The organism is Paenibacillus sp. J22FR5, from assembly GCF_059691975.1.
In genome coordinates, this window is record NZ_JCAUAN010000005.1 from 1 (window position 1) to 57,201 (window position 57,201).

Consider the following 57,201-nt stretch of genomic DNA (forward strand, 5'->3'; position numbering starts at 1 on the left):
AGAGCTGCAGATGAAGCCATCAACGGAATCGATTCAACGCTCGGAGGGCGGAGAAGCCGAGGAAGAAGAGCTGCAGATGAAGCCATCAACGGAATCGATTCAACGCTCGGAAGGCGGAGAAGCCGAGGAAGAAGAGCTGCAGATGAAGCCATCAACGGAATCGATTCAACGCTCGGAGGGCGGAGAAGCCGAGGAAGAAGAGCTGCAGATGAAGCCATCAACGGAATCGATACAACGCTCGGAGGGCGGAGAAGCCGAGGAGGAAGAGCTGCAGATGAAGCCGTCGTCAGAGGGAGGCTTTGAAGCAGGCGCAGGCGTTGAGTCGCAGATTAAAGCGAAGCAAGGCAGCGGCAGCAAAATGGATGCAAGCATTCAAGCGAAGATGGAATCGGCGTTCAATACCGATTTTAGCAACGTCAATATACACAATGACTCGGAGTCATCAAAGATTAACAGATCTTTAGGTGCAGAGGCTTTTGCAACGGGGAATGATGTGTTTTTCCGTGAAGGGCGATATAACCCAGATACGCGCGAGGGACAGGAACTACTTGGCCACGAATTAACCCATGTGGTTCAACAACGAGGCGGCAAGTAAAGCGGTATTACCAGATCCTTCAAGCAAGCTGGACGTGATCGCGCATCGAAGGCAGGCGCTTGGGGTATTACTAAAGCGATCTTCAATGCTGATAAATCAACAGTTAAATAGCTCGAAAAACGTGCTCACGACACAGATCTTATCTTTGATATGCTTATGAAGCTCCCCGTCAAGTTCGAGAGCGATCCAGCTAAGCTGAAAAGCGCCATTGTTGAAGCGATGGGCAAGAGAGAATAGGAGATTGAACAGACATGCTGACAGAACTTGCACATGCGCGTCATTTGGCGCAATTAGGGCAATTGAAAGAGATTTTGGATGGGGCAGAGCTTGCCACGAATTTATTAGAAAAATCCGAAGCCATTCCGCTGCATGTACTCATGGCAGGCTTCCAAGAGGATAGTAAAGGGCGGGATCGATTCCTTCACTTTAGCTTTTTACCTTTGAATGATGAGGACATTGTCGCTATTCAACTGCTGCAAATCTACAGTACACTGCCGTTTCATCTTCAAGCAGGTGCTCGTGAAGGTGTAGCCGCGCTCTTATTGGAAGTTAATACGCGCTTACCAATAGGTCACTTTGGAGTTAATGAGGAAGGCGAAATCCATTATCGCTATGTGTATAGCCTATCGGCTTCACGTACGTTTGAGAGTGATGAAGTGTTAGAAATTCTCACCCTTTTCGTATATATGTGTGACATGTTCGGAGAGCACATCGAGCAGGTTGCCAGCGGTGAAGCGAAGGCAGAGCAGGTCATTCAGGCTTTAAGATCATAGTAAAGAGAAAGACCTCCAAACCCACACATTGTGGTGTTGGAGGTCTTTCTCAAAATATAGCCGACTTATATGTTTCACACGATTAGTCGGCTATATGAATTTACAGTAATGAGCTGAGTCGAATGTCTAGTCTTGCTGCCACGCCTGCGGGCATGCTTGGACTACGTGGTCCGTCAAAGTTGAAGGCGATGATGACGATATCATTACGGCCGCGTCGTAAAAATCGTCTTATGTTGAAGCTGCGCCCTGTGTTGTAGAAAGAAGGGGTGTTCTGTGGCGCGTCATAGACAACGGGTACACCGTTGATGACGACAACCGCGAAGTTATCAACTGATAAAAAAAGAGAAGCGCTCAGAATAGCTCTTCGTTGCGAGAGTGAGAAACGTGTCGAAGTGACCACATTCTGACTACTTAGGTTGCCAGAGAACCAAACATAGTTAGCATTGCTCACCGGTATCCACGCTGGGTCACGCGGAATTTCTTGGGCGTTGAACCAGGAGTTATCCGTACCAATCGAGAGTATTCTTTGGTTCGGAAAAAGGCGGCCTGCACCTAGTTTGTTATGCTTCTTCAATTGAGCACGGTACAGCTGCATAGCTTTCATTTTTGGAAGGCCTGCGCTTTTGGGAAGTCGAACAATTCTACTCGGTTTTCCTGCGATACGTTGTTTATTAATCATCTCGCCATCTCCTATCAGGTTAAGAACTACTTACAAACTATTCTATGTTTAACAAATAGAATTGCATGGTTAATAGCTGATAGAGATATTAAATGTTTGATGACCCAACGACAGAAAGACCTGAGGCCACAGGACTCAGGTCTTTCTCACTTTATCATTTCCTCGGAAATATTCGACTTATTTCACCTTGTTTTGCAGCAGTTCAACAAACAGCTTACCCAAGTCTCCCATTTGCCCGCCTGCAGGGCGATTACCGCCACCGTTTTGACCACCGCCATTGGCATTACCCCCGCCGGCACCACCATTCGGTTTTTGCCCGCCAGCTTGCTGACCATTTCCTGTTCCATCGGTTGCAGTAGCTTTAGGTTGAGCGGATGCACCTGGAGCTTGAGCTTTGCCAGAATCGCCATTCCGATTGCCTTGTCCGTTTGGTCCGCCGTTACCACCGTTACCGCGATTACTCATGCGTGTTTCTGCATCTGTGATGAACGTCTTCTGAGCACCTGTCAGCTTTGCGAACAGCTTGGTTTTATTGTCATCGCTCAGCTCATTCTTTGTGACGATATCCTGAGCAACAGGCAGCATGGCTTGCGCTTGCTCCTTCGTGATGGTTAGTCCTTCTGCTTTATCCAGCATCATCAAGATTTGGAAAGTACTGAAGAGCTGTCTCTTCGCTGGATCCATAGCAGGACGATTTTGTTGGTTGTTTTGTTGAGTATTCTGTTGGCCATCTCCTGCTGCCTTCTCCGTTTGCTGGCTAGGCTGCGAAGTATTTGCGGCTGCAGTTTGAGTGTCAGATTGTTTCCCGCATCCAGTAAGTAGAATGGGGATTAGGATGCATATACCTGCTATTTTTCTCATATTCATACGTGTATGTATCACTCCTATTATTTTTGTCCACGTACACATTGTACGATGATATTATGAAAGAATAGCGAAAATAAGCTGAAAGCCAGCTTAAAATTAACGGATAGTATGACAATAAGGAGGCGCTAAATGGAGTTTAGAACGATTGATGTGCTAAAGGATCGGGAAACGATCATTGCCTTCCGTAAAGATTCCTATGTGGTGAGCTTCGGGAGTGAAGAAGGTTTCGGTGATGAAGATGAATATGTGAGGCGGATTGCCGATCGGGTCAGGCGCTTTCCAGATGGACTCGTGCTGATTGAAGATAAGGGACAACCTGCAGGACAATTGGAGCTTCAAATTGTTCTCCATGAGGGCAGCTATATCGGCTATGCCAATTTATTCTACCTTATTCCATCGTACAGAGGGAAAGGATACGGCCGACAGTTAGTGGCGTATGCGGAGCGTTTCTTTGAGAAATATGCCGTAAAATCCTATCATTTACGAGTGGCGCCAACGAATTTACCTGCGCTGCATTTGTACGAGAAATGTGGCTTTCGCCTCTTAGCAAAAGAAGAAGATCAACCCAATGCTGTCTGGCGAATGGTCAAGGATCTCTAGCAGATTTAGTATTGAGCAAAATGGAAAGCCGCTCTGCGCGAGACATGCGCGATGGGCGGCTTATTTGATATCTTTCGCCATACGTTCCCTTATGCTCCGTTGGAAATCCAATGAGATGGACGAGTTAAGTAGGAGGGCAACTTGGTATGAGCATCGCCTTTGGCGGCATTCACTTGAAATTGGGTGAGGAAAATGCTATCAGACAGATCCGAGCCTCGGAGGTCGGCGTCTCTAAGATCAGAGCCGATGAGGTCTGCCTTTCGCAGATTGGCTCCTCTAAGATCAGCGGCAATAAGATACGCGCCACGGAGGTTAGCTGCTCGGAGGTCGGCGCCTTTCAGTTTGGCGCCGATGAGATCTGCTCCTCTGCCGTAGGATTTCCGGCGGCCTTTGGGGATCTCAAGCTCGCGGAGTGCCGCTTCGCGGACGAGCTCACTCGCTCGAAGGAGCAGGACATTCACATCGGCACGATGTGCGGCAACGTCCAGCGTGGTGAGACTGTCGGCATCGAGGCTCGTGAGTCGTTCGGTTTCAGCCAGCGCATCACGAATCTCATCGTGAATCTGGTTAGCAGGCTGCAGAGTTAAGGCCTCGGTAAAGTACCAGAGAAGCTCATGGAGCTGGCGCATCAGAGGGAACACCTCAAACATTTGCTTTGCGGTGTCAGGTGCTTGCCGCCAGTCTTGACCGCCAAAGGTGATCTGCGAAACTTTCTGGCCCGCACCGAAACAGTCATAAACCGTACACCCTCGAAAGCCGATCTGCCTAAGCTGTGTATGTACACCGCACCGGAAGTCGGCTTGGAGGTTCGTACAAGGCTGCCCGGCATCCTTGTTGTTTGCGAAGTCGCTCGAAGCTGCGTAGGGCAAAGCCACACAGCATAAGCCGAAGCAGCTCTCGCAGTCTCCTTGCAAATGTAGGCGATTAGCAACCGACGAGTTATCGGATAAGTTTTGTTTCTCAACCATAAGCAATCTCCTTGTCACGTTATCATTTTTACATTATACAATGGGAAAGCCATATGCAAAAAGGGAGAGTTATGCTATAAATGGTGAAAAAGCGATTTCACGACCAACGTGAAGGGAGAGCATCCATGAGCACACTTACGAAAGCCATTTTAATAGCGGCGAAGGCACATGATGGACAGCTAGACAAAGGGGGCAACCCTTACATTTTACATCCTATTCGATTAGCTAGTAGGGCGAAATCAACGGAAGAATCCATTGTTGCTGTGTTACATGATGTTGTGGAGGATTCGACTTTTACCTTATTTGATTTGAAAAAAGAAGGCTTTAGCCAACCTATCCTTGAAGCACTAGATTGCCTTACAAGAAGGCCAGATGAATCGTATGAAGCATTTATTCTAAGAATCAAACTAAATCCATTAGCATCGATGGTGAAGATCTTGGATCTAGAAGACAATTGTGACCTCAGTCGAATTGAACAGCCAACCCGTCAAGACTATGAAAGAATCGATAAGTACAAAAAAGCATTGGCAGAACTGAAATTTGAGAGCTGACACCCCGTGGTGTCGGCTTTTTTTGTCGAAAAAGACTTGGTCTCGCGAGACACCAATCGACATACGAAATGAGCTTTTTGCAATATGATAGGTGTATGGATGCGAACTAATATGTGAAGAAAGGGTTGATCGCCATGAACAATATAAAAATATCCTCAAAAGGTATCGAAAAAGCGCTTCGGAAGTTTGATTATTTGCAAGCCATTGCCGAATACATTTGGAACGGTTTCGACGCTGAGGCTACGGTGGTAGACATAACCCTTCATAAAAACATACTAGACGGCGTAGATCAAATCGTGATTGCAGACAACGGCTACGGGATTAAACTGATAGATTTAGAGGGGAAGTTTACGCCATTCTATGAATCCGAGAAGGGTGTGGATCCTGATAAAAGGGGCAGAACTACCTCGGCTATGCACGGTAAAAATGGGATAGGCCGCTTAACGTTTCACCATTTTGCTTCCGAGGCTATCTGGCAAACCACCTATGAGGACGGTCTCCTGCTCAAAAATACGTATAACATTCACATTCAAGCCAAACGCTTGGATGCCTATCATGTGACGAAACCTAACTTAACGGACAAGGACAGAGGGACGACAGTCACGTTTAACAATATCATCAAGGAATTTGTGGTAGAGGATTTTCTAGCATTTCTGAGTAGAGAATTTGGATGGTTCTTGGAGCTGCACGCGGACAAGCCCTTCGCTATTCGCATTAATGGTGAACCCTTGGACTACGCTAGCTTGATCGCGGAAAAGGAATCATTTACATCGGTGCATCCCATGTCGCAAACGAAATTTCGGATCACCTATATTCGTTGGGGGGATCGTATGAACCATGAATATTCGAAGTTATATTTTATCGACTCGAAACTTAAAGAGCAGCATAAACAGCCAACGACGTTTAACAACAAAGGTGATTCCTTTTACCATAGTGTGTATATTCAGAGTAAGCTATTTGATCAGTTTGATTTTAGCAGTGAAGAGCCTAGCGGACAGCAGTCTTTTACATTCGGTGCAAGTCGAAAAAGCGATGCCTTTCAATTTCTGTTAGACGAGCTGGGCACATTTATTAAGGAGAAAAGGGAGCCCTATCTGCGGAAATTGTCCGATACGGTCATTAAGGAATTTGCAGAAGCGAAGGCCTTCCCAACGTTCATTGGTGATCCAGAGGCCGCTAGCCACCGAGATGAGTTGGAGGCTGCGATTCGAGAGTTGTGTCATGCGGAGCCTAAGGTATTTGCCAGATTGAATCCGGAACAGAAGAAAGTGTTGGCGCACCTGATACATTTCGTAGGCTCAGATGAGCGGCAACGATTGTTGGCGGCTTTGTAAGGCAGACCGGAAGAAGCGTATACAGAGGCTATTCCGGCATTTGAATAGGAATGTGTATTTAAGCTGCGTCTCCAAAGGGTCGTGGCTTTTTACATGCGGCCACTATTACAAATACAGGATTATCTATTTTCATCTCGAATACTTGGATACAGCTATACGCGCCAACCACAGGTAAGGGGCATTTGACATAAAGGAGCAACCCAATGAACAATCATACATCCGGGCTTCACCATATTAAGGCACTGGTCGAGAAAAAAGTGACCTGGCTTGAGCTGTTTTATGATCTGCTTTTTGTAGCGGCAGTGTCCAAAGCAAGTCATGTCTTGCTGCATGTGCATCATGGAACGATCCCAATTGAGTATTTGGGCAAATTCGTCCTTATCTTTATCCCGATCTGGTGGGCTTGGGTGGGGCAGTCCCTTTTTGTGAATCGTTTCGGGCAGGATAGCATCTCGCATCGCGTTTTTCTGATTCTGCAATTATTTTTCGTCTTAATCATGACGGCTAGTCTATCTGTCGATTTCGATCAGTACTTTGTGCCGTTCCTTGTAGGCTACATAGGTTTACGAGCCATGACAGCTATTCAATACTTAGCGGTTCATAAAAAAGAAGAAGAACATCTAAGGGCGACCGCTCGTTATTTGGGCAGCCGCTTTTGGATCGGGCTTGCCATATCCGCGCTTTCCCTCTTCTTTGATTCTTGGATTCGATACGCAGTGTTATATGTGGGAATTATGGTGGATATTCTGCTTCCTTTAATGGGTCGAAAATACTTGGTGAGAAGCCCGATCAACACGCATCATTTATTAGAGCGCTTCTCGTTATTTACGCTGATTTTGCTTGGCGAATCGGTGATAAGCATACTTGCCGTCCTACAATCCAGTGATTGGACGTGGCCATCCATCGTATTTGCAACCCTCACCTTCTTATTAATCATCGCGATGTGGTGGCAATATTTTGAGAATGTGGAGAAGAAAGTGAACAAGGCCTTAGAAACTGCAGGGCAAACGATCATCTATGGTCATTTATTCATTTATATGTCACTGTGCATGATAGCCGCGTCGATTCAGCTGTTATTCATGGAGGAATTGGATTATTGGTTTATGTTAAGCCTTGTTTTTGGTTCAGTTCTGCTGTACTTTTTCTCAACATCACTGGTTTTCCATAAATATAGGCATACCCATCAACGATTGGGAATAGCTCATTTAGCGTTATTTCTAGGGCTGCTTGTTGCATTTCTTGGGTTGGATTTGTTATTTGAAATGCCAAATTACGTCATCATCGGAGAAATGATGCTGTTCTTTGTTGTGTATGCGAAGGGGACCACTTGAAAATTTCACAAGGGAAGGAAGATAACATGATCATAGAAATCGACACAGACCTAAAACTCAAATCATTTCAGCAAGAGGATGCTGAGGACTTATTTGCCTTGACGAATAGCTGTCGAGATTATCTGAGAGAATGGCTGCCTTGGGTGGATGCGACAAAGCATGTTCAGCATTCAAGAGCTTTTATCCAGCACTGTCAGAATCAAGATGCGGCTAACAATGGCTTCACTGCTGGTATTTGGTTCAAAGGGAAGCTGGCAGGCTGCATCGGGTTCCATCCGATTAATTGGGCTAACCATAGCGCCAGTCTTGGTTACTGGTTAGGAGAAGGGTTTCAAGGTCATGGTATCATGACAAGAACTTGCGAAAGGCTTGTCGATTATTCGTTTAACGAACTCGGCTTAAACCGAGTGGAAATTAGATGCGGGGTTCACAACCTCAAGAGCAGGGCGATTCCTGAAAAGTTAGGGTTCACGAAGGAAGGTCAGATCCGGGATGCCGCATGGTTGTACGATCATTACATCGACCTTATTGTGTATGGCATGCTGAAACGGGAATGGAGTAAGCTTTGAATATGTTTAGAAAGCGGGCAGTGGCATATCAATGTAAGTGAAAGATTTCCACTGAGGAAGATTAGTTTAGTAAATAAACATGTAGGAGGCTTGAGAAACATGAGAGATGCTTTTGTTTTCGACTTCGTCGATAAACATCGTGATCGGTTACTGAAGTTGATTGAAGGATGCCCAGTGGATAAGCGCGATGTTGTGCCGGCTGGCTTTACTAATAGCGTGCATTGGCAAATTGGTCATATCCTAACGGTTACGGAACGAATTGTATTCAGTTTCGCTGAGCAGCCCGTGGCACTTCCTGCCAGTTATATGGGCTTTTTCGGTAATGGTACCAAACCAGCCGATTGGCAAGAAGAACCTCCAATGTGGGATGTCATTGTAACGCAGCTAAAGGAACAGGCTGAACGGATTCGTGAGACTTTGAAGGATAAGCTGGCTGTTACTGTCAAAGAGAACTTTTTCAAAGCAAAAACGATTGATGAACTGATCTTTTCTAGTGTTGTGCATGAAGTCAATCATGAGGGCATGATTTCCTCAATGCTGAAAGTGTTGAAATAACCTTTAATAGAAATCAATAAGGCACCCTCACCCTATGACTGGGAACGAGTGTGCCTTTTTCGTTTTCATCTTTTCTAAGCCATTTCGATCATTTCGCGGCAAATAGCGGATCCTCGTTCCGTTTCTAGGCGTTGCAGCGCTATCCTCTCATGTGCACCCCATTCACCCCAAGCCTATACCACAGGAGCATCCCCAGCGAACATAGCCCAATCACAATTAACATTCCGTATACATACATGTACGAATGCAGGAGCGACGTATTCCGCTGAATTTCAAGTAGAATGCCGCAAATCGCCACCGACATCGATCCTCCAAAAAACTGAATCAGCTGCATTAGTCCCATGCCCGAGCCAATTAAGTGCTTCGGCAGGATGCGTGAAGTCTCATTATTTAACGACGCTATTGTCGCGGAGAAAGCAGGCGAGAAACAAAGATACCCGATCATAATGACGAGTGGCGAAGCACCGAGCAAGGTTGAGAAAGCAACCATGACTAGGGATAAAAGCCCGTGGCCAATAAGCAGAAACCGCATATTGCCAAACCGATCAATCCAATGACCGACGAAGCGGGTCAGGAACGCGGACAAAATAGCGCCAGGAGCAATCGTCAAGCCGATTGTCATCGCCGATTGATTGAACACCTTGGCTAGTACGAGTGGCATAAGAAATAGATTGCCAAGGTTCAAGACCAAGATGCAGAACCCGATCACCACAAGCTTCCGAAACGCAGGACTCGCCAGTAATAAAGGATTAATGAACGTGTCACTTGATCGCCTCAGGTGCCAGACATGCACACCAAAGGAGAGAACGCTGATTGCAAGCCACACGAAAGACATCTGCGTCACAGCGAGTAACAAAGTCGCGGCATTGACGACCGTGAATAGCGCTCCTAGCAAGTCGAAACGGAACGGCACCGGCTTCTCTTTGGGAAGCAAACGCAAAAGAATTGGAAGAATGACTAAGACCAGGCAGGTAATGGCGAACAGCCCATTCCAGCCAAAGTATTCGCTAATTAAGCCGCCAACGATCGGGCCGAGCCCGAAAGCCATAGCGCTCCCCGCGGATATCATCGCAATCGCCGCGCCGCGCCGTTCAATCGGTATGTATCGGCTGGCGAGTACCAGCCCAAGTCCAGCCATGACCCCTGCGCCTGCGGATTGAAGAATACGCGCCGCGAGTAAAGTGTGGAATTCCCGTGCGAACAGTCCGAACACAGAGGAAAATCCAAGCACAATAAGCCCCACGGTTAGCAGCTTGCGAATAGGAACCACATCGGAAAGTCTGCTGTATAGGACTGTAGATAAGGCATAGCCAATGGAATAGCTGGAGATTACCCATGATCCAAGATCGGCAGTGATGCTGAGATCTTGAATAATACTTGGGATCGACACGTTGAACATCGTTGTATTCATGACAACAATGAACAAGCCAATCGTCCATACGGGCATTACTATTTTATCGTTCATGTGGATTCATCCTGTCTGACGTGAGATGTAAGTATGATCTCTCTATTATAATCCTTCCATGTCTAATAGCCAAAGCAGCACAACGGTATACTCGGATTGACAGGTATGAAAAACAGCGGTATTATTTTATTATATATTTAGATAAATATCTAAATAAGGAGGAGCCACATTTTGAATGAAGCATTTAAAGCGCTAGCGGACCCGACTCGACGTGAAATTTTGCAGATGCTTCGGGAAAAAAGTATGAATGCTGGTGATATTGCTGATCACTTCAAGATTAGTAAGCCGAGCATATCGCATCATTTGAACCTGCTTAAACAGGCGGGACTTGTACTTGATGAACGTCAGGGACAACATATCATGTATACCTTGCACACCACGGTTGTTGAAGACGTCATCGGATGGATGTTTAACATACTTAACAAAAAAGATCAGGAGGAACAGTCATGAAAAGATGGAAGGAAATTTCACTATATATGATCAGCCTTTCCCCAGCGGCAGGGGGCTTGCTTCTGTATAATCGTCTTCCGGATACGATGGCGAGTCATTTTGGCATGAATAATGAAGTGAACGGTACGATGAGCAAAGAAATGTCGCTGCTTATGTTGGTATTGCTAGGCCTGCTGCCGCTATTCATGCGGGTTATGAGATCCATCGATCCGAAGAAAGCGAATTTCGAGAAATTTCCTGCGGCTTTTGAGGTGACACGGTTCGGCGTTACTATTCTATTGGCTGTGGTAGGTTGGGCGATCATTATATATAATTTGGGCTACGACTTGGATTTCAAAAAAATCACGATGATTACACTCGGTGTGCTGTTTGCCGTTATGGGGAACTTTTTGACGCAGGTGAAGCCCAACTATACGTTCGGTATACGGACACCATGGACACTTGCCAATGAAGAAATTTGGAGAAAAACGCATCGATTAGGTGGCCCGCTTATGATGATGGGCGGAATTGTTGCTTTTGTTGCGGCATTCTTAATGACCTCAATCGCGATCATCGTCTTCATCGCGGCAATTGCAATCAGTTCCTTCATTCCCATCATCTACTCCTATGTGATGTTTGCCCGTCTTTCGAAGTAAATAGGCTATGTGTAGGCTGCCAGCGATTCGCTGAGCAGTCTATTCTCACTTAACCCCATTAACCGTTAAGCTCGGTGTATCGCTTTTCAGTGCATATTTCCGATTCAGCAGAAAGCCGAAGAGGGAAGCGAGCGATTGCTGGAACAGCATGCCAAGCACCACAGGAATCGCCACGGGTGGCGGGAAATAGGCTACAGCGAGTACCGCGCCCGCACTAATATTACGCATACCGCTGTTAAAAGTAAGGGCAACAACGACATCTTGTTCCCAACGGAACAGCTTGGCGACGAGCCAGCCGATCATGTAGCCCAGCGAGGCCACCATGAGGACAAAAGCTGCCAATCCCAGCAATTTAGCGTTGAAATCACGCAAATAAGGAGCGATGACAGAGCTGTTAATGGCGACGACGACGCCCATGAAAATTTTAGAAAAAGGTCCTAAACGGCCACCCCATTGCTCCTTAATTTTCCCGCGCGTCCATTGATTCAGCAGCATCCCGATGAGAGACGGAACGACGATCATGAAGAACAAGCCTTTCATCATCGCGAAGGTATCCAACTGTACCTTGGTGCCAACCAACACAGACAGCGTATACGGCACGACAAAAGGTGAGAGGATCGTATCCATCAGGATGATCGAAAGCGTCAGCACAATATTGCCCCGATAAATCGCTACCCACACGAAGCTAGTAATGCCAGTAGGAATGGCTGCGGCCAAAATAAGTCCCGTAATCGTCAGCGGTTCGTGACTATACACAGCATGCCCGAGACCAAGCGCAATGAGCGGCATCCCGACATGCAAAATGAACAAGGTGGTAAGGAGCGGAAGCGGTTGAACGACGACCTTGATGAATTCTTTGAAGCTGGAGGCGATACTCCCCGAAAAGGTCATGAAGGCAAACAACCAGGGTGATAAATAGGTATATCCGGATAAGTGACTTCCGAGCAGAACGCCGATAAGGACACTAATAGGTGTGATAAGCGGCAAAATCTTTTCTAATTGACGATTCAATTGAGGCAGCATCTAGGTGAACATCCTTTCGTGACGAGCTTGAAGTATAAGCTGCTATTTAACTTGGCCAATGGAAAGACTGACTTTGTAATTGCCGTAGGTCAGAAGTTCATCGAGGAACGCGTTCAGTTCAATGGGCGTTTGGACGCGAACACGCATCCAATAGCAGCCTTCGCCGCTTACGCGGTGGGTCTCTACAACACTCTCCTGGTGTTGAATGTAAGAGAGGAACGCTTGATGCGCTGTGTTTGATTTCATGAAAACAACGATAAACGCATGTACGACTTGCCCGATTTTTTCGGGATTCCAGTTCACTGTATAGCCGGTTATAACGCCGAGATCCTGCAGCTTACGAATGCGAGCACCGACGGCTTGTCCTGTCAGATGGACTTGCTGGCCAATGGCCTTATGCGACTGTGTTGCGTCTTGAAGCAGATGTTGCAATATACGTAGATCGATCCCGTCGATCGGTTGGTTGCTTAGCACGATATGAATTCCTTTCACAATGAAATGGAAAACCGTTAATTCTTTTCATCAACTTGTATGGAAGTCACGCCAACTATTTTACAATTGTAGCAGAACAACAATTATAAGATAAGAGGTGTACCAAGAATGAACCTTCAATTAATTCGTCACGCGACACTTTGGCTGGAATACGCAGGAGTTACATTTCTAATTGATCCGATGTTCAGTGACGCAGATGCCAATCCCCCGATCGTGAATACAGCGAATCCTAGAAGGAATCCGATGGTTCCACTGCCGTTTCCGATAACGGAAATACGTCAACCTGACGTGATCATCGTGACCCATCTTCACGGGGATCATTGGGATGGCGCAGCTGCGGAGGCACTGCCGAATTCAACGCCAATCCTTTGCCAACCAGGGGATGAGGGAGCATTTACTGCTGCGGGGTTTACGTCCGTGAAAGCTATTCAGGAATCACTTACGCTACAGGGAGTAACCTTGTTTAGAACAAGTGGCCAGCATGGGACAGGTGAGATTGGGAGGTTGATGGGGCAGGTTTCAGGCTTTGTTTTCAAAGCGGACAGCGAGCCGACATGGTATCTCGCGGGAGATACCATTTGGTGTGAGGACGTGCAGCAAGCTTTGGAAGTTCATCTACCAGATTGGACTGTCGTCAACGCGGGTGGGGCTCAGTTCCAAGTAGGTGAACCCATTACGATGGATGGGGATGATGTCGTGAGCGTTTGCCGATTCGCGCCATTCACGAAAGTTGTTGCTGTGCATATGGATACGATCAACCATTGCCATGTTACGAGAGCGGACTTGCGAAGCAGGTTGGCAGTGGAAGGGGTATTGGGGCAAGTTGTGATTCCCGGGGATGGGGAGTGGGTGTGAGTGGGGAAGGGGAGAGGATGACAGGTTGAAAGCTATTGGTGCGAAAGCTCGAAGGTTGAAAACCGAACGCCGAAAATCGAAAGTCGAGCGCTGAGCGCCAGAAGTATCAAGCCAGAAGCCACAAGCCACAAGACACGAGTCCAAGCCTACAACCAGCCCTTGCACGGTCCTACCTCCCATGTCCCCCTGCCAATTGCCCTCTCTCAGCAGGTTGCCCATTGGATAAATACAGTAGAATGATGATTTTGAAGCGAAAAATCTGACTTTGATTGGATAAATCCAGTGGTCTTCGCTATATGCGGAAGTTAATGACATCAATAAAAAGCGTGCCATCCGAAGAGGACACGCTCTAAAATTAACAATCTTATTTACCAAGTAAAATTTTTGTGTACGGGGAATCAATCGGCAGCATAATCACGGGCTCCCCTTTAAATGACACCAAGTAACTATCCAGCGTACGGTAGAAATTGTAGAAGGCAGGATCCTTGCCGTAAGCGGAGTTGTAAATTTGAGCCGCTTCCTGCTCGCCTTCGGCTACAATTTTCTTCGCATCGGCTTGTGCCTGAGCGATTAATTCGCTCGCTTGTCTGTCGGCTTTGGAGGTGATTTTCTTGGATTCTTCATCCCCCTCGGACAAGTATTTCGCCGCAATGGATTGGCGGTCGGAAATCATCCGTTTATACACGCTTTGCTTGTTCGAATCGGGCAGATCGGTGCGCTTGATGCGCACATCGACGATTTGGATACCGTAGTTATCGCGCTCCATCAATTCCGAAACTTCCTTCGTAATCTCATCGTTCAGGTTACCACGCTGTGTATTTTCGCTAATGATATCGCTGTAATTAATCTCGGATAATTTACGTCTAACGGTGTTATACACCGCAGCATCAATGCGCTCTTCCCCGCCTGTGATCGATTGAATCGTGCGCAGGAACTGCTGGGCATCATCAATCCGCCATACCGTATAATTATCAACTTCGATAGGCTTCTTATCTTTGGTCAAAATAGAAGTAGGCTTGCTATCATACACCATCTGATATTTAGGAAGCGTGCGAACCGATTCAATGAACGGGATTTTTAAATGAATGCCAGGCTCCGTTTGAATTCGAACGGCTTCTCCGAATTTAAGAACGACGCGGTATTGCCCTTCTTTGACAATGAATATAGAGATCAGAAAGAAAAAAACGAGAACGACACCAAGGATGGATCTAAAAATCCATTTGCGTTGTAAGGTCATTTCGCAGCTCCTCCTTGCGTCTGGCCGGCTGCAGCAGTAGGTGTGCGCAACAGCTCATTAATCGGTAAATATTTAACCGTTTCGCCGGCGCTGTCACTGATGAAAATTTTGGCATTCGGCAATATTTTCTCTAACGTCTCGATGATAAGCCTGCTTTCCGTGACCGATTTATTATTTGCATACTCCGCATAAAGGGCGTTGAACTTCGCAACATCCCCCTGAGCATTCAAAATCCGAGATTTCTTCTGGGCTTCGGCGTTCTCAAGAAGGGCTTGCGCGTTGCCTCGCTCCCTAGGAAGGATATCATTTTCATATTTCGTCGCCACGTTAATCTTCGTGTTTTTCTCTTCGCGTGCGTTGGTTATATCTTTAAAAGCATTCTGCACATCGCCAGCTGGAGGCTCGATATCTTGGAACTTCAAATCGACAATATGGATGCCTGTTTGATATTTGGTTTGCATCTCAATTAATCGCTCTTTGACCTTGCCTTGGACCTCAGTTTTTCCTTCAGTAATGGCGAAATCGAGAGCCGTAGAACCAATGACAGAACGTATCGCCGCACTAGCTGAGTTACGAAGGAACAATTCCGCGTTATCAATGTTGTACAAGTAGTCACGCATGTCACTGATATTCCATTCCACAACCGCATCGGCAGATAAAATATTTTCATCTCCCGTAATCATCATTGCTTCCTCTTCGACGGGCGTGATTTTACCATTCGTTTCACGGAAGCCGATCTGGATACGCTGTGTCTTTTTGGCAGGCAGTACAATCACCTGTTGAATCGGGAAGGGGAGTTTAAAGTGAAGCCCAGCTTCCTTCTCCGTCGTATATTTGCCTAATGTTAAAATGGCCGCTTTCTCATGCTCCTGCACCGTATAGAAGGTGGACGAACCAAAAATAAGGACGAGAACGATGATGAGGCCGGCTAGGATTTTGGTCACTAAGCCCGGAGGGAGCGAGGTAGGTCTTCGTCGATCTGGTTCTGGCAATACAAATGGATCCATGGCAAACACCCCTTTACTTATAAATTTACTGATTATGGTATACGGGGGAGTTTGGAAATTGTTTCAAGGAGGAGGGGGAATTCTCAATTGGAAGAGAAGGGCAGCTCCACTGAGGGATGTATCGGAAAATTGTTATTTCCAAGAGTTAGCTGTCATGCTATGATAATTATCAATTGCATACGAATGAATCCCTAGGGGCGCCGAGAGGCTGAGACAGTATAAACTGAACCCTTTGAACCTGATCTGGTTTATGCCAGCGGAGGAAAGTGGAATGAGCTTTGGAGCCGATTTGGATATCTGTATATGATGCGGCAGCCTACAACCACTTTTCTAAGGAAAGTGGTTTTTTTGTGTTTCACACAGCAAAGTCAGGATGATTAGCTTGTTAAAGAGAAGTGATGTTTCGTTGAGAGGAGTCGAGCCGTAGGTGACAGAGAAAGAGCTGCATGTCATATCCAATGGGAAGCTATCTTGGTCAGAGCTGGCGACGATTGCGCTACAGATTCACCCGTATGTTACGGCGATTCATATTCGAGAGAAATCGAAGTCCTTGGATGAGGTTTTCATCGGTGTGCAGTACTTAATGGAGCAAGGGATTCCTGCAAAAAGTCTGTACATCAACGGATTTCCATCGATTACTCTAGCTTTACAGACAGGCGGGCTTCAGCTTCCTGGTACGACGCCTTCACTTGTGATTCAGGATGAGTTTCTTAAAGGGATCCAGCGTATCGGGGTCTCTGTGCATCATGCGGATGAAGCGAAATGGCATGAAAAAGAGGGAGCCGATTATGTTTTGTTCGGTCATATCTTTGAGACAAACTCGAAGCGTGGCGCGCCGCCTAGAGGCCTGGAGCAATTACGACAAGTAGTTAATCACGTTAATATCCCCGTCATTGCGATTGGTGGGATGACACCTGCGAGGGTAAAGTCTGTTCTGGAGACAGGAGCAGCGGGAATCGCCGTTATGAGTGGGATTTGGGAAGCGGTAGATCCCATAAGAGCAGTAAAAGCCTATCAAGATGAGCTTCAACAGTTAGAGGTGAGTTAAATGACAGCAACAAGATCAGAAGTCATCATCGTTGGCGGTGGTGTCATCGGAGCATCTATCGCGTATTACTTGGCTAAAAGAGGGCAGTCGGTCACGCTCCTAGAGCGCGGTCAGCTTGGCCAGGAAGCCTCGGCTGCGGCAGCAGGCATGCTCGGTGCGCAGTCCGAGATGGAGGACACAGGCGCACTGTTCCAGTGGGCGCGCCAAAGCCGTGCCATGTTCCCCGAGCTGAGCGGGGAACTGCGAGAACTCACGGGCATCGACATCGGTCTCGTCCGTGAAGGGCTGCTGAACGTCGCGCTCAGCGACGCTCAAGAGAAAGAGCTGCGCGCGCGGGAGAAGCTCCAGCGCGCGGCGGGCGAAAAGGCACAGTGGCTCAGCGCGGCTGAAGCCACTGCCAAAGAGCCCGCGCTGAGCGAGGCGACGCGCGGAGCCCTTTACCTGCCCGAGGATGGGCAGGTGGATGCCCCGCAGCTCGCGGCAGCTTTCGCGCAGGCTGCGGGGGTGCTGGGGGCGAAGGTGCAACCCTTCGCTGGGGTGCAAGGGCTGCTGACCGCGCAGGAGCGCGTCATCGGCGTGCTGACGGCCGCTGGTCCGCTCTACAGCGACCAAGTCATCGTCGCCGCAGGCACGTGGAGCGGTCAGCTGCTGGCAGGCATCGGCATCGACCTGCCGATGTATCCCGTGAAGGGCGAGTGCTTCTCCGTTAGGACGCCGAAGCCTTTATTGAAGAAAACTCTGTTCACACCAGGGTGCTATATTGTCCCGAAAGCCGGCGGACGGCTGGTGGTCGGCGCGACGGTCGTGCCGAACAGCTACGACCGCAAGGTGTCGCTCTCGGGCTTAGCCGAGCTGATGGATCGCGCGAGGGGGCTGATGCCCGCGCTCGGCGATGGTGACTGGGAGAAGGCTTGGTCGGGGCTGCGCCCGCAGACGGCCGACGGACTGCCGTACCTCGGCAAGGTGCCGAGGTATGAGGGGTTGTTCGTAGCGTGCGGTCATTACCGCAACGGGATTTTGCTGAGCCCGATCACCGGGAAGGTGATGGCGGATTGGATTTTGGGCGGAGATGCAGGTAAGGGTGCAAGAGTAGCTGGAGGAACAGAACCTAGAGCAGGAGCGTTGGGTGCTGACATAGGGCAACAAATCGAACTGGACATTAGCGAGCAAGTGATACAACCGTTAGCACCATGGCTGGATGCTTTCAGCCCAGATCTTTCGCCAGAGACCACGCGAGTGAGTCACGAGGTTAAGGAAGAAGAATTTTCAGCCACAGGAAAGGAACTGATAAGCATTGAAACTGTACATTAATGGGGGGCAGGTTGACGTACCCGATTCCATTCGGACCGTTGTCGAGCTGCTCGCGCATTTCGATTTAAGCGATAAAATGCTCGTGGTGGAGCATAACGCCGCCATTTTACATAAAGAGGATCACGCTGGCGCCGAGCTTGCGGAAGGACACAAAATTGAGATCGTTCATTTCGTTGGAGGAGGATAAAGACATGTTAAAAATCGGTCCATATGAATTTCGCTCGCGTCTATTGTTAGGTACGGGGAAGTTTCCAGATTTTCAGATTCAAAAACAAGCGGTGGATGTCAGTGAGTCCCAAATCTTGACGTTTGCAGTGCGGCGGATGAATATTTTTGAGGCGAGTCAGCCGAATTTCTTATCGATGCTGGATGTGTCGAATTTCACCTTGCTGCCGAATACAGCAGGTGCTAAGACAGCCGAGGAAGCCGTTCGCATCGCGCGATTAGCAAAAGCCTCGGGCTTATGCGATATGATCAAAGTCGAGGTGATCGGTGATGAAATGACGCTGCTGCCAGATCCAGTTGAAACGCTGAAAGCTTCGGAAATGCTGCTGGAGGAAGGCTTTATCGTGCTTCCGTATACGTCGGACGATGTCTTGTTGGCTAAACGTCTGCAAGCTCTCGGCGTGCATGCAATTATGCCTGGTGCATCACCGATCGGCACAGGTCAAGGGATCATTAACCCGCTGAACTTGAGCTTCATCATCGAGCAGGCGACGGTCCCGGTGATCGTGGATGCAGGGATTGGCGCACCATCGGATGCGGCGCTGGCGATGGAAATGGGAGCAGATGGTGTGCTGCTCAACACGGCGGTATCAGGCGCGAAGGATCCTGTCAAAATGGCGTATGCCATGAAGCTCGCGATTGAAGCGGGACGTGCGGGCTTTGAAGCGGGGCGCATTCCGAAGAAGCGATATGCTTCGGCGAGCAGCCCGATGGATGGGTTGAGTCGAGTGTAGGGGAAAGCCCTGCAAATACGGATACTGGCTAACGGACATGGAAGACGCTATTTGGTATAAATATGAGGTTTTGAAAATCTAACGGACACAGGAGACGCTATACAGCGGAATTTCGTTATCAATTGGGTGATTATGATGTGATAACGGCTGTGGTGTCCGTTAGATCATGGATAAAGCTAATTAGGCAACTATAACGGCCGTCATGACCGTTAGAAAATATAGTTACGAAAAAATGTGGGAGAGGGGGAGTAACGTGGCCATTTACAAAGCTTTGACTATCGCTGGGTCGGATAGCGGCGGCGGTGCGGGCATTCAAGCGGATCTGAAGACGTTTCAAGAACTGGGCGTCTACGGAATGTCTGTGATCACGGCAGTAACCGCGCAGAACACGCTCGGCGTGCAAGGGGTTTACCCGATGAGTGCAGAAGCGATCAAACGCCAGCTGGCGTCCATCGGGGAAGATTTGCAGCCAGATGCGTTGAAAACAGGCATGCTTTTTAGCGGAGACATCATTCGTATTGTGGCTGCTGCGATTAAGAAGTATGCATGGAAGCAAATTGTTGTAGATCCTGTGATGATTGCCAAGGGCGGGGCTTCGCTCCTACAGCAAGAGGCGATTGATGCCATGATCCATTCGTTGTTGCCGCTAGCTGATGTTGTAACACCGAACATTCCCGAAGCGGAGGCGCTTAGCGGGATACGGATCATAGACGGGGAATCACGGAAACAGGCGGCCATGCGTATTCATCTCTACGGCTGCAAGCATGTGATGATCAAAGGCGGTCATGAAGCGAACACGGAGCAGGCGACGGACTTACTCTATGATGGAAATGCGTTTACCGAATTTAGTGCGAAGAGGTTGGTTACACAGCACACGCATGGAACAGGCTGCACGTTTGCGGCGGCCCTGACATCGGGGCTGTCGAAGGGGCTCACGACGACAGCTTCTCTTCAATTGGCAAAAAGCTTCATCCACGCTGCGATCTCGGAGCCGCTGAACATCGGGAGCGGGCATGGCCCGACGAATCATTGGGCGTATCAACAAGGTGTTCGTGCCGCTGATTTAAAGGATATTGCCACGGGAGGTGTACGATGAGCCTTGCAATGAGTTCGGACGAGCTGCGCAAAGCTCTGCAATTATATCTCGTGATGGGCAGCCCCAATTGTGGCGGGGCGGACCCGTATGAAGTGCTGGAAGCCGCCATTGATGGCGGCATCACGATGTTTCAGCTGCGCGAGAAGGGCCCCGGCGCTCTGCAGGGGCCCGCGCTCCTCGCGCTGGGCGCACGGCTGCGCCGCCTTTGCGCGCAGCGCGCGATCCCGTTCATCGTGAACGATGATGAACGGCTTGCTCTAGAGCTTGAGGCCGATGGGATCCACATCGGCCAAGAGGATGCCCCAGCCGCCGCTGTGCGGCAGCGGCTGCCGAACATGATCGTGGGCGTATCGGCCCACGATCTGGGCGAAGCCCAGGCGGCGCTGGCCGAAGGCGCCGACTATCTCGGCGTAGGCCCCCAGTACGCCACGCGCACGAAGCTTGATGCGCGTGAGGCCCAGGGGCCTGCCGGTATTACGCGGATGCGCGCAGGCGGCATCCAGCTGCCGCTCGTGGGCATCGGGGGCATCGATGCCACGAATGCAGGCGCGGTCATCCGCGCAGGGGCGGACGGCGTGGCGGTGGTTAGCGCCATCGCAGGTAGCCGCTCACCGCGCGAAGCCGCCGAGGCGTTACGCTCACTGCTCCCGAATTAGGAGCAGTAGTAGCACTTACTCCTACGTCTAGCAGGAGTAGCGTCGCACTTTCCTCCTAGGTCTAGCAGGAGCAGCGTCGCACTTTCCTCCTACGTCTAGAAGGAGTAGCGTCGCACTTTCCTCCTACGTCTAGCAGAGCAGTATCGCACTTCACTCCTACGACTAGTAGGAACAACGTCACACTTCACTCCTACGTTTAGTAGGAGCAACTGTCGTATGTTCATTACACACGCGCCCCATACCCCCATAACCACCTACTAGACTCTCCGTTTCTCGCTCTCACACTATTTCTTGGAGACGTTTCTACCTTTATTGGTGACAGAAACGTCCCTTTTTGCTACCATAGGAGAAAGCTTAATTTCGGTAACTCGGTAACGCGGTGAAATGTCGCATAAACAAAGGCCTCGTGTCAGAAACCGCAATTGACATAGATTCTGTTTAGCATTATGATACGGTTAAAAAGATTTGACCGTCGTTTAATTAATCTCTTTAAGAGATTAAAAGTTGACCAAGAAGCGCCATGTCGCAAGGCTTTTCGAGATAAATACACTCGTATTAGTAGCGCGGCGTAAAAGTCTATCCTTGGTACAAGAGAGGGAGGTCGGATCCACGATGAAACTGCAACCTGTTTATATCATTGAAGAACTCGAGCAACTCAAAACAATTAGTGATCCACTTCGCGCTAGGGTATTGCTTTATCTCATAGAGAAAGCTTATACCGGCCAGCAGTTGGCCAAACTGTTAGGGATGGCGCGCGCAAAGGTGCATTATCATTTGAATGAGCTTGAACGTCATAATTTGATTTTCGTTGTTCGTACGGAGCTTAAGAATGGTATTGTACAAAAATTTTACCGTGCAGTCGCACGTGGTTTTGTGCCTGGTGAGAACTTGCTCCCGTACGTGTCTGAGGTAGAAAATTATTACCGCGAACGTACATTGAGTGTACTTGGACATGCTAGAAACAGAGCGATTCATGCACCGGAAGAGGCGTTTCAAATTCCATCGCCCGACCGATCCCAGTGGCCGATTATTATGACGCAGGTTGAAGTCAAAATGAGCAAAGCGAAATATGCCGAATGGTTGAGGAAATTTCGTGATCTTATTTATGAACTCGATGCCCAGCAAGAAGAGAATGGGGACTGGTTCTATTTGACGACGGTCGGCTTTCAGACGCATGAAAGGGCATTTGACCCCGTCGAACCCGCGACCGAAGAGGAGAGATAAGCCATGTTGGATCCTAGATTAACGAAACTTGCAGACGTATTGGTGAATTACTCCGTGAAAGCTAAGGCTGGCGAAAATATTTTAATTGAAGCGTACGGGATTGATTCAGCACTGGTTAAAGAAATCGTGAAGAAAGTTCATGCTGCTGGTGCGCATCCTTTCGTAAACTTGCGTGATCACGCTGTAATACGTGAACTCGTTATGAACGGCACGGAAGCTCAAATGCAAACGTGGGCAGATGCAGATGCGTTCCAAATGAAACAGATGCAAGGCTACATTGGTGTACGCGGCGGCGCTAACATCTATGAGCTGTCGGATATTCCTTCCGATCGGATGAAACTGTATAACTCCGTGTATTATCAACAAGTTCATTTCGATGTCCGCGTGAAGGATACGAGATGGGTTGTTCTGCGCTACCCAACGTCTTCGATGGCGCAGCTGGCTAGCATGAGTACAGATGCGTTCGAAGATTTCTACTTCAACGTATGTACGATGGATTATGGCAAAATGTCCAAAGCGATGGATCCGTTGAAAGAGCTTATGGATCGCACAGACAAAGTGCGTCTCGTCGGCCCTGGCACGGATTTGACATTCTCGATCAAAGGGATCGGCGGCGTGAAATGCGACGGCGAGCTGAACATCCCAGATGGTGAAGTCTACTCCGCTCCGGTTCGTGATTCCGTAAATGGTGTTATTTCGTATAACACACCTTCGCCGCATGATGGCTTTATTTTCGAGAACGTTGTGCTTCATTTTGAAAATGGCAAAATCGTCAAAGCGACGGCGAATGATACGGACCGCATCAATGAAATTTTCGATATGGATGAAGGCGCACGCTATGTAGGTGAGTTCGCGATTGGCGTGAATCCATATATTCAACACCCGATGAAGGATATTCTGTTCGATGAGAAAATCGATGGCAGCTTCCACTTCACACCTGGCAATTGCTATGATGATGCCTACAACGGTAATAAATCTTCGCTGCACTGGGATATGGTGAACATCCAACGTCCTGAGTATGGCGGCGGCGAAATTTGGTTTGACGATGTATTGATCCGTAAGGACGGCATTTTCGTTCTTCCCGAGCTTCTTGTATTAAATCCAGAAAACTTGAAATAGGTTTCCGTACCACAGCAAAAAGGTTGTCCAACGTCGTGTAGACGTGGGCAACCTTTTTGTTGTGGTGAACAACGTATTATGACGTGATACCTTTTAACTGCTTGACAAGCTTCTTGGGAGCCGTTCGCGTATACCCTTCCACGAACATATCCTGAATCTCTGTCCAAGGCACAAGGTCAATGTTCCGTATGCTGACCCAGCCATGACGGCCGATGTATGGTGTCTTCTGATAAGCCGTGGTGTCCTGCCCTAAGAGGAACTCCTGCGTGGTAAGGTTCGTTTTGAGCGCTGTTGAGACTTGGCCATCCGTCTCGCCCATCATGATGAAGGGTTTGTCTAAGAATGGATTTGCATTTTCCAAGAAGCAACTGCCTTTTACACCCGTCGCTGCTGCGACTGATACTGCCGTGGCGGCAGGCCGACGGCCTTTTTAAACGTTCGAATGAAGTTCGAATAATCGTTGAAGCCTGCTAGCTGGCACGTGTCTGTGACCGTAGATCCCTCGCGCAGCAAATGCTTTGCTTTGGCAATACGTTTGAACAGGATGTGCTCGTGAATCGTGCTGCCGGTATGCTTTTTGAATAGTCGGCACAGGTATGAGCGATTCATAAAGACGACCTGCTCCAGCACCTCGAGCGACAGGTCTTGATCTAGATTTTCGTCAATGTAGGTGAAGAGAGAGGAGAGCTTGTCTGGCATCATGACCTGTTCTTCTTGTTTACCTTGATTTTGAAAGATCCGATTGATAAAAACGAGCAGCTCGATAAAGGTAGCGACGAAGAGGATCTCCGAACCTGGCAGTGCCTGCGGGCGGCGATGCATCTCCATTCGCTCATAGAGCTTCATGATGTCATCGATTTGCGGCGGCGTCAGTCTCATCCGATTTTGCTCACCAAAAACACGGTTATCAAAGCAGTCCAACAGGTTGAACTGCGAGGAATTGAAATGCTGCAACAGAGCGGGATTGAAGTGAATAACCACATTCTCGTAACGCTGTTTCTTCGATTGGAAATTAGGTCGATGAAGCTCATTACTATGCATGATCAGTAGATCGCCATATTGTAAAGGGTATACTTGTTTTTCGATAAAATAATGAACGTCACCCGTCAAGAAGAAATAGATTTCATATTGGTCCTGATGCTGATGAAAGTCCAGAGGAAACGGATTATGGGTTACCGCATGTCGAAAACTAATCATCTGATTGAGATTATTATACATTTCCTGCATGTGAAGCACTCCTCTAAGTGGTTGGAGTCAATATAAGCAAACTTTTGCCCAATTAATGCAATGAATACGTTTTTATTATACTGCAAAATATAGGATAGATAAACCTACAATGGATCTTGCTTATACTTAAGGAGGCTTATATATGAAATTATCCGTATTTACTGTGGCAACACCTGATCTAACCCCTGAAGAGCTTGCTAAAGCGGCTGCTGCTGCTGGGATCACTGGCATTGAGTGGCGTTTCAAAGATATCCCTGCGAACGCGGCCCAAGAGACACCATCTTTCTGGAGAAACAATCTGTGCTCCATCGATCCGTCTGCTTCGGATGCAGAACTGGAACGCTTTAAACTTGCTGCACTTAACGAAAATCTAGTGAACCTGAGCATTACGCCGTATTTGAACAACTGTGATGTTGCTGAAACGGAGCATGTTTTCAAAGCGGCTCAAAAAATAGGTGTTCCTTTCATTCGCGTGGGTGTACCTGGTTATGATAAAAGCAAAAACTACAATGATTTGTTCGCCAAAGCGGTGGACTACCTTCACCATGTACAAGAGCTTTCACAGCAGTATGGGGTGAAGGGTCTAGTTGAAATCCATCACCAAACGATTGCGGCAAGTGCTAGTTTGGCGCATAGACTCGTAACTGGCTTCAAACCTGAGCACATTGGTGTACTTCACGATGCGGGCAATATGGTGCATGAGGGCTTCGAGAACTACCGTATGGGCCTTGAATTGCTCGGACCTTACTTGGCACATGTGCATGTCAAAAATGCCGCATGGTCGCTTACAGGCGAGGAAGAAGACGGTATTAAGCTGTGGAAGAGCGCATGGACGCCGATTGATGCAGGCATGGTAAACTGGAAGCAGCTGCTTGGCGATTTGAAAGCAGTCGGCTATGACGGCTACCTCGGTATTGAAGATTTCAGCGGTGAATTCGATTCCCAAGAGATGCTGAATAACTTCTCAGCGAAAGTGAAGCAATGGTTGGCTTAATCGAAGATTTATAAGCAAAAAACCTTCAAAACCACTATCACAGTGGGGCTGAAGGTTTTTTTGCTGATCCAAATCTATTTCTCAGTATTCAACTTCACAATAGCTCCAATCGCAGCCTCAATCTCTCGCTCAATGGCTCCCGAAACGACATCCGTGTGCGGATTGTACACTTCCCGCAGATCGGCATCCGCGTAGCCATCCAATGCGACAATGGCACCAGCACGTACACCGCGCAGCGAAGCAATGACATAGAGAGCTGCGATTTCCATTTCAACGGCTAAAGCACCAGCTTGCTTGTATTTACGGTGTGGGAATTCCTCGACACCTTGGAAGAAAGCATCCAGCGTAACGGTAATGCCTAGCTTCACTAGACCTTCCGTCTCCGAAGCCGCTTCGAAGAGAGCGCGAGTAACGTCTTGGTCAGCTACGGCTGGGAAGCCATGTGGAACAAGCTGGCGTGTCAAACCTTCTTCACGTACCGCAGCAGTACTTACAACTAGACTTCCCGGAGGAACATCCGCGGAGTAGGAGCCAGCTGTTCCGACGCGTATCAGCGTTGTGACGCCGCCTTTGATCAACTCTTCAAAGCAGACAGCCGCGCCTGGTGACCCAACACCATGACTGACAACCGTAATGGGAACACCAGCTCTTTCGCCAACGAAAGTCCGATATTCCCGGCTGAAGCTGAGCTCACGAGCGTTATCCAGTTTGCGGGAAATAGCTTCCGCTCTGAACGGATCCCCACACACGATGGCATAGGGCGTTAAGTCTTCCGAATTCACTTGTAAAATAGGTAAAAGCAACTTAATCGAACTCCTTTCTGACCCACTCATCTTCCGGAATAGGGATAGCTTCACCAGAGAAGCGTTGTTCTTCAAAAGGGTCCGCTACATTGTGGAAGCCATTGCGTTCCCAGAAGCCCTCGCGATCTTCCGCCATGAACTCGATGCCTCGAATCCACTTGGCACTTTTCCAGAAATACAAATGGGGGACAACGAGCCGAAGCGGCCAGCCATGCTTAAGCGTGAGCGGCTTGCCATCGAAGGTCATGGCCAGCAAGATATCATCGCCCATCAGATCTGCGAGTGGCACATTCGTTTCATAATCGTTGTCCGCATGAATCATGACATACTTTCCTTCAGGTTTCACATCCAAGTGCTGAAGGAAATCCCTGAACCGCACACCTTCCCAGACCGTATCCAGCTTGGACCAACGGGTCACACAGTGAATATCGCATTGGATTTGCGTTCGCGGCAAGGCAAGCAAGTCGTCATAGCTGAACGTTTTCTCTTCGCCAACTTGTCCAAAAACGCGCAACGACCACTCCGCCATATCATACTTCGGCACTTCCCCTTCATGTAAAATGGGGAACCGATCCGTGACCACTTGACCAGGTGGAATTCTTCCCGCAAGCTCCAGTGGAACATCTACAGCGGGAATTTGCATGCGCTTGATACGCTCCGCTTTGGTGTCTTTGCTCATCTGTTATCCTCCTAAGTTTGCTTTATCGAGAACTGCCATTGGCTTTCTGTGCATCTGCCATGTAATTGTTTTTGCGGAAGAACAGCATGGCCAGCAATGTCACGATGTAAGGCAGCATTTGTGTGAAATGCGTAGGTAATGAGAAGCCTTGCAGACGGATACTGAACGCATCCATTAAACCGAACAGCAAACTGGATGCCATGACGCCAATTGGATTGGCTTGTCCTAACATGGTTGCGACAAGTGCGATAAAGCCTCTGCCTGCTGTCATACCTTCGGTGAACATGGTCACTTGTCCAAGTGAAAGCTGTGCACCGGCTAGTCCGCAAAGGACACCACAGATGAGCACCGCCAAATATTGCATCCGGTTGACTTTGATTCCGAGGCTTTTCGCCGCAACCGGATTTTCCCCGACAGCAATCATACGGAAGCCAACAACGGACTTGAATAGCAAATACTGAAGACCGAAAACTAGCACGAACGCGAGATAAACAAGTGGGGAGTGCCCGGAAATAATCCCGCCAAGGACAGGGATATCTTGAATGAGCGGAATATCCCATTTAGGTAGTCCGACCATATTTTTATCATAGAAGGCGCCTTTTACATGGAAAATGGCTTTCAAACAAAACGAGGTCAAGCCTAAGGCCAAAAAGTTAAAAGAAATACTGACAACGATGACATTCGCTTGCAAATGAATACTCATATAAGCAAATACTAGTGAGAACAGCATGGTCACGGCTATAGCAATGAGTACAGCTAGGAATACGTTGCCTGTATAATAATTACCAACAATTGCCGAGAAGGCCCCGACTAACACGAATCCTTCCAGACCGACGTTAAACAAACCGACTCGCGAACAAATCGCCCCGCCGAGTGCTGCCAGAAGAATCGGAGCGACCATGCGAAGCATGGAGTTAAATAAAGACACATCAAGAAGATGCTGCATCGCTCTTGCCTCCTTTCCGTCGTTTCCAAAGGGTATAGCTGAACTTTGCTGTAACAAAGAGAATGAGCAACGATTGAATGACACTGGATATTTCCAGCGGAATGTTCGTATTGCGCTCAACACCCATGCCGCCCGTCTGCAACGCAGCAAGGAGAATAGAGGCGATAGCCGTACCTAATGGATGAGCTCCTGAAAGCAAGGTCGCCATGATGCCTGACCAGGCGAAGCCTGGATTCGAAATCATGCCATCCGTATACCGATACTGCATGCCAAGCACCTCGACGGCACCAGCAAGTCCCGCGAAACCGCCGCTGGCAAACATACTTGTCAGCATCACTTTCCGTCTATTGACGCCGCCATAGGCCGCAAACAAAGGGTTATAGCCAAGCATTCGAATTTCATAACCGGCTACCGTATATGTAATGAACAAGTACAGAAGAATGGCTAGTCCAATGGCAATGATAAAGCCGCCATGGACGCTCATGCCTTGAAACAATTTGGGTAACCAAACGCTTTTATCAATCATCATCGTTTGGGCTAGCGCAGCTGAACCGGATTTGTCCTTGAGCGGATAGGCAACCAAATATCCCGCAAATAATGCCGCAATATAATTAAGCAACAGCGTTGTAATGATCAAATTCATCCGAAATTTAGCATCCAACCAACCAGCGAAGGCCGACCAAATGCCGCCTGCCAAGATGCCGCCAAGAATGGCAGCCAGCAATTTAAAAAGCGGAGGTCCAGGCAGGTAGAGTGCGACCATAGCACTTGATAAGGCGCCAAGAATCATCTGGCCTTCCGACCCCATGTTAAAAAATCCGGCACGAAATGCGATGGAAACGCCGAGCCCAACAAGAATGAGCGGAGTCGCGCGAGTTAGTGTATTGGTAAAGAAGAAGAAGTTGCCGAAGGCACCTTTCCACATCTCTGTGTATGTTTCAATGACGGATCCGCCAATCAGTAAAATGGCAATCGCACCGCCTAATAACCCGATGACTACGGCAAGCAGCGGCCCAATCCAAGCGCTTAGATTTAAACGACTTTTAAGCATCTGAATTTCCCCCTGCCATCCATAAGCTAATTTGCTCCTCTGTTGCTTCTTCTGCCGACAATTCGCCAGCAATGCGTCCTTCGTACATGACAACAATACGATCGGACAGCTTGAGAATCTCTGTTAATTCCGAAGAGACTAGTAAGATAGCACCCTGTTCATCACGTTTTCTGAGCAGCTCTTCATGAATCAATTCCATGGCCCCAATATCAACCCCGCGAGTCGGCTCAGCCGCAATGAGGAAAGGCTGTTTCTGCGCAATTTCCCTGGCTACAATCAACTTCTGTAAGTTACCACCGGACAGAAATTTCACTTTCGCATCTTGAGAGCCTGCTTTAATCTGAAATTGCTGAATGAAGCCGCTAACCATGTGACGAAGCTCTTTACCTTGTAAAAAGCCGGAACGACTTTTGGTTTTATGATGACCCATCGTGCCATTCTCTAACACAGTACCTTCTTTGGCTGCGCCCCATTGGTAACGATCCTCCGGTACATGGGATAGCCCAATTTCTCTAATTTCACGCACCGAACGTCCTCGGATAGGTTTTCCTAATAATTGAATGTCTCCCTGATCAATCGGTTGAAGCCCAGATATAGCTTGAATCAATTCAGATTGGCCATTTCCGGAAATGCCCGCAATACCAACGATTTCCCCGGCTTTTACTTGCAAATTGACATGATCGAGCACAGGCTTACCTTTATCTCCATGAATGGAAACGTCCTGAACCTGAAGAACGGTCTGACCCACATTCAAAGCTCGTTTCTTAAGCTGCTTCAAATCTCTGCCTACCATTAGCTTGGAAAGTTCTTCAATGCTAGTTGCTCCTGCATCCACCGTTCCCGTCATTTTCCCGTCCCGAAGCACGGTAACCCGATCAGCAACTTCCATCACTTCATGCAGCTTGTGCGTGATAATGATGAAGCTCTTGCCCAGATTGGCTAGGCTTTTCATGATGACGAGCAGTTCCTTGGCTTCCAGCGGCGTGAGCACCCCAGTGGGCTCGTCCAAAATAATGATGTCGGCCCCTTGATAGAGCACCTTCAAGATTTCGACACGCTGCTGCAAACCAAGTGGACATTCGGCCACCTTCATGCGCGGATCAATCGGTAAGCGGTATTTGGCGCAAAGTTCTTCCACCTGCGAAATTGCTTTTTTACGGTCAAAGCGAATCCCAGCTTTAGGCTCGTTGCCAATCACGATATTTTCAGCAACGGTAAACGACGGAAAAAGCATGAAATGCTGATGCACCATACCGATACGATGACGGATAGCGTCAGTAGGATTGGTAAAAACAACTTCTTTGCCATGCAAAAGAATACTGCCAGCCGAAGGCTGCTCCATGCCGTACAAGATTCGCATTAGGGTTGTTTTGCCAGCGCCATTTTCCCCGACTAATGCATGAATCTCACCTTGACGCAGCGAGAAATCAACGCCAAAATTCGCTGTTAAATTGCCATATGTTTTCGTAATTTGACGCATTTGAAGCAGCATAACGGTTTTTCGCTCCTCTACCTAGACATGAGGAAACTGCTTACGTCTCCGTAAACAGTTTCCAGGTCAAACCTATGTGATTATCGTACTGATGACTATTTTACTGGATTTTCTACCTTCACTTTACCAGAAACGATATCATCGCGTATAGCTTTAACTTTCGTTACTACATCTGGTCCAATGAAAGGACTTAGTGCCGTTTTCGTATCTTTCGTTACGAAAGTAAGACCAACGCCATCTTCTTTCAAACCGTAGTCAACAGCACCGAATTTAAATGTGCCATTCACGAAATCTTTCACCGTTTGATAAGCAACGGCATCCGTTCCTTTCAATTGGGAAAGAACGATATGCTCAGGATCTGTTACTGTACGGTCAATATCTTGTCCGGAAGTAAAGAAGCCTTTTTCTTTCGCTGCTTCAAATACACCCAAATCGCCAACAGCCGATGCGCCTGCAATGAAGTCAGCACCTTGCGCGAATTGTGTTAATGCCAATTCTTTGGCTTTGGCGGGATCCGTGAAGCTGCCTACATAGTTAACAATGAATTTCGCATTTGGATTCGTTGATTTCAAACCTTCTTGGAAGCCAACTGTAAATTTCTTGATGAGTGGGATATCAACCGCTGCAACCATACCTACGATATTTTTCTTGGTAGCTAGACCAGCTGCTGCTCCTAGCAAGTAAGAGGCTTCATGTTCACGGAAAACAACGCTGCGAACATTCGGAAGATCGACAACCGTGTCAATGATGGCGAATGATTTCTTTGGATTTTCGGCAGCAACTTTTTTAAGCGCATCCTCAGACTCAAAAGAACTTGTAATAATCAGATCATAATTATCGGCGACAGCTGCGCGTAAATTTTGCTCAATCGCACTTGCATCTGTGGATTCTACGGTTTTAACAGTAACACCAAACTCTTTACCAGCTTTCTTCACGCCTTCATCTTCTTGAGCGAAAAATGGATTCACACCAATTTTCTCTGGCGTAATAAGGATAATCTTCTTATCTGACTTGGCTGCTGGCGTACTAGATGCTGCAGGTGATGCTGTGTCTGTCTTTGCAGTTGCGCAACCTGTCATTAAAACAGTTACGGCAAGAATAGAAAATAATGCTTTTTTCATGATGATCTCTCCCCTAATCCCATTATGTATTTATTTAACCAAAGACTTATTTATATCCTACTAAAAAACTCGGATATAGTCAAAGGATCTTTTTTTCAATTCGACAAATTCACCCAAGATTCTACAAGCTATGAAGTCTAACGGTTATTATACTAAAATGCAGGGGCACAATCCATCTATTTCAATTAAATACCAGTTGTTATATGTGAAAGACTGAAATCTGAATCACGGATAGCCCATCTGAACATCGGTTTATGCACCAAATGAAGAAATTAGGAATGTGTATGCTTCTCCGCCTAACGATCCCGCATCCGAAGCGTCATCCACGCACTTACACCATAAATCCCCGCGCTCACATAGAACAACACATCGATCGTCAGCCAGTCAATGATATAACCGCCGATGAGCACAGCGAATCCGGACGAAACGGACGTCCAGAAATGGTAATTGCCAAGCGTCCCGCCACGGTTTCCGCGTTCGGTTCCATCTGCGAGTAATCCGCGCTCGCTCATCTTCTGCATGGCGTTACAGATGCCCATGAAAGCTTGAATGAGCAGGACGAAGCCGTAGGAAGGAATCCAAGGGAAGACGAGCATCGCTGCCATCATACCAAGAGAACCGCCTGCCATCATTTTCACGGAGGAACGGTCTACGAGCTTATTAAGCCATAAGGATGACGCTGCAGAGCTTATCGTGAATACTGCGAAAGCGAGACCGTATGCGGAATACGTACTGCCGAGATTTTTCAAGAACAGCAAGTAATAAGGGTAAATCATTCCCGAAGCCAATGTCGCTAAACTTTGGGATCGTATCAGAAGCCTCACATTCATCCTAATGCCTCCAGTAATCGTCATAGAAATTGTTCATAAAAAGATGCTGCGGATCCCACCGATCTTTGGCTTGGAAAAAGGCTCCCGCCTTTGGATAAATCAATAGGAACTGATCGACCGAAGGAAAAGGGGCATAGGGTAAATAATACGAGCCATTAAATATCGCCAATTGATCAATGATCCGCCGGATTCCTTTGGTCATACGAGCTTGGGCCGCTTCACTAATCGGTGTGTTGAACAGACAAACGAGAGCGAACATGTCGCTCTTCGCATACGAGAGCATCGCTTCTTCGTCATGATTGACGTATCGAACAGTTATATTTAATAAGTTTAATTGTTCTTCTTGCAGGATAGGTTTCATGCTGTTAACAAACGCCTCGAAATGTTCCACAGGGATGAAGTATTCTTGGAGAAGATCATTTTTGGTATCCGAGCTGTAGTCCATAAAATTAGATTCAGATCGCATGGCGTTGTTGCGAGTTAGGATTGTACTCCGGCCGATAAGGAAATGACGTTGTAAGTCCCAAAACGCATTCTTCGCCCAATCGAACGAACGATTGAGTCCAAACAGAAATTTTAAAGGTAACACATAGCTATCCTTCAGCTTTAACTTGTTGTAATCGGTAACTAGAAGATCAGGTCTTGCCATGTAATTGGACGCATACATCTCCGTTAAGAAGGTATCGGGCGCGACAGAAATACGTGCGAGATGCATGTGGATGTCTGGATTGTTTTTAACATGGTTAAGAAAGTAATCCATATAGGTTGCAGTTGTCATCGTGTCACTCGTCATCTCGTACACTTCGTCATCGGTTAGCGACAATGTCACATCCAAGATAACGCCGAACAAACCATATCCGCCCAGCGCCAGCGGGAATAGCTCCGCATTTTCAGAGCGGGAAACATTGCGTATAGTGCCGTCAGCCCCCAACAGCCGGAAGGATTCAATCGTACTAATCAGAGAGCCGTTCCGAATGTCACGACCGTGTGCATTGACTGAAATCGAGCCTCCGATTGTAAAAATGTTTTGTGACTGCATAGTCTTCACAGCAAGTCCGTAGGGATTAATATACTTTTGCACATCAGCCCAAGTAGCTCCAGACTGAACGGTAATCGTCTTCGCTGTCTCATCAAAGGCGAGAACCTTGTTAAATGGCGTCATATCCAGCACGATACTGTCCTTGTAGTAGGTATGCCCACCTTGGCTGTGCCTCTGACCAGCAATTGAAATCTGGAGCCCTTTCTCGTGCGCATTCTTAACAATCTCTTGAAGCTGCTTGACTTCCTTGCTTGGAATGACCCGCTCAATCTTCACAGGCCGAAGCTTGCTATAATCGGATCGCAAGAAGGGATCCTCGTCAGCAACCAAGGTCCTCGTATACTGCCAGAGGCATAACGTAACGAATAGAAGTAAAACGATGGTTTTCTTCATGCGCCTATCTCCTAACTGTCTCGTTATGGTGATGACCCAAATTATTCCTCAAGTGTAATTTTACACCGAAAGGGAATGTGGATGCACTATTTCGCTGAAATAGATCGAAATTGGCTCCAAGCGGAACGTAGGTGCGCTATTTGTTCGTTTTTCGTCATTTATGGCCTTTTTCGGCGAAATAAGGCACTGAGGTTCCCTTTTGATGTCCCTTTCGAGCATGTAGCCGCGAATAGCGTAACCTCGTTCCCCTTCCAATCAACCTTTGATCGCGCCGATCATAACGCCTTTCACGAAATACTTTTACAGGAAAGGGTAGAGGAATACAATGGGGGCAGTGGCCACAAGGATCGTCGCGTATTTGATCGTTTCTCCGATAGGCATCTAATCGTTCCCGCTGACACCCGTCATCATCGAATTCGGTACTGTTCGTGATCAAAATTTCTCGCAAAATAAGCTGCAGCGGGTAAAGGTCATGTGATCTCAAATAAATCAATGTACTGAACCAAGTATCATGGGTGAGAGAGACATGTCCGAATATCTGACCTTGGGGCTAAGTTGATATCAACCACTACATTTGTGTAAGATGATGGTAATATCCACCTGTGATAATTGGGAATCAGGAGTATGAAGGAGGCGAGCCATGGCGCGTTCAAAGCCGCTTTGGTTGCTAATCGTTTGGTTTGTCGTTGCCGTTCTCGGCTTATTGATTTTGAAATGGACGGGTGTATGGAAGCATGTGGATCTGAACTGGATCACGAGATGGCTGCGTGATTTGGGTCCGCTAGGCGGATTACTCTATATCCTTGCTTATACACTCAGGCCGTTAGTTTTGTTTCCAGCAACACCTTTAACCCTCTATGGGGGCTATGTGTTTGGTGCATTTTGGGGGACGATCTATGATATTATCGGGGCTGGTGCCGGCGCATTGCTTTCCTTCTACATTACACGCAAATGGGGCCGCGGAAGCTTTCAACGTATTCTAAAAAGCCCTAAGCTCCAATCGTTTGATCAAAAAGCGGAGGAAAAAGGCTTCATGGTTGTGCTGTATATGAGGCTCATGCCATTCTTTCCTTTCGATGGCATCAGTTATGGGGCGGGATTATCGAAAATCCGCTTCTGGGACTATACCTCGGCAACACTGATCGGAATTATCCCAGGAGCCATTGTTTATAACGTATTTGGTGCTTCCTTACATGATATTTGGTCATGGAAGTTTCTGGGGGCTGTAGGGATGTATGCCGTCTTTGCAGTGGTTCCGCTGATCATCAAGAGGAGACAGTCACGCAAAGTACGTCAACCGGCTTAAAGTTTTTCATAGTGATAAACAATTCGCGTGGGAGGCATGGAAAGGATGAAGGGGAAAGTTGTAGTTAAGGAAAGTGTGATGAGCATCGGGGGAGCAGGTGTGCTGCTCCTAGCTTTCATTCTATTCTCACAGAGTTTAACGTCGAACTGGTTACACCAGTTTGATCATCGTGTAAGCGACTATATTCAAGAGCAAAGAGCAGATCTATGGACATCAGTTGCTAAAGTTTTCACCTTCATGGGAAGTGGATCGACGGAATTTATCCTCTTTTTTCTGGTTGCGGCTCTCTTAATTTTTAAATTCAAACATAAGTGGGAAACACTTGTCCTATTCCTTGGAGTGCTTGGCGCGTGGGGACTGAATACGGGACTTAAAGGGATTTTTGAACGTGATCGTCCCTCTGTGGATGGCTGGTTAGTGGAAGTAGACGGCTTCAGCTTTCCAAGTGGGCACTCCATGGTATCGATTCTTTTCTATGGACTGCTCGCATACTTACTATGGATAAATGTTCGACATCGCTGAAAAGCAGCTTGGCTGATACCAACTACTGCTGCGTTTGTTGTTTTGTGCATAGGTTTAAGCCGTATCTATCTCGGCGTTCATTACCCAAGTGATGTGCTGGCTGGCTACTCGGCTGGCTACTCGGCTGGCGGTATTGGACTTATTGGTTGTATGTACGCGGTTCGGTATATGAGGAGCAGAAAAGCAAGTCCAATCGACAGCAAGTTAAGCAAAAAAGAAAAAGGAAGTCATAAACTTTCCCAGTAAATATACATTTTTGGTATGAAAATAGGGAAAGCACTTTTTGGAAAGGAACGCAGATATTCTTGGAGAATATTCATAGTGAGTTGTGAAAAATAATCATTATGAATGGGGAAATGATATGGATAACTATACGTCTCGCTTTTTTACATATGAAGATACCAAGAATCAAGACATATTCTATCATTTGCCTAATCATTGGTGGAGCAGACATTATGAATATATCTGGGCTTCCCGTTTTGTTGAAAAAGATGACATTGTTTTAGATGCCGCATGTGGCTTAGGTCATCCATTTAAGTACTACCTAGCAGACAAGTGTAAAGAAGTGTACGCTTGCGACATGGATGAACGTGTATTAGATAAAAACGAAATCATCAAAGAGATGGCATATTATATTGGGAAAGAGAATATAGATCAAATTAACCTTTCCACTTTAAGTATTCCAAATATCACTATTTCTGACATTTCAAATTTGCCATATGAAGACGCTATGTTCGATGTAGCATTCTGTATTTCTGTCATGGAACACATCGACACAGAGGTGCAGTTTCGTACCCTTCAAGAGTTTAAGCGAGTTTTGAAAGATAATGGAAAATTGATTGTTACAGTTGATTATCCAGACGTAAATATTGAAAACTTTGTAAGTTTGATTGAAGAATCGGGGTTACAGTTGGTCGGAGATAGTAACTTTATCAAGCCAGATAATGCAATTACTTCTGATTATTACGGTAGGGACTTATGGTGTATTCGATTTGTTATAGAAAAAAATAAGCGTATAAAATGACTACCATGGTAACAACTCGCCCAACAGGACAACGCCACTTCGGTTTGTCCTTTTTTCTTTTGTGAGCTGGGCGTTGTATAATTATTATCATCACCCTGCAGAAGACTCAGAAAGAAGGGATGACTATGCTGAAGCTAAGTATTCTTGATCAGTCACCGGTATCATCCGGCTTTACCCATAGTGAAGCATTACAACAAACCATTGCGCTCGCGCAGCTCGCTGACCGTCTCGGCTACACCCGATTCTGGGTGTCGGAGCACCATAACTCAGCAGGGCTTGCCGGTTCCTCGCCAGAGGTATTACTGTCCACATTGGCTGCTCGCACAAGCCGAATTCGGCTTGGCTCCGGCGGCGTGTTGCTTCCTCATTACAGCGCCTACAAGGTCGCTGAAAATTTCCGCATGCTCGAGGCGCTCTATCCAGGGCGCATCGACCTTGGCATCGGGCGTGCGCCCGGCGGCACGCCGCACACGGCCAAAGCGCTGCGTGGCGTCAGCGCCGATCTGTTCGAGGGACTGGAGCGGTTCCCCGCGCAAGTCACGGATCTGCTGCGGTTCCTCACCGATTCGGTGGAACCCGGGCATGTGTTCGAGGGCATCCGCGCCACCCCATTGGTGGCCTCGATGCCCCAGGTGTGGCTGCTCGGCTCCACGGGGCAGAGCGGTGTGTATGCGTCGCAGGCAGGCGCAGCCTTCTGCTTCGCGCACTTCATCAACGGAGTGGGAGGGCAGCATGCAGTGCGCAGCTACCGCAGCTCGTTCCAGCCGTCGGCTTTGAATGTCGTGCCACAGGCGACGGTGTGTATTTATGTGCTTTGCGCCGAAACGACAGCGGAGGCGGAGGAGCTCGCGACCTCGATCGATTTGCGTATTCTGCAAATGGAAAAAGGCGAGTACACCGGAGTGAAATCGCCGAAGGAAGCAGCGGAATACGCGTATTCCGATTGGGATCAAACCCGGGTGAGAGACAATCGCTCCCGGATGATCGTGGGCAATCCGGGCCAAGTCAGGGAACAAATCCTGCGTCTCGCCGAAAGCTACGGTGTTGACGAAGTCATGGTCGTCGCAGGCGGCCACGAGGTGGAAACGAGACTGCGGACCGTGGAGTTGTTAGCGGAAGCTTTTGAACTAAGCCATCAGCACAGTTATGTCATTTAGGCATGGAAATTCCTGTAGGCTGATGTGAGTAGCCCGTCGTGACGCTGAAGGTGGATGATCGATCCCCTAGCGTGCGCGCTTCGGCCGTTTATCGATTTCTTGCGTGACAATAAAAGCAAGCTCTTCATTGCCGAAGAGGGAGAGCACGCCAAGCAACGTATCATCCGGAACCTCGCCGGCTTCCTCTTTGGGCACTGTTAACTCGAGAGCCTTCTGTAAGGCTTCGTTATTTGGCTGATCGGGATAGGCACTATGATAGAGTGCCGCTGGGTCTAGGCTGTGGTTAATACACCACTGTGCAAAAACCAAAATCATCATATGCTCTTCACGCTTGTAATTTTCGATCATTTGCTCCTCTAATTGTTTATTATTCATCGGGTAACAGACATCTCCTTATATAACCTCTTTGTAACACGCGTTCAACCGCAGCCAACCTCTATCGACCTACCGTTGGATGGGTTCATTATAGCGAAAGATTAGGTGTATTCACAATGATTATTAAGAATGAGAAAATCAAAGCATCCGAAGTTTGGGTTACTGGCCTGCAAGGCGAGGATTTGGGCGTGATGCCTGCGAAAGAAGCACTTACTCTGGCGAAAAAGTTAAAAGTGGACCTCGTCTGCACCTCGCTCATGAGCAGCCCGCCGCCATGCAAGCTGATTGGGGCTGGTTCAGCGAAACAGGAAGCCCTGCAGGAAAAGCAGCAGGCACGCAAACAAGAGCAAGGCCCGAAGGTCAAGGAGCTTCGCTTGACAGCGAACATCGAAGATCACGATCTTGAGACGAAGCGCCAGCAGGCTGAGCGCATGTTGAAAGGCGGGGACGCTGTCCTGCTGGTCGTTAAGATCTCTGGCAAGGAGGGCGCGAAAGCGAAAGAGCTGCTAGAAGGGTTAGTGAAGGAGATCAGCTCCCACGGCAAAAAGCACACAGGCATCCAGCTAAGCGGCAAGCAAGCGGCTGTTCAGTTGGATCCCTTGTAAGTAAAGCATGGACAACCCCTCTGGGGAGGTCCATGCTTTTTGCTGCAAGGCGTGCCCAAGCTACTCAAGCAAGGGGTACTTTGGACGGGAACTAATAAATCATCTATGCGATAATCGTGATCGCCTGTGAGCCCATTTGCTCCCATACCTCTTTGAAAGCAGCCAGCGGATAGGCCTCTTGTTCACCTGTCATAGGGTCGTTCATATAGGCATAATCATCGTCCCATCCGGTTAGCAGCAGGGCGTGCTCAGGCTGATACCAGGGAACAATCTCACCTGTCTCGTCTTCCCATTCCAAGTCGAGATAAGGGGTATCCATATGCTCGGTTGCCCAGATCATCGCTGGGCTGCCATGCGCAACAACCCCAAGTAAATCATCAAAAGTGGTTCCTGTTAGATCGCGCACGTGTCCAGGCAACCACTGATTCATCATCTTGGCGATGGGTGTATGATAAATCCCGTAGCCGATAGCAAACGGATCGCCAACAAAGACATCCTTGGGATTGGCGCCTACAAATGCGCCATCTTCATTTTCATAGGGCATGTCCCCTGTAGGCAGGGCGTGCGCTACCTCTTCCTTGGTTATTGGTAGTCCAGCCCAATTGAGCAGCATCGTTGCGGCAACAGCTTCGCATCCATTGGGAAGCTCCGGTAGCTGTGAGAGGGGCGGAATCGCTTTTATTTGAAAATGATGCTTGGTGAGAGTAGAGTCTACAGATGACGTCGGGCTAGATGTAGAGTCTGTTTCAACTGTACCAGCTTCAATGGGTGAAAGGGTTGCCGATGGCGATATAGAGGATGCGGTTTCTTTTGCTGGTACTGAAGGGGGGACCGTTGCTGTTTCGCTATGCCTCCTCTTCGAAGTTAAGTTTCCTCCAGCTTGTCTAGAAATCGGCGTAACAGAAGGCTGAATGGCCAACGGAACGAATTGTTCCGCACCAGGGGAATTGGTTTTTACGAGTAGAATGAATGTAAGACTGAGTAGAGCCAGCAAAGCAAAACTGATAGATTTCTTCATGTCACACGTCCGTTCTTGTCGATGCTTTCATTACATCATGGGTTACCGTAGAATGCAACACATGGAATCCGAAATATGCCCTGAAACACATACATCATGCCCTTACTCGCATAGACTAGGTAAACAAGCAGGTGTAATCACAGAAAGATTCCGTGAAGGATGAGAATATCAAGGATGGCTTGGAGGCATGAAATGAAACGATTCTATTTGTGGTGTCTAGCAGGTTTTGCTTGTTATGCGATTATCGTGATTTTATATTTCATCAAAGGGGATTTATTTCAAATCCCGGCGACGTTAGTTGGAACTGTGGCTGATCCAAATACGTTCATGACTCATGCAGAGATTGCCAAAGCGGAGGCTCTTTCCCGCATTCACTCGTTAACCTTCTTCTTAAATACTCCCTTGCAAATGGGGGTGACAGTCGCCCTATTCGGCATCGCTGTCAGCTTTCGTAACCTGGCTGAGAAAATATTCCGAGCTTCCCTCCTGCAAATGTTCTTATTTGTGGTGCTTTTTACGCTTGTAATGGACTTGCTATTTCTTCCGATTGATGTGTTTTTGTTCAAAATCGACCAAGCCTACGGCATCTCCAATGAGACGCCAACCATTTTTCTGGAGGATCATGTCAAAACGTTCCTCATTGATATCGTAGGTACGATAGTGATGGTGGGAATTTTCAGATGGATCAGTAGGTTGAGCCCTAAACGGTGGTGGGTATGGCTTTGGTTGATTTCGATTCCTTTGATCTTATTCGTAACGTTTATTCAGCCCGTGGTGCTGGATCCGTTGTATAACGATTTTCAGCCACTTCAAAATCAGGAGCTTAAGGCACAAATTCTAGATCTTGCCGCCAAATCACATATCCCCACGGATCAGGTTTACGAGGTAAACATATCAGAACGGACAAAGACGATTAACGCTTATGTGAATGGCATCGGTGGGAACGCGCGCATTGTGCTCTGGGATACGATTCTGAAAAAGCTGCAGCCGGATGAGATCCTGACCGTGATGGCGCATGAGATGGGGCATTACGTGGAACGGCATATCTATTGGGGGATCGCTTATGGCGTCGCGCTCAGCTTTGCCGGCTTCTGGCTGGCGTTTCACGCGTACCGTTTTATCTTAAAGCGTTGGGGTTCACTTTGGGGGATGCGAGGGGAGAGGGACTTAGCGGCTTTACCGATTCTGTTATTGCTAATATCGCTTATGAGCTTTCTAACGGCACCAGCGCAAAATGCCTTCTCGCGGGTGATCGAGCACAGAGCCGATGTATATGCGATGAAAATGACCGGTGATGGTGATGCGGCTATCCGCGCTTTTCAGCATATCGCGCAAGAAAATCTCAGCCCAGTTACCCAGCCTAAGCTGGTGCAATGGTTCCGAGGCTCTCATCCGACGATCGAGGAAAGAATCTTGTATTTCAAGCAGTTTACGAGGTAAGGGAGCCGATTATTTCAAATCAAAAAGCACGAATGCGATCCTACATGGGTAGGTGACATTCGTGCTGTTTTCATAGGAAAGGACTAGTCATTTCTGCGTGTCATTTGCTGCCAAACCGAGCCTTCAGCGGCATGACCGCCCTCGATACGCTCGAGGGCAATCTTCACCTGCATCCGTACCTCGAATTCCGGGTCGTCTGCAGCTTGCTTCAGATCTTCAAGCACCGAATGGTCTCCGACTTCGTAAAGGAAACGCGCCGCGCGCCAACGGACGAGCTTGTTGCGGTCTTTCAGCGCCTTGGCCATCGCCGGCATAGCGGCGGGGTCACCGAGGTCGGACAGCGTATCGCCTGCCGTCCGACGTACTGAAGGTGTATCGTCCTCGAGGGCACGATACAGATAAGGCAGTACCTCGGGTTCTTTGATGTCCCCGAGGTACACCGTGGCCAGTCGCCGAAGCGACGTGTTCTCGTCCTGCAAGGCATGGACGAGAAGCGGCAGCGTCTCTAGCGACGGCTGGATCTTCTGAAGCGCGGCGTAGCGCAGCTTCCAATCGCTGTGTCGCAGCTGCTTCGCGGCTGCGACAAGATCCTCGTCCCCAGTGGCAGCTTCCACAGGGGCATCTGTGGTCTCCCGCATCGCAAGGGAGACCAGCTCTTCGACGCGGGCATCGTCGTAAGAAGCGTCCAGTTCCTGGACGACTTCGCCCGCGATGTCCCCCAGCTCGCCGTAGCGGATGCCGAGCTCCTCGAGCTTCCGCTCTTTGATCAGGTTCGGCGAAGCCGTACCTGCGCGGACGGCGGCCTGAGTGAAGCGCTCCGGCATGCCGACGCGCGCTTCTTCTGCGCCTGCGCGCACCCTCACCTGGAGCGGAATACCGCGAAACATCTGCACGAGCACTTGTGCTTCGCCAAAGGCGGCATCTGCTGCAGGCTGCTCGGTCAGTATTTCAGCCCCAGCCGATGGCTGCGCTTCGCCGTAGATCTCGCGCGCCTGCGCCAGGATGAACTGCCAGTCACCCTTCGAGCTGCGGTCGACCGCGATGAAGTCGGCTGCATGGAAGATGCTGATAACGCCTGGTACTGCAAGCAATTTTTGCACTTCCGCAGGAGCACCTGCTTGGTTTTTTTTCGTATACGTTTCTCGCACACCGGATGGTAAAGACTCATCCATGTTGAGCTTCATCGAATTAGGACTGGGTGTGGGCTCGATGGAAATGATTTTCATAGCGATCAACTCCTTCGTTGGAACAAGTATCATTACTTACTAATCTAATGAAAAGGCCTGGACGAGGGACCGTCCAGGCCTTGTATCGGCAGCTAGTGCCCTACGTTCTTAGTCTAAGTCGACTAGGTTACGATTTAAGTATAGATCCAAAGTTTTCGTAAGATCAAATACCGTATGAGCCAAGTCCACATTTTCAAAAACATGGTCGCATTGGTCTCGGTAGGCTAACTCATTTTCATAGTCGGACAAATATTTGGACGCGATTTCCTCGGAATCTCCACTTTCCTTCATCCGCTCTTCAAGTGTGTCTCTCTGGGCATAAATGAAGATTTGGATGACGCGGTCGCCATATAGCTTTTTCAGCGTTTCGGCGCCAAAGCGATTCAAGATCAAGTAGATGCTGCCACTATGTTGGAACATCAATTCAATATCTGCACTTTTGATGCCATAAAGATGGTCATTAACGGTACTAACTTCAATGAATTCACCGCCAGCTTGTGCTTGAACAAATTGGGCGGGGGAGATGAAATGATAATCTTGACCATCTTCCTCTGTCGCTTTCGGAGGTCGCGTGGTGTAAGAAATCACTTGCTTCATCCCGAGCGTAGAGCCGGACATTTCCGCAACGGTTTTACGACCTGCCCCGTGTGGGCCTGTGAATACAAAAATCATTTCCTTATCCTTTAATGCGTACATGGAACATACCTCCTTCGATTGGATGGGGGGTAAATCCTACGTGCGAGCACGGGTTGAAACGATTTTTGAAATGTAGGATCTTAATTAACCATAGTTATAGTTTACATCGTAAGGCTTCATCGGTAAAGTCTTGCATGAAATCGCTTCATGTTTCTAGCGTTTGCCGCCACCGCCGCGAGAACCTCTAGGCGCGCTTCCACGACCGCCGCCTTGCCCACCGCGTGGGCCGCTTGGTCTGTCCCCGCGAGGTGCACCACTACGTGCCCCGAAGCTGTCGCCACGAGGAGCTGTGCTGCGCGCACCACGCTCATCATTGCGTCCGCGAGGCGCACTGCTAGAGCGAGCGCCGAAGCCCTCACCGCGAGGAGCGCCGCCAGAGCGAGCGCCGAAGCCCTCACCGCGAGGAGCGCCACCAGAGCGAGCGAAGCCCTCACTGCGAGGTGCAGCGCCACCGCGTGCTCCTCCTTCGCCACGGCCTTTACCGCCGCGAAGTGTACGAGATGCGCTAGCCGCATCTTCGCGCCCTGCGCCGGCGTACTTGTTATATGGCGAATAAGACTTATCGCCATGTGGAGCCGAGCGCTTGCGCTCTGTGCCCTCGCCGCCACCACTATACGAACCCGTTACGCGTGCTTTCGCAGCGCCCATGTTCGTACCACGTGCTGGAGCGGAATTCGTTGCTGATGCTTCATGGACTACTGCTGCGCGACCCCATGTATTCGGATTACGTTCCGAATTCACTTTAGCAGGTCTTTCACCTGATCTTTTAGCCCCAGTTGAGCCGCCTGAACCACCGCGCGTACCGAATTTGTCCCCTTTGGAACCAAATCCTGAATTACGCTCTCCATATTGCATATTCGAACGATCGCCGCGCAATTCACGCGCGCCTGGTCTTCCAGCACGGCCACCGGTGCGTTGTTCAGGAGCACCGCCGCGTTCATTACGTCTGCCACCGCGTGATGCGCCAGCAGCGCCTTTACGTACTTGTGACCCTCTGCCATCTTGTGGGGCGTATTCTTCCGTTGTAGAACGAACACGTCTTTGTTGTCCATCAGGGTTGCGCAATGACATTTTGATCCCTTTTTCAATGAGCTCAATCGTTGGCATATCTCTTTGCGTAGCGAACGTCACAGCAACACCGGACTCTCCAGCACGGCCCGTTCTACCAATCCGATGAATATAGCTTTCAGCATCCTGGGGTACATCATAATTGAAAATATGAGTTACTCCTTCAACATCTAAACCACGCGCTGCGATATCAGTAGCGACCAAGAGTTCGATACGACCTTCTCTGAAACGTTTCATAACTTGCTCACGCTTAGCTTGAGACAAGTCCCCGTGCAGCTCATCGGACATTAAACCAATTTCCTGTAGGACTTCATTGAGTGCAATCGCTTTGGCTTTGGTCCGGCAAAAAATCATCGCAAGATAAGGCTTATATTGTTTGATTGCTGCGATTAAAGCATCTTGTTTATCACGATCAGACGTAGGAACAAGTACCTGTTGAATTTCAGTCAAAGTGACTTGTTTACTTTGAATTTTGATTTCTTTTGCTTGCTTCATATAAGCCTTGGACAGATTGATAACCTGTTCGGGCATTGTAGCAGAGAATAGCAGTGTTTGACGGTATGGTGACGTTTGGGCAATGATATCCTTGACTTCATGCAGGAAGCCCATGTGCAGCATTTGATCTGCTTCATCTAATACGAGTATTTTCAATTTATAGAAATTGATAGAACCACGACGAAGATGATCAAGCAGTCTTCCCGGTGTTCCTACTACTATATGTATGTTACCTTGAAGCTTTCTAAGCTGTTTTTCTACATCTTGCCCGCCATATGCAGCTAAAACCTTTGCGCCTGTTACTGGAACAAGGGTTTTCAGCTCATTGCTGATTTGAATAGCTAACTCACGTGTAGGCGTTAGAATGAGTGCCTGAACATCTGAGCTTTCTACATCAATGGTTTCTAATATAGGAAGTACAAAGGCAAGGGTTTTACCTGTACCTGTTTGCGCTTGTGCGATAACATCGGAACCTTTCAATAGAACAGGAATCGCTTCCTGTTGAATTGGGGTCGGTTCGACGACACCTTGATTTTGCAAAACTTGAACTAAATTTTCTCTGATACCTAATGAGGCAAATCCATTTGACATGGGTAATTGGCCAGCTCCCTTTTTCCTTCTTAGTAAAGACGATTCCCTCATTGTACAGGAATGAAAGACAAATGAAAACAGGAGCCGACCCCCAAGCAGAAATAAACTACTTTATTAATAGAAGTTATACATGTTGGTTGTGCTCCAATAGCGTGCATGAACGTCCTATTTGAAAGGATGAATCCTCATAGGAGGCAGCCCCAATCGTACTAGTGCTGCGGTAATACTTGAGCCGTCCCAAACACACGTGTGACCGTTTGATTGAAGTCTGTTAACAACGGCATGAGGGAATGACCTTTCCAGCTTTCCTGTGCATAGTTATTCATTTTATTAAGGAAATCCCGGTTTGCTGAAATGTACACATCCATTAGGTCTGGTTTAAGTACGCGAAGCTTCTCAGCTATTGCTTGTTTAAAACGATGGGAAAGTAAATCATGATGCACGGAAGTTTCGTAACTATTGTAACCTTTATTCAAATCGTTAGACGGTAAAGAGTCATCATAGGGATTATCATCGTTGTAGAACCCCTTGTTCGTTCCTTGATTATTCGTTTCTTTGGTCACACCCTTCGTACCAACGGCACTGCTATCCATCATTAATGCGATATAAGCATTTTGATTTGTAATCATGACTAAGGCTGTATTTACCCCATCCATGGTATTCAATTGATCCGAGAGATATTGACTGTACTCCAGCTTGGTGTTGTTGTGCGTGACAGGACCAGAAAGTTGTTGGACTTGATAGGCACGATCTTTCTCATCTGCTTTTTCGACAGGAGCGCCAAAATTCGAGCTAGTGGAGTTATTTTGATTGCCTCTGTACTCCTTGCCGCTTGTGCCACATGCGGATAATGTGAGCAGGAGGAATATGATCCCATAAATCGGAAAACCTAACTTCCTGAACATAATTAACAGACCTCCTATATGCATTGTAATGTCTATAGGATGAGATGTTTCTGTCGAATTATTCGTGTTCACAAATAAAGGCTTTTATGCATAAAGAGGTGGGTGTATGGAAATAACCATGAAGGGAAATATATCGCTACAGTCGCTGTTTAAGAACAATTTGTGAACTCTCCTACAGCGATTGACAAAAAGTTTTCACGAATTTATAGTTATTAAAGTGAATTGACATGGGCATGGCCTTCGTGGTAAAAATATTGTTTTAAAAGTGGGGTTGATACAATGAGTCAATTGAAAAAGTTCTGGCGTCTGCTACCCCTTTTAGCGGTGATGACGCTCATGCTAACCGGGTGTGGAGACCCAACCTTATCTGCTTTAGTACCTAAGGGTCCTGTGGCGACGGAGCAGCTTTATTTAATGAAATTAAGTCTCTTTATCATGATTTTTGTCGTAATTGTCGTATTTGCGATTTATGTGTACGTTTTAATTCGCTTTCGCAAACGTAAAGGCGACGATAGCGTGCCGAAGCAAGTCGAAGGAAGTCATGTTTTGGAGATTATCTGGACAGTAATCCCAATTCTCTTGCTGTTAGTACTTGCGGTACCTACAGTGTCCTACACGTTCAAGCATTCGACGAATTACAACAAGGACAAAGATGCTATCCATGTTAAAGTCACTGCACATCAGTTCTGGTGGCAGTTTGAATATCCAGACCTTGGCATCGCAACAGCACAACAGCTTGTGATTCCTAAGGATAAAATCATTGCATTTGATGTCGTTTCTGCCGATGTATCCCATGCTTTCTGGGTACCGTCTCTAGGTGGTAAAGTCGATACGAACCCGGGTATCCGGAATACGCTTTATTTGCAAGCAGATGAAATTGCAACGTTCCAAGGTAGATGTACAGAGCTTTGCGGAGCTTCACATGCCTTAATGAACTTCACCGTAGCATCGAAGTCCGAAGCTGACTTTAATGCATGGGTTGCAAAAATGAAAGCACCATCTACTGTGCCGGCAACTGCACAAAAGGGTGAAGAGCTTTTCAAAGAAAACTGTATGTCTTGTCATGCTGTTAATGCAGCTGGACCAGGGGTTGCACCTAACCTTAAAGGATTTGCAGATCGCGACACACTTGCGGGCATCTTAGAGCACACGCCTGAGAACTTGGCATTGTGGATACATAATCCTCAAGACCTTAAACCGGGTAACAAAATGCCGGCATTTGGTCAAGCAGCTGGCGGTAAATTAGATGACAATCAAATTAAAAATATCGTTACGTACTTACAAACTTTGAAATAAACTCTTCATGTAAAGGAGGTTCATACGTTGGCTCACTCTCATCCAGTAAAAAGACACACCGGGCTTATGGATTGGCTTACAACCGTCGATCATAAGAAAATCGGTATCTTGTATTTACTAGCGGGCGGCTTCTTCTTCCTCGTAGGAGGACTTGAAGCGATCTTGATCCGGATTCAACTTGCTTTTCCTGATCAACACATTTTCGTCGGAGATTCATTTAACCAATTAACAACGATGCACGGAACAACGATGATTTTCTTTGCGGCTATGCCGGTTATCTTCGCTTTCATGAATGCCATCGTTCCACTTCAAATTGGTGCAAGGGACGTAGCTTTCCCTTTCGTTAACTCACTCGGCTTCTGGTTGTTCTTCGCCGGCGGCGTGCTCATGAACACAAGTTGGTTCTTGGGCGGCGCACCTGATGCAGGTTGGACGGGATACGCACCATTATCCTCGATCACCGATTCAGGCTGGGGTCAAACCCTGCAGAACAATTTGCAAGGTACGGACTTCTACGTACTTGGTCTGCAAATTGCAGGTATTGGTACACTAATCGGGGGGATTAACTTCCTCGTAACGATTATCAACATGCGTGCTCCTGGTCTTACATACATGCGTATGCCTATGTTTACATGGTCTGCTTTTGTAACTTCAGGTCTGATCGTTCTTGCTTTCCCTGCGATTACGGTTGCTTTGGTTGAACTTATGTTTGACCGTGTCTTCGGCGGTGCATTCTTCGATGCAGCCCGTGGCGGTAACAACGTACTATGGGAGCATCTATTCTGGATTTTCGGGCATCCCGAAGTTTACATTTTGATTCTTCCAGCATTCGGTATTATTTCTGAGATCGTTTCTACTTTTTCGAAAAAACGTCTGTTCGGATACAGCTCCATGGTATTTGCAACAGTGCTAATTGGTTTCTTAGGTTTCATGGTTTGGGTTCACCATATGTTTACAGCAGGTCTAGGCCCAGTAGCGAACTCGATCTTCGCGATTGCTACGATGGCGATTGCTGTTCCAACCGGTGTGAAAATCTTCAACTGGTTGTTCACACTGTGGGGTGGTCAAATCCGTTTCACAACAGCGAATATTTTTGCAACAGCGTTCATTCCAACATTCGTAATGGGTGGAACAACAGGAGTTATGCTTGCGATTCCAGCGGCTGACTTCCAGTATCATGATACGTATTTCGTAGTCGCGCATTTCCACTACGTTATCGTTGGTGGTCTAGTTCTTGGGTTGTTCGCAGGTCTTTACTACTGGTGGCCGAAAATGTTTGGTCGTATGCTAAGTGAAGGCTTAGGTAAATTGCATTTCTGGTTGTTCTTCATCGGCTTCCATTTGACATTCTTCCCGCAGCATTTCTTGGGTCTAATGGGGATGCCAAGACGCGTCTTTACGTATCAACCAGGGTATGATCTCGAAGTAGGTAACTTAGTTTCAACAGTTGGTGCGTTCTTCATGGGTATTGGTACGTTGGTGTTCATCATCAACATCATCGCTACAGCAAGAAAACCAATTACAGCTCCTGCAGATCCGTGGGATGGCCGTTCATTGGAGTGGACAATTCCATCACCTGCACCTGAGTATAACTTCAAACAAACGCCGCTTGTTCGCGGTTTAGATGCTTTCTGGAAAGAAAAAATGGCTGGTAACAAACAAATGACGCCAGCTGAACCAATTGGTTCGATCCATATGCCTTCGGCTTCGATCTTACCGCTTGTGATGTCTGTTGGTTTGTTCATCGCTGGTTTCGGATTTATGTACAGAAACTACTATGTAGCAGCTGCGGGTATCATCGTTACATTCATTGCCATGTTCTGTCGTTCCGTATTTGACGACCACGGTTGGCATATTGAACCAGAAGAGCTTGAAGATGATAAGGGGGTAAAGGCATGAGTACTCATCATACGGGCGCACTGCCTGCTAATCCGGAAACGGCTACCCTCGAAGGGAAAAATAAGGTTCTTGGTTTTTGGCTTTTCCTAGGCGCTGAGGTTGTATTGTTCGGTTGCTTATTCGCTACCTACATTGCCCTTCGGAACTCTGTTCCGGATGGCCCTACAGCCGATGAACTTTTCAAACTCAAAACGGTTGGTTGGTCAACCTTCATCCTCCTAACAAGTAGCTTAACAAGTGTATTCGCGATTATTGCGATGCACCGTCAAAAATTAGGTCAACTGTTATCTTGGTTAGCAGTAACTGTACTGTTCGGTCTTTCGTTCTTAGGAATGGAGATTTATGAGTTTGTTGAATATGTTCATGAGGGACATAAATTTACAACTAGTGCATTCTCAACCTCGTTCTATACGTTGGTTGGATTCCACGGAGCTCACGTTGCATTCGGTGTTTGTTGGATTACGCTGTTGATTATGCAAGGACTTAAGAAAGGTCTTACAGTTGTTACAGCACCTAAGTTCTATGTAGCTTCCCTGTACTGGCATTTCATCGACTTAGTCTGGGTATTTATCTTCACAGTTGTCTATCTGATGGGGAAGGTGGGTCACTAAATGAGCAGCAATTCTCATGATACACACGCACCTAGCAAGCGAGTTAAGCATGATTCACCAGTAAATCACTATTTGACTTACATTATCTCGATTCTGCTCACGATGTTGGCATTCGCTGTCGTACTTTACGGAGATTTGGATCGTTCGTTTATCTTGATTTTCATCGTATCCCTTGGGATTGTGCAGGCTCTCGTTCAGTTGCTTTTCTGGATGCATGCCAAAGAGAGAGGGCATTTGTTCCCACTAATCTTTATCGGGGCAGGAGCATTCGTTGCTCTTACCGGCGTGATCACAGCTGTATATTGGGTTTGGTGGTAAAAAAGTAAGAAGAGGCAACTTTGTCTAGACAAAGTGCCTCCTCTTTTTTTACCACAATAGAAAGTATAAGTTTTCGGTTCCCGAAAACTTCTTTCTATTTGGCGATAAAACTTGCCTCTAAACTCGGTCGCTCATTTTTGAGAGGTTTTGATAGAGGTTTTCTCAAACAGAGTTATTATCAAGAGCCAGATTGAAAGGAGAATAGATGCAGGTATGAGTCAGATTGGTGGATTTTTCGATTTGTGGAGTCCTGTTTTACTGTTGGTCGTCGTCGTGATCGGATATAGCTATGGTCGATTTGTTGTGAATGGGAACGGGAGCTCCGCGAAATCAGAGCCAATTTCGATCTCACAGCAGTTTTCCTTTTACGCAGGGCTTGTATTATTCTACGTCGGGCAAGGAAGCCCAATTAACTATATTGGACATCACTATTTGTTCAGTATGCACATGCTGTCACAAACGATTCTCTACTTAATTGTGCCTATCCTGATTTGGTTAGGAACGCCAGGATGGTTACTACGTGTAGGCATGAAAAACATCGTATTTCGTAGCCTTTTTTCATTTTTTACTCGGCCTCTAATTGCGTTGTTCATGTTCAATATGCTCTTCTCCATTTACCATATGCCTTTTATTATGGATTACTTGATGGTGAATGATGTATGGCTATTTGCTTATCATACCGTGCTTCTGTTCACAGCGTTCTTCATGTGGTTCCCGGTATTCTCTCCAATTCCTGAACTAAATAGCTTGAATGATTTGAAGAAGATGGCGTATATTTTCGGGAACGGAATCTTACTGACACCAGCTTGTGCGCTGATCATTTTTGCGGATTCGATTATTTATGATATGTATACCAACGTCACGGTACCTTTTGCTCATTTATCACCTTTGGATGATCAACAGCTCGGTGGTGTGATCATGAAAATATTGCAAGAGATCATATATGCCTCCACATTAGCTTATATTTTCTTCCGGTGGTACCGAAGAGAGCGCAAAGACGAAGACGAATTGGATCCACTTCCATCTCAAGAAAGCATGAATAATCAAGGCGGGAACTGGAATCGCGCTTAGAGAAAGGAATAGAAAGATGCACATTTTGCCTACGATTTCTACGATGTTTATCGTGATTAGTGCCATTTTTGTTGGGTTCGGATGGTATCATATTGTGAAAGGGAACCGAGATACGCATGAGAAGCTGATGGTACTTGGCGCAATTTTCGCATTGGCCTTTTTTATCATCTACATGTCCCGTACCTTATTTGAAGGGAACACGGCATTCGGTGGGCCAGAGAGCTTAAAGCTGCCTTATCATTTGTTCTTGTTCTTCCATATCACCTTGGCAACGGTGGGCGGTGTACTCGGTCTCATCACGCTGTGGTTCGCATACAAAAAGAAATTTCTTAAACATAAGAAAATCGGTAAAGTTGCCGCGATTGTGTGGCTGCTAACAGCGCCTACAGGCGTTTTGGTGTACATATTGTTGTACGTCATGTATCCAGGCGGCACAACGAAGCCAGTCATTGATGCGATTTTCGGTTTGTAAAAGATAGAATAGCCCCGAATGACATGTGAAAACACATCATTCGGGGCTATTTTTTTAACAGTGATGAATTCATTTATTTTCCAATTTCATGTAAAATAGTGAGCGTAAGTAACTTCGTGACGGAAGGCAGGATCAGTGGATGACATATCCTTTAGTTGTTGAACATGTGTCGAAGCAGTACGGAGATAAAACGGCCGTGAATCGGATTCAACTGCGTGTGAAGCAAGGCGAAATTTATGGCTTACTAGGCGCAAATGGGGCTGGCAAAACGACAACGATGAGAATGGTCTTGGGGCTTATATATCCAGATCAAGGCAGCATATTGTGGAACGGACAGGGTTATCGGGAAGAGTTGCGAAGCCTAATGGGGTATTTACCTGAGGAGCGCGGCTTATACCCCAAAGTGAAGATAAGTGAACAGATTGTATATCTAGCTGAGCTGCGTGGGATGAAACGAAGTGAAGCAGATCGAAGCTTGAAGATGTGGTTAGAACGGTTTGAGGTTCCTGATTATTACAACCGTAAGGTTGAGGAACTATCCAAAGGTAATCAGCAGAAGATCCAATTCATCGCCGCGGTGATTCATAATCCGGAGATCCTAATTCTGGATGAAGCCTTCAGCGGGCTGGATCCGGTGAATGTAGAGCTATTGAAGAGAACCGTGAAAAGCTTGCGAGATGAGGGGAAAACGATTTTATTTTCCAGCCATCGGATGGATCATGTGGAGGAACTCTGTGAGAACATTTGCATTTTGCATCGCTCGAACACCATTCTTCAAGGCAGCTTGAAGGACATTAAAGCGACGTTTCCCAAAGAGAGAATCAATCTTGAGACGGAAACAGCTTTAGATGGTTTAGAGCAGCTTCCCGGTGTAACCTCGGTGAATACAGGACTTAATGGCTATGAGATTCGTATCGCCAACCCGGAAGCAGCTCAGCGAATTCTTCAGTTTGCGATGGAGCGGTCCGCTGTGCAGCGGTTTCAAATCATGGAGCCAACCTTGAATGAAATATTTATCCAGAAGGTGGGAAACAGCCATGAATAGGATAGTTACCGTTATCAAATTTACTTATATGTCTCGCTTCCGTATGAAATCTTTTCGAATTATGAGTCTGATATTAATCATTCTATTATCTGTCATGATCCATCTTCCAGCCATTATAAGTAAACTATCATCGGATGAGCCTACGAAGATCGGGGTATTCGGTACGAAGCAAGCTGAACTTGCTGGTAAACTGACTGCCTTTTACAATAACCAACCGAATTCTGAGATTCTCATTGTTCCTCTGTCAGACGAGGGCAGCGCCGAAGGAAATGAAGCTCTAGGTAAGCAGCAAATTGCCGATAAGAAGATTAAAGGTTTCTTGGAATTTACAGATAGCAAGCAAGGTGGTTTTCCAAAAATGGTGTATAAATCCACGGGAACCATGGAGTTTTCTCTGAAAAGCAAGCTTCAAACGACGCTTCAGCTCATCAAAACGGACATTGTTTTGCAAGGAGCTGGCTTACCGGATGCCTTGAAAACCGATATTCAAACCCCCGTTTCGCTAGAAACCGTACAAATATCGACCTCGGATCAAGGAGCGGCAGGTAAAACAGAGTCACAGATGGTGCTGTCTTACGCGCTCGTGTATGTGATGTTATTCTTGCTCTATATGGGAGTTATTGGCTTTGGTAACCTAGTAGCGACCGAAATTACAGCGGAGAAAAGCACGCGGGTGATGGAGCTACTCATTACAAGCGTTTCCCCACTTAAGCAGATGTTTGGAAAAATTATTGGAATTTGCTTGCTCGCGTTATCTCAAATCGCGCTATTGATTGCCGTCGGTGCCGTCAATTTAAGTTTGAGTGGCAGCTCTTCTATGCTTGCAGATCTGAACTTAAGTTGGAGTGATCTGGAGTTATCGCTCCTAATATATTTCTTAATTTTCTACCTGCTTGGCTTCTTCATCTATGCAACGATCTTCGCAGCAGTCGGCTCACTTGTTAGTCGGACGGAAGATGTCGGACAAGCCATTATGCCGATTACCTTCGTCATAGTAGCTGCTTTCATGATCGCGGTCTTCGGACTTAGTCATCCGAACGCACCGTTCGTGGTCACGATGTCCTTTGTGCCCTTTTTCTCACCGCTCATTATGTTCCTACGCATCGGGATGAGCAGTCCGCCTATATGGCAAATCGCAATCTCGATTGCCATTCAGTTATTGTCCATCGGCGCCATGGCTTGGCTAGCGGCGAAAATCTACCGCACCGGCGTGCTTATGTATGGCAAGCGGCCGAGTCTGAAGGAACTGCGAAAGGCGATGCGCGCATATCGGTAGGGGTTTCGTTAAGCCTCATAGTTTATGAGTAATGGTTATAGTTGAGACTGATTTGGTTGATAAATGAGACAAATATGGGTACATGTTTGAGACTAAATATAGGAGATAGATGAATCAATACGTTGATTTATCTATCTTTTTTGTTTTTGACCAACCTACGATGTGACGGATAGTATTTTAGAAGGAGCAAACGCGATTGGGTTCGTTTTAGGGGAGGGCTGGTTTCGCGGTACTTTTACCTGGGGGTGGAACATATCCGTTGTCATGGGGAAGAAGGAAGAGGGTGGGGGCAAGTCCAGCAGCTAGGTGACTGGTTGGCCTTGGGTGTGCAGCAGGGCAGTATACACTGACGACACCGGAGGATTTGGCGGCCACTGCTTTTTACGCGTACTCAACTTCTATTCTGATTAAAACGGTGAGGGTACTCGGCAAGATTGAAGATGCAGAGGTTTATGCGCAGCTATACCGAACCATTGTGGCGTATTTCCGTGACGAATATGTCACTCCGAACGGCCGTGTAGCAGTGCCAACACAAACTGCGCAAATTCTAGCGCTTGCGTTTGATTTATTGGACGAGAGGGATGTACCGCGAACAGTCGAAATGCTAGCAGGGCTTATTCGTAAGAATAAAAAGCACCTGACGACCGGAAGCTACGACAATCTGGGAGCACTGGGACGGTATCAAGGTAGACGGCTCTTTCTGGAGTGCGGATATGAATTCGTTCAATCATTATGCTTACGGAGCAATCGGAGACTGGATGTATAGGCATATTACAGGAATTTATACGGATCCAGAACAGCCTGGGTACAAACAGATTGTGATCCGGCCAGAGTTAGATCAGCGGCTTACCTATGCGTCGGCTAGCTACGAATCGCTTTATACGTTGCTATAATCATTCAGCGAACACGGAACTTATCTTAAGCAAGTCTGAAAAGTACATATCAAAGCACGAATTTTTCTATGGGAATACGATTCAGAATGAGATAATCTAAGAAGAGACACTGACGATGATGCGGTCAGTGTCTCTTCTTACTATTCCTTGAAGGAGTTGACACCTTGTTTACTGACAGATTTCGTCGCATATCCTTCAGGGATATGAAGATCAAACATAAGCTGATGGTCGTCATGATGCTGTTGATCGTATTTTTTTGCCTAGTTGTCATTTCCTGTTTGCAGTACATCTTTCATGCCTATGATGAAATGCTATATGCACAATCCGCTCAAACCATCAATAATTCGATCGGTGATATCGAGAACGAAATTAGCAATATTGAAAAGCTGTCACTGACGATCGCAACAGATACGCGGATTCAAGAACAACTTTCCAAAGTAAAGGGAATGACCAACGAATATGACCGTGCACAGACGTTAACGGATTTCAAAAATAAAATTTTTGTCTATATGCTGACTGACAAACATATTTCATCCATCCACTTTATAAATGATTCCGGTTATAGTCTGTTGGTTGGTCAGAGTGCTCAGATACCGGAGGAAAGCAAGAAGGAGGAGGTTATTATCAAAGCGAGGCAAGCCAAGGGAGGTAATGTGTGGCTTGAGCCCGATGCCGCCGCGCATCCTTATCTGCTGGCCGCCAGAGAGATACGTTCGACAGGAGCGGATTTGTTGGAGCCGCTGGGTACGCTTATTTTTCAAGTAAATTTGGACTCTGTTGTGCAGCAGCATCAAACCGTCACCAAAGATAGCGGATTGCTTTACATCTGGAAAGGTAACCAACCGATTTATACACCGCATGGGGGCTTTCAGCCAGGCGTGGCTATGATTGACTCCAAACAAGGATATACCATACAAAAGATTGATGGATTGAGCTCGTTTGTCGCTTATACGACTTCTCGAGAAACAGGATGGACCTATTACAGCGTCTTATCTTATAACGATATTTTTAAGAAGAAAAATGATTTGCGCTTTGCCCTTCTTGTGGTCGTACTTCTCTTATTCATGACAGTAATCGCGATTAGCTACCGCTTTGCAAGAGGGATCACGAAACCAATTGAACTCTTGACTCAGCAGATGAGGTATGCGGAGAAAGGGGATTTCGGATTGATTGTTACCCATTCTCCTGAGTTTGACCGCTCTGATGAAGTCGGTTATTTGCAGAAACGGTTTTTCATTATGATTCGAAGAATTGATACTCTGATCGAAGAGAACTATACCCGGCAAATGTTGTTGAAGGATACGGAATACAGGGCTTTACAAGCGCAAATTAACCCGCATTTCTTGTACAACACACTGACATCGATCAATTGGATGGCAAGGATAAGCGGACAAGCGGCCATTTCCAGTATGGTGGAAGCTCTGAGCAGACTGCTACGGAACGCAATCAGCAATAATGTGCAAGTCATTACCGTCGGTGAGGAGATTGGACTGCTTCAAGATTATATGAGTATTCAAAAGGTGAGATTCGAGAGTGAACTGCAATTTGTTCTCGATATCGATGAGAGATTCAATATGTACCGAATTCCGAAAATGTCAATACAACCGATTGTAGAGAATGCGATTAAGCACGGCTTGGAAAATATGCTTGGAGTCTGCACGATCGTGGTCGCTGTTGTTGAATCAGATGAATGGATCGAAATATCTGTCAAGGATAACGGTCCGGGTATGGACGAGACAATGCTAGAACAAGTGAGGAAATTCGAAATTCCTTCGAAGGGGACGGGTATTGGGCTCAAAAATATTCACGAGCGCTTGCGCCTCATGTTCGGGGAATTGGCGGGTCTTCAATTCGATAGTATGGCGGGGAAGGCCACCAAGGTTACGATTTTGCTTCCGAAGGAGAGTGTGGCAGATGT

Annotated in this window: 63 protein-coding genes, 2 pseudogenes and 1 riboswitch (2 of these 66 cut by a window edge); of the genes and pseudogenes, 40 read left to right on the top strand and 25 right to left on the bottom strand. The window is 47.3% G+C overall.

What is annotated here, in order from left to right; genetic code table 11:
- Together AC58P7_RS09335 and AC58P7_RS09340 are read left to right on the top strand one after the other, a co-directional pair.
- On the top strand, positions 1-595 hold a 595-nt coding region (locus AC58P7_RS09335), incomplete at its 5' end, for an eCIS core domain-containing protein (RefSeq protein WP_497342068.1).
- A gap of 251 nt (positions 596-846) precedes the next feature.
- On the top strand, positions 847-1,368 hold the full coding sequence (locus AC58P7_RS09340; RefSeq protein ID WP_497342070.1) for a YbjN domain-containing protein: 522 nt from the start codon (positions 847-849) through the stop codon (positions 1,366-1,368).
- 100 nt (positions 1,369-1,468) lie between these two features.
- Here the strand turns inward: AC58P7_RS09340 and AC58P7_RS09345 are convergent, their stop codons facing one another.
- Complete coding sequence (locus AC58P7_RS09345; protein WP_497342072.1) at positions 1,469-2,047, bottom strand: hypothetical protein; 579 nt, start codon at positions 2,045-2,047, stop codon at positions 1,469-1,471.
- Between the two features lie 177 nt (positions 2,048-2,224).
- Positions 2,225-2,914, bottom strand: coding sequence for a hypothetical protein (locus tag AC58P7_RS09350; protein WP_497342074.1), 690 nt, complete (start codon positions 2,912-2,914; stop codon positions 2,225-2,227).
- 129 nt (positions 2,915-3,043) lie between these two features.
- Here AC58P7_RS09350 and AC58P7_RS09355 point away from each other — a divergent pair, with 129 nt between their 5' ends.
- Positions 3,044-3,514, top strand: a complete 471-nt coding sequence (locus tag AC58P7_RS09355) for a GNAT family N-acetyltransferase (RefSeq protein ID WP_497342076.1) — start codon at positions 3,044-3,046, stop codon at positions 3,512-3,514.
- 89 nt (positions 3,515-3,603) lie between these two features.
- On the opposite strand, the gene AC58P7_RS09360 is transcribed toward AC58P7_RS09355, so the two are convergent.
- Positions 3,604-4,482, bottom strand: a complete 879-nt coding sequence (locus tag AC58P7_RS09360; protein WP_497342078.1) for a pentapeptide repeat-containing protein — start codon at positions 4,480-4,482, stop codon at positions 3,604-3,606.
- A gap of 125 nt (positions 4,483-4,607) precedes the next feature.
- On the opposite strand from AC58P7_RS09360, the gene AC58P7_RS09365 reads away from it, so the two are divergent.
- The 5 genes from AC58P7_RS09365 (at position 4,608) to AC58P7_RS09385 (ending at position 8,822) form a co-directional block, all read left to right on the top strand.
- Positions 4,608-5,033: a GTP pyrophosphokinase gene (locus AC58P7_RS09365; RefSeq protein ID WP_497342080.1), complete on the top strand. Its 426-nt coding sequence runs from the start codon at positions 4,608-4,610 to the stop codon at positions 5,031-5,033.
- A 134-nt stretch (positions 5,034-5,167) separates the two neighbouring features.
- Positions 5,168-6,367, top strand: coding sequence for an ATP-binding protein (locus tag AC58P7_RS09370; RefSeq protein ID WP_497342082.1), 1,200 nt, complete (start codon positions 5,168-5,170; stop codon positions 6,365-6,367).
- 242 nt (positions 6,368-6,609) lie between these two features.
- On the top strand, positions 6,610-7,698 hold the full coding sequence (locus AC58P7_RS09375; protein WP_497342553.1) for a low temperature requirement protein A: 1,089 nt from the start codon (positions 6,610-6,612) through the stop codon (positions 7,696-7,698).
- A 26-nt stretch (positions 7,699-7,724) separates the two neighbouring features.
- On the top strand, positions 7,725-8,267 hold the full coding sequence (locus tag AC58P7_RS09380; RefSeq protein WP_497342555.1) for a GNAT family N-acetyltransferase: 543 nt from the start codon (positions 7,725-7,727) through the stop codon (positions 8,265-8,267).
- A 99-nt stretch (positions 8,268-8,366) separates the two neighbouring features.
- Positions 8,367-8,822 (top strand): DinB family protein, encoded by a 456-nt coding sequence (locus AC58P7_RS09385; RefSeq protein ID WP_497342084.1) that lies wholly within the window; start codon positions 8,367-8,369, stop codon positions 8,820-8,822.
- A 139-nt stretch (positions 8,823-8,961) separates the two neighbouring features.
- Here the strand turns inward: AC58P7_RS09385 and AC58P7_RS09390 are convergent, their stop codons facing one another.
- Positions 8,962-10,287 (bottom strand): MFS transporter, encoded by a 1,326-nt coding sequence (locus tag AC58P7_RS09390; RefSeq protein WP_497342086.1) that lies wholly within the window; start codon positions 10,285-10,287, stop codon positions 8,962-8,964.
- A gap of 171 nt (positions 10,288-10,458) precedes the next feature.
- Here AC58P7_RS09390 and AC58P7_RS09395 point away from each other — a divergent pair, with 171 nt between their 5' ends.
- Positions 10,459-10,737, top strand: a complete 279-nt coding sequence (locus tag AC58P7_RS09395; protein ID WP_497342088.1) for an autorepressor SdpR family transcription factor — start codon at positions 10,459-10,461, stop codon at positions 10,735-10,737.
- Positions 10,734-11,372: an SdpI family protein gene (locus AC58P7_RS09400; RefSeq protein ID WP_497342090.1), complete on the top strand. Its 639-nt coding sequence runs from the start codon at positions 10,734-10,736 to the stop codon at positions 11,370-11,372. The genes AC58P7_RS09395 and AC58P7_RS09400 overlap by 4 nt, the downstream gene beginning before the upstream one ends.
- Before the next feature lie 45 nt (positions 11,373-11,417).
- Here AC58P7_RS09400 and AC58P7_RS09405 read toward each other — a convergent pair whose 3' ends face one another.
- Positions 11,418-12,395, bottom strand: coding sequence for a bile acid:sodium symporter family protein (locus AC58P7_RS09405; protein ID WP_497342092.1), 978 nt, complete (start codon positions 12,393-12,395; stop codon positions 11,418-11,420).
- Positions 12,396-12,437: 42 nt separating this feature from the next.
- Positions 12,438-12,887, bottom strand: a complete 450-nt coding sequence (locus AC58P7_RS09410; RefSeq protein ID WP_497342094.1) for an Lrp/AsnC family transcriptional regulator — start codon at positions 12,885-12,887, stop codon at positions 12,438-12,440.
- A gap of 108 nt (positions 12,888-12,995) precedes the next feature.
- Between AC58P7_RS09410 and AC58P7_RS09415 the strand changes: the two genes are divergently transcribed.
- On the top strand, positions 12,996-13,742 hold the full coding sequence (locus tag AC58P7_RS09415) for an MBL fold metallo-hydrolase (RefSeq protein WP_497342096.1): 747 nt from the start codon (positions 12,996-12,998) through the stop codon (positions 13,740-13,742).
- Positions 13,743-14,106: 364 nt separating this feature from the next.
- Here AC58P7_RS09415 and hflC read toward each other — a convergent pair whose 3' ends face one another.
- Together hflC and hflK are read right to left on the bottom strand one after the other, a co-directional pair.
- Positions 14,107-14,979, bottom strand: a complete 873-nt coding sequence (hflC, locus tag AC58P7_RS09420; protein WP_497342098.1) for a protease modulator HflC — start codon at positions 14,977-14,979, stop codon at positions 14,107-14,109.
- The gene (hflK, locus tag AC58P7_RS09425) at positions 14,976-15,986 is read right to left on the bottom strand and encodes an FtsH protease activity modulator HflK (RefSeq protein ID WP_497342100.1); all 1,011 of its coding nucleotides are present in this window, start codon (positions 15,984-15,986) and stop codon (positions 14,976-14,978) included. Before hflK ends, hflC begins: the two co-directional genes overlap by 4 nt.
- A gap of 183 nt (positions 15,987-16,169) precedes the next feature.
- A riboswitch (TPP riboswitch) is annotated at positions 16,170-16,268 on the top strand.
- Positions 16,269-16,413: 145 nt separating this feature from the next.
- Between hflK and AC58P7_RS09430 the strand changes: the two genes are divergently transcribed.
- From AC58P7_RS09430 to AC58P7_RS09465, 8 genes are all read left to right on the top strand, one after another.
- Positions 16,414-17,034 (top strand): thiamine phosphate synthase, encoded by a 621-nt coding sequence (locus AC58P7_RS09430; RefSeq protein ID WP_497342102.1) that lies wholly within the window; start codon positions 16,414-16,416, stop codon positions 17,032-17,034.
- Positions 17,035-18,345: a glycine oxidase ThiO gene (gene thiO / locus AC58P7_RS09435; protein ID WP_497342104.1), complete on the top strand. Its 1,311-nt coding sequence runs from the start codon at positions 17,035-17,037 to the stop codon at positions 18,343-18,345. It begins immediately after the preceding gene.
- On the top strand, positions 18,329-18,532 hold the full coding sequence (gene thiS / locus AC58P7_RS09440; RefSeq protein WP_497342106.1) for a sulfur carrier protein ThiS: 204 nt from the start codon (positions 18,329-18,331) through the stop codon (positions 18,530-18,532). Before thiO ends, thiS begins: the two co-directional genes overlap by 17 nt.
- 4 nt (positions 18,533-18,536) lie before the next feature.
- A complete protein-coding gene (locus AC58P7_RS09445) occupies positions 18,537-19,304 on the top strand; it encodes a thiazole synthase (protein WP_497342108.1) in 768 nt (255 codons plus the stop codon).
- A gap of 253 nt (positions 19,305-19,557) precedes the next feature.
- Positions 19,558-20,400: a bifunctional hydroxymethylpyrimidine kinase/phosphomethylpyrimidine kinase gene (gene thiD / locus AC58P7_RS09450; protein WP_497342109.1), complete on the top strand. Its 843-nt coding sequence runs from the start codon at positions 19,558-19,560 to the stop codon at positions 20,398-20,400.
- Positions 20,397-21,056: a thiamine phosphate synthase gene (gene thiE / locus AC58P7_RS09455; RefSeq protein WP_497342111.1), complete on the top strand. Its 660-nt coding sequence runs from the start codon at positions 20,397-20,399 to the stop codon at positions 21,054-21,056. The genes thiD and thiE overlap by 4 nt, the downstream gene beginning before the upstream one ends.
- A 612-nt stretch (positions 21,057-21,668) precedes the next feature.
- Positions 21,669-22,280: an ArsR/SmtB family transcription factor gene (locus tag AC58P7_RS09460; protein WP_497342112.1), complete on the top strand. Its 612-nt coding sequence runs from the start codon at positions 21,669-21,671 to the stop codon at positions 22,278-22,280.
- Positions 22,281-22,283: 3 nt separating this feature from the next.
- Positions 22,284-23,399: an aminopeptidase gene (locus AC58P7_RS09465; protein ID WP_497342114.1), complete on the top strand. Its 1,116-nt coding sequence runs from the start codon at positions 22,284-22,286 to the stop codon at positions 23,397-23,399.
- A 76-nt stretch (positions 23,400-23,475) separates the two neighbouring features.
- On the opposite strand, the gene AC58P7_RS09470 is transcribed toward AC58P7_RS09465, so the two are convergent.
- Together AC58P7_RS09470 and AC58P7_RS09475 are read right to left on the bottom strand one after the other, a co-directional pair.
- Positions 23,476-23,760 carry a hypothetical protein gene (locus AC58P7_RS09470; RefSeq protein WP_497342116.1) on the bottom strand — a complete coding sequence of 95 codons (285 nt, stop codon included), beginning with the start codon at positions 23,758-23,760 and terminating at the stop codon, positions 23,476-23,478.
- A 14-nt stretch (positions 23,761-23,774) separates the two neighbouring features.
- Positions 23,775-24,626, bottom strand: coding sequence for an AraC family transcriptional regulator (locus AC58P7_RS09475; RefSeq protein ID WP_497342118.1), 852 nt, complete (start codon positions 24,624-24,626; stop codon positions 23,775-23,777).
- A 142-nt stretch (positions 24,627-24,768) separates the two neighbouring features.
- Between AC58P7_RS09475 and AC58P7_RS09480 the strand changes: the two genes are divergently transcribed.
- The gene (locus tag AC58P7_RS09480) at positions 24,769-25,620 is read left to right on the top strand and encodes a sugar phosphate isomerase/epimerase family protein (protein ID WP_497342120.1); all 852 of its coding nucleotides are present in this window, start codon (positions 24,769-24,771) and stop codon (positions 25,618-25,620) included.
- Between the two features lie 74 nt (positions 25,621-25,694).
- Here the strand turns inward: AC58P7_RS09480 and AC58P7_RS09485 are convergent, their stop codons facing one another.
- From AC58P7_RS09485 to AC58P7_RS09525, 9 genes and pseudogenes are all read right to left on the bottom strand, one after another.
- The gene (locus AC58P7_RS09485; protein ID WP_497342121.1) at positions 25,695-26,423 is read right to left on the bottom strand and encodes a nucleoside phosphorylase; all 729 of its coding nucleotides are present in this window, start codon (positions 26,421-26,423) and stop codon (positions 25,695-25,697) included.
- A gap of 1 nt (position 26,424) precedes the next feature.
- Entirely contained in the window at positions 26,425-27,102 is a 678-nt protein-coding gene (locus AC58P7_RS09490; RefSeq protein ID WP_497342123.1) for a sulfite oxidase-like oxidoreductase, read from the bottom strand.
- A gap of 22 nt (positions 27,103-27,124) precedes the next feature.
- On the bottom strand, positions 27,125-28,048 hold the full coding sequence (locus AC58P7_RS09495) for an ABC transporter permease (RefSeq protein WP_497342125.1): 924 nt from the start codon (positions 28,046-28,048) through the stop codon (positions 27,125-27,127).
- Positions 28,032-29,099, bottom strand: a complete 1,068-nt coding sequence (locus AC58P7_RS09500) for an ABC transporter permease (protein ID WP_497342127.1) — start codon at positions 29,097-29,099, stop codon at positions 28,032-28,034. The genes AC58P7_RS09495 and AC58P7_RS09500 overlap by 17 nt, the downstream gene beginning before the upstream one ends.
- On the bottom strand, positions 29,092-30,591 hold the full coding sequence (locus AC58P7_RS09505; protein WP_497342129.1) for an ABC transporter ATP-binding protein: 1,500 nt from the start codon (positions 30,589-30,591) through the stop codon (positions 29,092-29,094). The genes AC58P7_RS09500 and AC58P7_RS09505 overlap by 8 nt, the downstream gene beginning before the upstream one ends.
- A gap of 95 nt (positions 30,592-30,686) precedes the next feature.
- Positions 30,687-31,712, bottom strand: a complete 1,026-nt coding sequence (locus AC58P7_RS09510) for a BMP family lipoprotein (RefSeq protein ID WP_497342131.1) — start codon at positions 31,710-31,712, stop codon at positions 30,687-30,689.
- Between the two features lie 296 nt (positions 31,713-32,008).
- The gene (locus AC58P7_RS09515) at positions 32,009-32,542 is read right to left on the bottom strand and encodes an MFS transporter (protein WP_497342133.1); all 534 of its coding nucleotides are present in this window, start codon (positions 32,540-32,542) and stop codon (positions 32,009-32,011) included.
- A 1-nt stretch (position 32,543) separates the two neighbouring features.
- Positions 32,544-33,974, bottom strand: coding sequence for an FAD-binding protein (locus AC58P7_RS09520; protein WP_497342135.1), 1,431 nt, complete (start codon positions 33,972-33,974; stop codon positions 32,544-32,546).
- A gap of 300 nt (positions 33,975-34,274) precedes the next feature.
- A pseudogene (locus tag AC58P7_RS09525) lies at positions 34,275-34,479 on the bottom strand (carbohydrate ABC transporter permease); the annotation flags it as partial.
- Between the two features lie 135 nt (positions 34,480-34,614).
- On the opposite strand from AC58P7_RS09525, the gene AC58P7_RS09530 reads away from it, so the two are divergent.
- From AC58P7_RS09530 to AC58P7_RS09550, 5 genes are all read left to right on the top strand, one after another.
- On the top strand, positions 34,615-35,280 hold the full coding sequence (locus AC58P7_RS09530) for a TVP38/TMEM64 family protein (protein ID WP_497342137.1): 666 nt from the start codon (positions 34,615-34,617) through the stop codon (positions 35,278-35,280).
- Between the two features lie 45 nt (positions 35,281-35,325).
- Positions 35,326-35,802 (top strand): phosphatase PAP2 family protein, encoded by a 477-nt coding sequence (locus AC58P7_RS09535; protein ID WP_497342139.1) that lies wholly within the window; start codon positions 35,326-35,328, stop codon positions 35,800-35,802.
- A 15-nt stretch (positions 35,803-35,817) separates the two neighbouring features.
- Positions 35,818-36,048, top strand: a complete 231-nt coding sequence (locus AC58P7_RS09540) for a phosphatase PAP2 family protein (RefSeq protein WP_497342557.1) — start codon at positions 35,818-35,820, stop codon at positions 36,046-36,048.
- Between the two features lie 82 nt (positions 36,049-36,130).
- Complete coding sequence (locus tag AC58P7_RS09545) at positions 36,131-36,826, top strand: class I SAM-dependent methyltransferase (protein WP_497342141.1); 696 nt, start codon at positions 36,131-36,133, stop codon at positions 36,824-36,826.
- A 125-nt stretch (positions 36,827-36,951) separates the two neighbouring features.
- Complete coding sequence (locus tag AC58P7_RS09550; protein ID WP_497342143.1) at positions 36,952-37,983, top strand: LLM class flavin-dependent oxidoreductase; 1,032 nt, start codon at positions 36,952-36,954, stop codon at positions 37,981-37,983.
- Positions 37,984-38,049: 66 nt separating this feature from the next.
- Here AC58P7_RS09550 and yxiS read toward each other — a convergent pair whose 3' ends face one another.
- Positions 38,050-38,358 carry a protein YxiS gene (gene yxiS / locus AC58P7_RS09555; RefSeq protein WP_497342145.1) on the bottom strand — a complete coding sequence of 103 codons (309 nt, stop codon included), beginning with the start codon at positions 38,356-38,358 and terminating at the stop codon, positions 38,050-38,052.
- A 119-nt stretch (positions 38,359-38,477) separates the two neighbouring features.
- On the opposite strand from yxiS, the gene infC reads away from it, so the two are divergent.
- Positions 38,478-38,963 (top strand): translation initiation factor IF-3, encoded by a 486-nt coding sequence (gene infC / locus AC58P7_RS09560; protein WP_497342559.1) that lies wholly within the window; start codon positions 38,478-38,480, stop codon positions 38,961-38,963.
- 103 nt (positions 38,964-39,066) lie between these two features.
- Here the strand turns inward: infC and AC58P7_RS09565 are convergent, their stop codons facing one another.
- Positions 39,067-39,981 carry a C39 family peptidase gene (locus tag AC58P7_RS09565; protein ID WP_497342146.1) on the bottom strand — a complete coding sequence of 305 codons (915 nt, stop codon included), beginning with the start codon at positions 39,979-39,981 and terminating at the stop codon, positions 39,067-39,069.
- Between the two features lie 192 nt (positions 39,982-40,173).
- Here AC58P7_RS09565 and AC58P7_RS09570 point away from each other — a divergent pair, with 192 nt between their 5' ends.
- Positions 40,174-41,421, top strand: coding sequence for a M48 family metallopeptidase (locus AC58P7_RS09570; RefSeq protein ID WP_497342148.1), 1,248 nt, complete (start codon positions 40,174-40,176; stop codon positions 41,419-41,421).
- An 83-nt stretch (positions 41,422-41,504) separates the two neighbouring features.
- Here the strand turns inward: AC58P7_RS09570 and AC58P7_RS09575 are convergent, their stop codons facing one another.
- The 4 genes from AC58P7_RS09575 to AC58P7_RS09590 form a co-directional block, all read right to left on the bottom strand.
- Positions 41,505-42,647, bottom strand: a complete 1,143-nt coding sequence (locus tag AC58P7_RS09575; protein ID WP_497342150.1) for a virulence factor — start codon at positions 42,645-42,647, stop codon at positions 41,505-41,507.
- A 108-nt stretch (positions 42,648-42,755) separates the two neighbouring features.
- On the bottom strand, positions 42,756-43,343 hold the full coding sequence (locus tag AC58P7_RS09580; RefSeq protein ID WP_497342152.1) for a guanylate kinase: 588 nt from the start codon (positions 43,341-43,343) through the stop codon (positions 42,756-42,758).
- Between the two features lie 153 nt (positions 43,344-43,496).
- Complete coding sequence (locus AC58P7_RS09585; protein ID WP_497342154.1) at positions 43,497-45,497, bottom strand: DEAD/DEAH box helicase; 2,001 nt, start codon at positions 45,495-45,497, stop codon at positions 43,497-43,499.
- Between the two features lie 209 nt (positions 45,498-45,706).
- The gene (locus AC58P7_RS09590) at positions 45,707-46,402 is read right to left on the bottom strand and encodes a YhcN/YlaJ family sporulation lipoprotein (protein WP_497342156.1); all 696 of its coding nucleotides are present in this window, start codon (positions 46,400-46,402) and stop codon (positions 45,707-45,709) included.
- Positions 46,403-46,681: 279 nt separating this feature from the next.
- On the opposite strand from AC58P7_RS09590, the gene coxB reads away from it, so the two are divergent.
- Complete coding sequence (gene coxB / locus AC58P7_RS09595) at positions 46,682-47,698, top strand: cytochrome c oxidase subunit II (protein ID WP_497342158.1); 1,017 nt, start codon at positions 46,682-46,684, stop codon at positions 47,696-47,698.
- 27 nt (positions 47,699-47,725) lie between these two features.
- Positions 47,726-49,597, top strand: a complete 1,872-nt coding sequence (gene ctaD / locus AC58P7_RS09600) for a cytochrome c oxidase subunit I (protein ID WP_497342160.1) — start codon at positions 47,726-47,728, stop codon at positions 49,595-49,597.
- A complete protein-coding gene (locus AC58P7_RS09605) occupies positions 49,594-50,208 on the top strand; it encodes a cytochrome (ubi)quinol oxidase subunit III (protein WP_497342162.1) in 615 nt (204 codons plus the stop codon). The genes ctaD and AC58P7_RS09605 overlap by 4 nt, the downstream gene beginning before the upstream one ends.
- On the top strand, positions 50,209-50,526 hold the full coding sequence (locus tag AC58P7_RS09610) for a cytochrome C oxidase subunit IV family protein (protein WP_497342164.1): 318 nt from the start codon (positions 50,209-50,211) through the stop codon (positions 50,524-50,526). It abuts the gene before it with no gap.
- Between the two features lie 213 nt (positions 50,527-50,739).
- Positions 50,740-51,597, top strand: coding sequence for a cytochrome c oxidase assembly protein (locus AC58P7_RS09615; protein ID WP_497342166.1), 858 nt, complete (start codon positions 50,740-50,742; stop codon positions 51,595-51,597).
- Positions 51,598-51,613: 16 nt separating this feature from the next.
- Positions 51,614-52,069, top strand: a complete 456-nt coding sequence (locus tag AC58P7_RS09620) for a DUF420 domain-containing protein (RefSeq protein ID WP_497342168.1) — start codon at positions 51,614-51,616, stop codon at positions 52,067-52,069.
- A 139-nt stretch (positions 52,070-52,208) separates the two neighbouring features.
- Positions 52,209-53,114, top strand: coding sequence for an ABC transporter ATP-binding protein (locus tag AC58P7_RS09625; RefSeq protein ID WP_497342170.1), 906 nt, complete (start codon positions 52,209-52,211; stop codon positions 53,112-53,114).
- Positions 53,107-54,390 carry an ABC transporter permease gene (locus tag AC58P7_RS09630; RefSeq protein ID WP_497342172.1) on the top strand — a complete coding sequence of 428 codons (1,284 nt, stop codon included), beginning with the start codon at positions 53,107-53,109 and terminating at the stop codon, positions 54,388-54,390. Before AC58P7_RS09625 ends, AC58P7_RS09630 begins: the two co-directional genes overlap by 8 nt.
- Positions 54,391-54,552: 162 nt before the next feature.
- Positions 54,553-54,696, top strand: coding sequence for a hypothetical protein (locus tag AC58P7_RS09635; protein WP_497342174.1), 144 nt, complete (start codon positions 54,553-54,555; stop codon positions 54,694-54,696).
- 58 nt (positions 54,697-54,754) lie between these two features.
- Positions 54,755-55,094, top strand: a pseudogene (locus tag AC58P7_RS09640) (alpha-L-rhamnosidase-related protein); the annotation flags it as partial.
- A 54-nt stretch (positions 55,095-55,148) separates the two neighbouring features.
- Positions 55,149-55,283, top strand: coding sequence for an alpha-L-rhamnosidase C-terminal domain-containing protein (locus tag AC58P7_RS09645; protein WP_497342561.1), 135 nt, complete (start codon positions 55,149-55,151; stop codon positions 55,281-55,283).
- A gap of 203 nt (positions 55,284-55,486) precedes the next feature.
- Positions 55,487-57,201: the 5' portion of a cache domain-containing sensor histidine kinase gene (locus tag AC58P7_RS09650; protein WP_497342176.1), read on the top strand. 4 nt of this gene lie beyond the right edge of the window; the window shows 1,715 of its 1,719 coding nt (coding positions 1-1,715); it begins with the start codon at positions 55,487-55,489; the stop codon falls past the right edge of the window.
- A protein-coding gene (locus AC58P7_RS09655) for a response regulator (RefSeq protein WP_497342178.1) crosses the window boundary here: on the top strand, positions 57,198-57,201 show its beginning. 1,565 nt of this gene lie beyond the right edge of the window; the window shows 4 of its 1,569 coding nt (coding positions 1-4); the start codon lies at positions 57,198-57,200; its stop codon lies beyond the right edge, outside the window. Before AC58P7_RS09650 ends, AC58P7_RS09655 begins: the two co-directional genes overlap by 8 nt.

Coding starts and splice junctions, on each gene's coding strand:
- AC58P7_RS09515 (WP_497342133.1), bottom strand. CDS start 32,542: ATGAATGTGAGGCTTCTGATACGATCCCAAAGTTTAGCGACATTGGCT.
- AC58P7_RS09550 (WP_497342143.1), top strand. CDS start 36,952: ATGCTGAAGCTAAGTATTCTTGATCAGTCACCGGTATCATCCGGCTTT.
- AC58P7_RS09360 (WP_497342078.1), bottom strand. CDS start 4,482: ATGGTTGAGAAACAAAACTTATCCGATAACTCGTCGGTTGCTAATCGC.
- AC58P7_RS09370 (WP_497342082.1), top strand. CDS start 5,168: ATGAACAATATAAAAATATCCTCAAAAGGTATCGAAAAAGCGCTTCGG.
- AC58P7_RS09345 (WP_497342072.1), bottom strand. CDS start 2,047: ATGATTAATAAACAACGTATCGCAGGAAAACCGAGTAGAATTGTTCGA.
- AC58P7_RS09625 (WP_497342170.1), top strand. CDS start 52,209: ATGACATATCCTTTAGTTGTTGAACATGTGTCGAAGCAGTACGGAGAT.
- AC58P7_RS09365 (WP_497342080.1), top strand. CDS start 4,608: ATGAGCACACTTACGAAAGCCATTTTAATAGCGGCGAAGGCACATGAT.
- AC58P7_RS09585 (WP_497342154.1), bottom strand. CDS start 45,497: ATGTCAAATGGATTTGCCTCATTAGGTATCAGAGAAAATTTAGTTCAA.
- AC58P7_RS09620 (WP_497342168.1), top strand. CDS start 51,614: ATGCACATTTTGCCTACGATTTCTACGATGTTTATCGTGATTAGTGCC.
- AC58P7_RS09340 (WP_497342070.1), top strand. CDS start 847: ATGCTGACAGAACTTGCACATGCGCGTCATTTGGCGCAATTAGGGCAA.
- AC58P7_RS09480 (WP_497342120.1), top strand. CDS start 24,769: ATGAAATTATCCGTATTTACTGTGGCAACACCTGATCTAACCCCTGAA.
- AC58P7_RS09405 (WP_497342092.1), bottom strand. CDS start 12,395: ATGCTGCCTCAATTGAATCGTCAATTAGAAAAGATTTTGCCGCTTATC.
- AC58P7_RS09535 (WP_497342139.1), top strand. CDS start 35,326: ATGAAGGGGAAAGTTGTAGTTAAGGAAAGTGTGATGAGCATCGGGGGA.
- AC58P7_RS09520 (WP_497342135.1), bottom strand. CDS start 33,974: ATGAAGAAAACCATCGTTTTACTTCTATTCGTTACGTTATGCCTCTGG.
- AC58P7_RS09415 (WP_497342096.1), top strand. CDS start 12,996: ATGAACCTTCAATTAATTCGTCACGCGACACTTTGGCTGGAATACGCA.
- AC58P7_RS09565 (WP_497342146.1), bottom strand. CDS start 39,981: ATGAAGAAATCTATCAGTTTTGCTTTGCTGGCTCTACTCAGTCTTACA.
- AC58P7_RS09575 (WP_497342150.1), bottom strand. CDS start 42,647: ATGAAAATCATTTCCATCGAGCCCACACCCAGTCCTAATTCGATGAAG.
- AC58P7_RS09610 (WP_497342164.1), top strand. CDS start 50,209: ATGAGCAGCAATTCTCATGATACACACGCACCTAGCAAGCGAGTTAAG.
- AC58P7_RS09645 (WP_497342561.1), top strand. CDS start 55,149: ATGTATAGGCATATTACAGGAATTTATACGGATCCAGAACAGCCTGGG.
- AC58P7_RS09385 (WP_497342084.1), top strand. CDS start 8,367: ATGAGAGATGCTTTTGTTTTCGACTTCGTCGATAAACATCGTGATCGG.
- AC58P7_RS09460 (WP_497342112.1), top strand. CDS start 21,669: ATGAAACTGCAACCTGTTTATATCATTGAAGAACTCGAGCAACTCAAA.
- thiE (WP_497342111.1), top strand. CDS start 20,397: ATGAGCCTTGCAATGAGTTCGGACGAGCTGCGCAAAGCTCTGCAATTA.
- AC58P7_RS09615 (WP_497342166.1), top strand. CDS start 50,740: ATGAGTCAGATTGGTGGATTTTTCGATTTGTGGAGTCCTGTTTTACTG.
- AC58P7_RS09490 (WP_497342123.1), bottom strand. CDS start 27,102: ATGAGCAAAGACACCAAAGCGGAGCGTATCAAGCGCATGCAAATTCCC.
- AC58P7_RS09390 (WP_497342086.1), bottom strand. CDS start 10,287: ATGAACGATAAAATAGTAATGCCCGTATGGACGATTGGCTTGTTCATT.
- hflC (WP_497342098.1), bottom strand. CDS start 14,979: ATGACCTTACAACGCAAATGGATTTTTAGATCCATCCTTGGTGTCGTT.
- AC58P7_RS09475 (WP_497342118.1), bottom strand. CDS start 24,626: ATGCAGGAAATGTATAATAATCTCAATCAGATGATTAGTTTTCGACAT.
- yxiS (WP_497342145.1), bottom strand. CDS start 38,358: ATGAATAATAAACAATTAGAGGAGCAAATGATCGAAAATTACAAGCGT.
- coxB (WP_497342158.1), top strand. CDS start 46,682: ATGAGTCAATTGAAAAAGTTCTGGCGTCTGCTACCCCTTTTAGCGGTG.
- thiO (WP_497342104.1), top strand. CDS start 17,035: ATGACAGCAACAAGATCAGAAGTCATCATCGTTGGCGGTGGTGTCATC.
- AC58P7_RS09495 (WP_497342125.1), bottom strand. CDS start 28,048: ATGCAGCATCTTCTTGATGTGTCTTTATTTAACTCCATGCTTCGCATG.
- AC58P7_RS09350 (WP_497342074.1), bottom strand. CDS start 2,914: ATGAATATGAGAAAAATAGCAGGTATATGCATCCTAATCCCCATTCTA.
- AC58P7_RS09445 (WP_497342108.1), top strand. CDS start 18,537: ATGTTAAAAATCGGTCCATATGAATTTCGCTCGCGTCTATTGTTAGGT.
- AC58P7_RS09510 (WP_497342131.1), bottom strand. CDS start 31,712: ATGAAAAAAGCATTATTTTCTATTCTTGCCGTAACTGTTTTAATGACA.
- AC58P7_RS09355 (WP_497342076.1), top strand. CDS start 3,044: ATGGAGTTTAGAACGATTGATGTGCTAAAGGATCGGGAAACGATCATT.
- AC58P7_RS09380 (WP_497342555.1), top strand. CDS start 7,725: ATGATCATAGAAATCGACACAGACCTAAAACTCAAATCATTTCAGCAA.
- AC58P7_RS09400 (WP_497342090.1), top strand. CDS start 10,734: ATGAAAAGATGGAAGGAAATTTCACTATATATGATCAGCCTTTCCCCA.
- AC58P7_RS09605 (WP_497342162.1), top strand. CDS start 49,594: ATGAGTACTCATCATACGGGCGCACTGCCTGCTAATCCGGAAACGGCT.
- AC58P7_RS09630 (WP_497342172.1), top strand. CDS start 53,107: ATGAATAGGATAGTTACCGTTATCAAATTTACTTATATGTCTCGCTTC.
- AC58P7_RS09500 (WP_497342127.1), bottom strand. CDS start 29,099: ATGCTTAAAAGTCGTTTAAATCTAAGCGCTTGGATTGGGCCGCTGCTT.
- AC58P7_RS09530 (WP_497342137.1), top strand. CDS start 34,615: ATGGCGCGTTCAAAGCCGCTTTGGTTGCTAATCGTTTGGTTTGTCGTT.
- hflK (WP_497342100.1), bottom strand. CDS start 15,986: ATGGATCCATTTGTATTGCCAGAACCAGATCGACGAAGACCTACCTCG.
- AC58P7_RS09465 (WP_497342114.1), top strand. CDS start 22,284: ATGTTGGATCCTAGATTAACGAAACTTGCAGACGTATTGGTGAATTAC.
- AC58P7_RS09590 (WP_497342156.1), bottom strand. CDS start 46,402: ATGTTCAGGAAGTTAGGTTTTCCGATTTATGGGATCATATTCCTCCTG.
- AC58P7_RS09580 (WP_497342152.1), bottom strand. CDS start 43,343: ATGTACGCATTAAAGGATAAGGAAATGATTTTTGTATTCACAGGCCCA.
- AC58P7_RS09570 (WP_497342148.1), top strand. CDS start 40,174: ATGAAACGATTCTATTTGTGGTGTCTAGCAGGTTTTGCTTGTTATGCG.
- AC58P7_RS09505 (WP_497342129.1), bottom strand. CDS start 30,591: ATGCTGCTTCAAATGCGTCAAATTACGAAAACATATGGCAATTTAACA.